Annotated in this window: 58 protein-coding genes, 1 other RNA gene and 3 pseudogenes; 44 read left to right on the top strand and 18 right to left on the bottom strand. The window is 47.1% G+C overall.

Annotated elements, in window-relative coordinates:
• Window positions 1-54: 54 nt before the first annotated feature.
• Window positions 55-413, top strand: a transfer-messenger RNA (tmRNA) gene (gene ssrA, locus U5O15_06990).
• Here ssrA and U5O15_06985 read toward each other — a convergent pair.
• Window positions 412-591 (bottom strand): hypothetical protein, encoded by a 180-nt coding sequence (locus U5O15_06985; GenBank protein ID MDZ7860395.1) that lies wholly within the window; start codon window positions 589-591, stop codon window positions 412-414. The two genes, ssrA and U5O15_06985, sit on opposite strands and share 2 nt — an antisense overlap.
• Before the next feature lie 53 nt (window positions 592-644).
• Between U5O15_06985 and U5O15_06980 the strand changes: the two genes are divergently transcribed.
• Together U5O15_06980 and U5O15_06975 are read left to right on the top strand one after the other, a co-directional pair.
• Complete coding sequence (locus U5O15_06980) at window positions 645-887, top strand: hypothetical protein (protein MDZ7860394.1); 243 nt, start codon at window positions 645-647, stop codon at window positions 885-887.
• A 243-nt stretch (window positions 888-1,130) separates the two neighbouring features.
• Window positions 1,131-1,895, top strand: a complete 765-nt coding sequence (locus U5O15_06975) for a hypothetical protein (protein ID MDZ7860393.1) — start codon at window positions 1,131-1,133, stop codon at window positions 1,893-1,895.
• 237 nt (window positions 1,896-2,132) lie between these two features.
• Here the strand turns inward: U5O15_06975 and U5O15_06970 are convergent, their stop codons facing one another.
• Window positions 2,133-2,453: a hypothetical protein gene (locus U5O15_06970; protein MDZ7860392.1), complete on the bottom strand. Its 321-nt coding sequence runs from the start codon at window positions 2,451-2,453 to the stop codon at window positions 2,133-2,135.
• Window positions 2,454-2,766: 313 nt separating this feature from the next.
• Window positions 2,767-5,517 (bottom strand): NosD domain-containing protein, encoded by a 2,751-nt coding sequence (locus U5O15_06965; protein MDZ7860391.1) that lies wholly within the window; start codon window positions 5,515-5,517, stop codon window positions 2,767-2,769.
• 421 nt (window positions 5,518-5,938) lie between these two features.
• On the opposite strand from U5O15_06965, the gene U5O15_06960 reads away from it, so the two are divergent.
• The 5 genes from U5O15_06960 (at window position 5,939) to U5O15_06940 (ending at window position 12,127) form a co-directional block, all read left to right on the top strand.
• Window positions 5,939-7,243, top strand: a complete 1,305-nt coding sequence (locus U5O15_06960; protein ID MDZ7860390.1) for a rhodanese-like domain-containing protein — start codon at window positions 5,939-5,941, stop codon at window positions 7,241-7,243.
• A gap of 27 nt (window positions 7,244-7,270) precedes the next feature.
• Window positions 7,271-8,260 carry an L-histidine N(alpha)-methyltransferase gene (gene egtD / locus U5O15_06955; GenBank protein ID MDZ7860389.1) on the top strand — a complete coding sequence of 330 codons (990 nt, stop codon included), beginning with the start codon at window positions 7,271-7,273 and terminating at the stop codon, window positions 8,258-8,260.
• Window positions 8,261-8,267: 7 nt separating this feature from the next.
• Window positions 8,268-9,488: a SufS family cysteine desulfurase gene (locus U5O15_06950; protein ID MDZ7860388.1), complete on the top strand. Its 1,221-nt coding sequence runs from the start codon at window positions 8,268-8,270 to the stop codon at window positions 9,486-9,488.
• 3 nt (window positions 9,489-9,491) lie between these two features.
• Window positions 9,492-9,905: a SufE family protein gene (locus U5O15_06945; GenBank protein MDZ7860387.1), complete on the top strand. Its 414-nt coding sequence runs from the start codon at window positions 9,492-9,494 to the stop codon at window positions 9,903-9,905.
• Window positions 9,906-10,183: 278 nt separating this feature from the next.
• Entirely contained in the window at window positions 10,184-12,127 is a 1,944-nt protein-coding gene (locus U5O15_06940; protein ID MDZ7860386.1) for a hypothetical protein, read from the top strand.
• A gap of 80 nt (window positions 12,128-12,207) precedes the next feature.
• On the opposite strand, the gene U5O15_06935 is transcribed toward U5O15_06940, so the two are convergent.
• Window positions 12,208-15,357, bottom strand: a complete 3,150-nt coding sequence (locus U5O15_06935; GenBank protein ID MDZ7860385.1) for a FlgD immunoglobulin-like domain containing protein — start codon at window positions 15,355-15,357, stop codon at window positions 12,208-12,210.
• A 568-nt stretch (window positions 15,358-15,925) separates the two neighbouring features.
• Here U5O15_06935 and U5O15_06930 point away from each other — a divergent pair.
• The 21 genes and pseudogenes from U5O15_06930 to U5O15_06830 all read left to right on the top strand — a co-directional run bounded on the left by U5O15_06930 (window position 15,926) and on the right by U5O15_06830 (window position 29,915).
• Window positions 15,926-16,327 carry an Rrf2 family transcriptional regulator gene (locus U5O15_06930; protein ID MDZ7860384.1) on the top strand — a complete coding sequence of 134 codons (402 nt, stop codon included), beginning with the start codon at window positions 15,926-15,928 and terminating at the stop codon, window positions 16,325-16,327.
• A gap of 84 nt (window positions 16,328-16,411) precedes the next feature.
• On the top strand, window positions 16,412-16,528 hold the full coding sequence (locus tag U5O15_06925) for a DUF2292 domain-containing protein (GenBank protein MDZ7860383.1): 117 nt from the start codon (window positions 16,412-16,414) through the stop codon (window positions 16,526-16,528).
• 89 nt (window positions 16,529-16,617) lie between these two features.
• Window positions 16,618-16,881: a hypothetical protein gene (locus tag U5O15_06920; GenBank protein ID MDZ7860382.1), complete on the top strand. Its 264-nt coding sequence runs from the start codon at window positions 16,618-16,620 to the stop codon at window positions 16,879-16,881.
• A gap of 14 nt (window positions 16,882-16,895) precedes the next feature.
• On the top strand, window positions 16,896-18,671 hold the full coding sequence (locus U5O15_06915) for an SLC13 family permease (protein ID MDZ7860381.1): 1,776 nt from the start codon (window positions 16,896-16,898) through the stop codon (window positions 18,669-18,671).
• Window positions 18,672-18,993: 322 nt separating this feature from the next.
• Complete coding sequence (locus U5O15_06910; protein ID MDZ7860380.1) at window positions 18,994-19,170, top strand: hypothetical protein; 177 nt, start codon at window positions 18,994-18,996, stop codon at window positions 19,168-19,170.
• 426 nt (window positions 19,171-19,596) lie between these two features.
• Window positions 19,597-20,753, top strand: a pseudogene (locus U5O15_06905) (IS3 family transposase).
• A gap of 247 nt (window positions 20,754-21,000) precedes the next feature.
• Window positions 21,001-21,261, top strand: a complete 261-nt coding sequence (locus tag U5O15_06900; GenBank protein ID MDZ7860379.1) for a hypothetical protein — start codon at window positions 21,001-21,003, stop codon at window positions 21,259-21,261.
• 175 nt (window positions 21,262-21,436) lie between these two features.
• The gene (locus U5O15_06895) at window positions 21,437-21,919 is read left to right on the top strand and encodes a permease (protein ID MDZ7860378.1); all 483 of its coding nucleotides are present in this window, start codon (window positions 21,437-21,439) and stop codon (window positions 21,917-21,919) included.
• A complete protein-coding gene (locus U5O15_06890; protein MDZ7860377.1) occupies window positions 21,916-22,479 on the top strand; it encodes a permease in 564 nt (187 codons plus the stop codon). Before U5O15_06895 ends, U5O15_06890 begins: the two co-directional genes overlap by 4 nt.
• Window positions 22,466-22,771, top strand: coding sequence for a hypothetical protein (locus U5O15_06885; GenBank protein MDZ7860376.1), 306 nt, complete (start codon window positions 22,466-22,468; stop codon window positions 22,769-22,771). The genes U5O15_06890 and U5O15_06885 overlap by 14 nt, the downstream gene beginning before the upstream one ends.
• Before the next feature lie 120 nt (window positions 22,772-22,891).
• Window positions 22,892-23,440 carry a macro domain-containing protein gene (locus U5O15_06880; protein ID MDZ7860375.1) on the top strand — a complete coding sequence of 183 codons (549 nt, stop codon included), beginning with the start codon at window positions 22,892-22,894 and terminating at the stop codon, window positions 23,438-23,440.
• Window positions 23,427-24,767, top strand: coding sequence for a nicotinate phosphoribosyltransferase (locus U5O15_06875; GenBank protein ID MDZ7860374.1), 1,341 nt, complete (start codon window positions 23,427-23,429; stop codon window positions 24,765-24,767). The genes U5O15_06880 and U5O15_06875 overlap by 14 nt, the downstream gene beginning before the upstream one ends.
• 34 nt (window positions 24,768-24,801) lie before the next feature.
• Window positions 24,802-25,377 (top strand): nicotinamidase, encoded by a 576-nt coding sequence (locus U5O15_06870; GenBank protein MDZ7860373.1) that lies wholly within the window; start codon window positions 24,802-24,804, stop codon window positions 25,375-25,377.
• 160 nt (window positions 25,378-25,537) lie between these two features.
• Window positions 25,538-25,906: a metalloregulator ArsR/SmtB family transcription factor gene (locus U5O15_06865; protein MDZ7860372.1), complete on the top strand. Its 369-nt coding sequence runs from the start codon at window positions 25,538-25,540 to the stop codon at window positions 25,904-25,906.
• On the top strand, window positions 25,876-26,328 hold the full coding sequence (locus tag U5O15_06860) for an arsenate reductase ArsC (protein MDZ7860371.1): 453 nt from the start codon (window positions 25,876-25,878) through the stop codon (window positions 26,326-26,328). The genes U5O15_06865 and U5O15_06860 overlap by 31 nt, the downstream gene beginning before the upstream one ends.
• A gap of 94 nt (window positions 26,329-26,422) precedes the next feature.
• Entirely contained in the window at window positions 26,423-26,692 is a 270-nt protein-coding gene (locus U5O15_06855; GenBank protein MDZ7860370.1) for a carboxymuconolactone decarboxylase family protein, read from the top strand.
• Between the two features lie 118 nt (window positions 26,693-26,810).
• On the top strand, window positions 26,811-27,002 hold the full coding sequence (locus U5O15_06850; GenBank protein MDZ7860369.1) for a hypothetical protein: 192 nt from the start codon (window positions 26,811-26,813) through the stop codon (window positions 27,000-27,002).
• A gap of 1 nt (window position 27,003) precedes the next feature.
• The gene (gene arsB, locus U5O15_06845) at window positions 27,004-28,197 is read left to right on the top strand and encodes an ACR3 family arsenite efflux transporter (GenBank protein ID MDZ7860368.1); all 1,194 of its coding nucleotides are present in this window, start codon (window positions 27,004-27,006) and stop codon (window positions 28,195-28,197) included.
• A gap of 24 nt (window positions 28,198-28,221) precedes the next feature.
• On the top strand, window positions 28,222-29,094 hold the full coding sequence (locus U5O15_06840) for a universal stress protein (protein MDZ7860367.1): 873 nt from the start codon (window positions 28,222-28,224) through the stop codon (window positions 29,092-29,094).
• 220 nt (window positions 29,095-29,314) lie between these two features.
• A complete protein-coding gene (locus U5O15_06835; protein ID MDZ7860366.1) occupies window positions 29,315-29,518 on the top strand; it encodes a transposase in 204 nt (67 codons plus the stop codon).
• A 232-nt stretch (window positions 29,519-29,750) separates the two neighbouring features.
• Window positions 29,751-29,915, top strand: coding sequence for a hypothetical protein (locus U5O15_06830; protein MDZ7860365.1), 165 nt, complete (start codon window positions 29,751-29,753; stop codon window positions 29,913-29,915).
• An 80-nt stretch (window positions 29,916-29,995) separates the two neighbouring features.
• Here the strand turns inward: U5O15_06830 and U5O15_06825 are convergent, their stop codons facing one another.
• The 7 genes from U5O15_06825 to U5O15_06795 all read right to left on the bottom strand — a co-directional run bounded on the left by U5O15_06825 (window position 29,996) and on the right by U5O15_06795 (window position 34,144).
• Entirely contained in the window at window positions 29,996-30,133 is a 138-nt protein-coding gene (locus tag U5O15_06825) for a hypothetical protein (protein MDZ7860364.1), read from the bottom strand.
• 92 nt (window positions 30,134-30,225) lie between these two features.
• Window positions 30,226-30,738 (bottom strand): nitrophenyl compound nitroreductase subunit ArsF family protein, encoded by a 513-nt coding sequence (locus U5O15_06820; GenBank protein ID MDZ7860363.1) that lies wholly within the window; start codon window positions 30,736-30,738, stop codon window positions 30,226-30,228.
• 10 nt (window positions 30,739-30,748) lie between these two features.
• Window positions 30,749-31,447, bottom strand: a complete 699-nt coding sequence (locus tag U5O15_06815) for an aromatic aminobenezylarsenical efflux permease ArsG family transporter (protein MDZ7860362.1) — start codon at window positions 31,445-31,447, stop codon at window positions 30,749-30,751.
• A gap of 95 nt (window positions 31,448-31,542) precedes the next feature.
• Window positions 31,543-31,905 (bottom strand): putative zinc-binding protein, encoded by a 363-nt coding sequence (locus U5O15_06810; protein MDZ7860361.1) that lies wholly within the window; start codon window positions 31,903-31,905, stop codon window positions 31,543-31,545.
• A 49-nt stretch (window positions 31,906-31,954) separates the two neighbouring features.
• Window positions 31,955-32,188, bottom strand: coding sequence for a thioredoxin family protein (locus U5O15_06805; GenBank protein ID MDZ7860360.1), 234 nt, complete (start codon window positions 32,186-32,188; stop codon window positions 31,955-31,957).
• A gap of 207 nt (window positions 32,189-32,395) precedes the next feature.
• A complete protein-coding gene (locus U5O15_06800) occupies window positions 32,396-33,691 on the bottom strand; it encodes a permease (protein ID MDZ7860359.1) in 1,296 nt (431 codons plus the stop codon).
• A gap of 90 nt (window positions 33,692-33,781) precedes the next feature.
• Entirely contained in the window at window positions 33,782-34,144 is a 363-nt protein-coding gene (locus U5O15_06795; protein ID MDZ7860358.1) for a metalloregulator ArsR/SmtB family transcription factor, read from the bottom strand.
• Window positions 34,145-34,288: 144 nt separating this feature from the next.
• On the opposite strand from U5O15_06795, the gene U5O15_06790 reads away from it, so the two are divergent.
• The 13 genes and pseudogenes from U5O15_06790 to U5O15_06730 all read left to right on the top strand — a co-directional run bounded on the left by U5O15_06790 (window position 34,289) and on the right by U5O15_06730 (window position 44,250).
• Window positions 34,289-34,513, top strand: coding sequence for a hypothetical protein (locus U5O15_06790; GenBank protein ID MDZ7860357.1), 225 nt, complete (start codon window positions 34,289-34,291; stop codon window positions 34,511-34,513).
• A gap of 166 nt (window positions 34,514-34,679) precedes the next feature.
• The gene (locus tag U5O15_06785; GenBank protein ID MDZ7860356.1) at window positions 34,680-35,030 is read left to right on the top strand and encodes a metalloregulator ArsR/SmtB family transcription factor; all 351 of its coding nucleotides are present in this window, start codon (window positions 34,680-34,682) and stop codon (window positions 35,028-35,030) included.
• Window positions 35,031-35,044: 14 nt separating this feature from the next.
• Window positions 35,045-35,218 carry a permease gene (locus U5O15_06780; protein MDZ7860355.1) on the top strand — a complete coding sequence of 58 codons (174 nt, stop codon included), beginning with the start codon at window positions 35,045-35,047 and terminating at the stop codon, window positions 35,216-35,218.
• A 25-nt stretch (window positions 35,219-35,243) separates the two neighbouring features.
• Window positions 35,244-35,477: a thioredoxin family protein gene (locus U5O15_06775; GenBank protein MDZ7860354.1), complete on the top strand. Its 234-nt coding sequence runs from the start codon at window positions 35,244-35,246 to the stop codon at window positions 35,475-35,477.
• Between the two features lie 177 nt (window positions 35,478-35,654).
• On the top strand, window positions 35,655-36,104 hold the full coding sequence (locus tag U5O15_06770; protein ID MDZ7860353.1) for a thioredoxin family protein: 450 nt from the start codon (window positions 35,655-35,657) through the stop codon (window positions 36,102-36,104).
• Window positions 36,101-36,805 carry a cytochrome c biogenesis protein CcdA gene (locus tag U5O15_06765; GenBank protein MDZ7860352.1) on the top strand — a complete coding sequence of 235 codons (705 nt, stop codon included), beginning with the start codon at window positions 36,101-36,103 and terminating at the stop codon, window positions 36,803-36,805. Before U5O15_06770 ends, U5O15_06765 begins: the two co-directional genes overlap by 4 nt.
• 34 nt (window positions 36,806-36,839) lie before the next feature.
• The gene (locus U5O15_06760) at window positions 36,840-37,613 is read left to right on the top strand and encodes a hypothetical protein (protein MDZ7860351.1); all 774 of its coding nucleotides are present in this window, start codon (window positions 36,840-36,842) and stop codon (window positions 37,611-37,613) included.
• Window positions 37,614-37,639: 26 nt separating this feature from the next.
• Window positions 37,640-38,932, top strand: a complete 1,293-nt coding sequence (locus U5O15_06755; protein MDZ7860350.1) for a TolC family protein — start codon at window positions 37,640-37,642, stop codon at window positions 38,930-38,932.
• A gap of 144 nt (window positions 38,933-39,076) precedes the next feature.
• Complete coding sequence (locus U5O15_06750; protein ID MDZ7860349.1) at window positions 39,077-40,084, top strand: efflux RND transporter periplasmic adaptor subunit; 1,008 nt, start codon at window positions 39,077-39,079, stop codon at window positions 40,082-40,084.
• Window positions 40,085-40,255: 171 nt separating this feature from the next.
• The gene (locus tag U5O15_06745) at window positions 40,256-41,749 is read left to right on the top strand and encodes an efflux RND transporter permease subunit (protein ID MDZ7860348.1); all 1,494 of its coding nucleotides are present in this window, start codon (window positions 40,256-40,258) and stop codon (window positions 41,747-41,749) included.
• Window positions 41,749-43,269, top strand: a complete 1,521-nt coding sequence (locus tag U5O15_06740) for an efflux RND transporter permease subunit (protein MDZ7860347.1) — start codon at window positions 41,749-41,751, stop codon at window positions 43,267-43,269. The genes U5O15_06745 and U5O15_06740 overlap by 1 nt, the downstream gene beginning before the upstream one ends.
• Window positions 43,266-43,871 (top strand): thioredoxin family protein, encoded by a 606-nt coding sequence (locus U5O15_06735; GenBank protein ID MDZ7860346.1) that lies wholly within the window; start codon window positions 43,266-43,268, stop codon window positions 43,869-43,871. Before U5O15_06740 ends, U5O15_06735 begins: the two co-directional genes overlap by 4 nt.
• 232 nt (window positions 43,872-44,103) lie before the next feature.
• Window positions 44,104-44,250 (top strand): annotated as a pseudogene (locus U5O15_06730) (ATP-binding cassette domain-containing protein).
• Window positions 44,251-44,361: 111 nt separating this feature from the next.
• Here the strand turns inward: U5O15_06730 and U5O15_06725 are convergent.
• From U5O15_06725 to U5O15_06705, 5 genes are all read right to left on the bottom strand, one after another.
• The gene (locus U5O15_06725) at window positions 44,362-45,813 is read right to left on the bottom strand and encodes a potassium transporter TrkG (protein ID MDZ7860345.1); all 1,452 of its coding nucleotides are present in this window, start codon (window positions 45,811-45,813) and stop codon (window positions 44,362-44,364) included.
• Between the two features lie 2 nt (window positions 45,814-45,815).
• Window positions 45,816-47,228 carry a Trk system potassium transport protein TrkA gene (locus U5O15_06720; protein MDZ7860344.1) on the bottom strand — a complete coding sequence of 471 codons (1,413 nt, stop codon included), beginning with the start codon at window positions 47,226-47,228 and terminating at the stop codon, window positions 45,816-45,818.
• Window positions 47,229-47,838: 610 nt separating this feature from the next.
• Entirely contained in the window at window positions 47,839-48,192 is a 354-nt protein-coding gene (locus U5O15_06715) for a response regulator (protein MDZ7860343.1), read from the bottom strand.
• Window positions 48,189-51,884, bottom strand: a complete 3,696-nt coding sequence (locus tag U5O15_06710) for a chemotaxis protein CheB (GenBank protein ID MDZ7860342.1) — start codon at window positions 51,882-51,884, stop codon at window positions 48,189-48,191. Before U5O15_06710 ends, U5O15_06715 begins: the two co-directional genes overlap by 4 nt.
• Before the next feature lie 134 nt (window positions 51,885-52,018).
• Window positions 52,019-53,623 (bottom strand): diguanylate cyclase, encoded by a 1,605-nt coding sequence (locus tag U5O15_06705; GenBank protein ID MDZ7860341.1) that lies wholly within the window; start codon window positions 53,621-53,623, stop codon window positions 52,019-52,021.
• Window positions 53,624-54,070: 447 nt separating this feature from the next.
• Here U5O15_06705 and U5O15_06700 point away from each other — a divergent pair, with 447 nt between their 5' ends.
• Complete coding sequence (locus U5O15_06700; GenBank protein MDZ7860340.1) at window positions 54,071-54,400, top strand: hypothetical protein; 330 nt, start codon at window positions 54,071-54,073, stop codon at window positions 54,398-54,400.
• A 30-nt stretch (window positions 54,401-54,430) separates the two neighbouring features.
• Here the strand turns inward: U5O15_06700 and glnA are convergent, their stop codons facing one another.
• Window positions 54,431-55,756: a type I glutamate--ammonia ligase gene (glnA, locus tag U5O15_06695; GenBank protein ID MDZ7860339.1), complete on the bottom strand. Its 1,326-nt coding sequence runs from the start codon at window positions 55,754-55,756 to the stop codon at window positions 54,431-54,433.
• Between the two features lie 200 nt (window positions 55,757-55,956).
• A complete protein-coding gene (locus tag U5O15_06690) occupies window positions 55,957-56,670 on the bottom strand; it encodes a flavodoxin family protein (GenBank protein MDZ7860338.1) in 714 nt (237 codons plus the stop codon).
• 516 nt (window positions 56,671-57,186) lie between these two features.
• Between U5O15_06690 and U5O15_06685 the strand changes: the two are divergent.
• A pseudogene (locus U5O15_06685) lies at window positions 57,187-57,671 on the top strand (Glu/Leu/Phe/Val dehydrogenase dimerization domain-containing protein).

Raw genomic sequence — 57,671 nt, 5'->3', positions numbered from 1 at the left:
TTTACATTTCCCCGTATTGGGGCTATATTTAAATTAGAGATAAACCTCAATTATGGGGGCGAACGGATTCGACGGGGATAGATGAGGCAGGGGAAGCGTGTCGAGGTTGCCATCGCGTACCTCGTTAAACAGGTGGCAAAACACAATTGCCAACGACAATTTGGCATTGGCTGCTTAAAAACAAGCAGCTCGTTCACTTCATCTGAGTCATCAGGGATGAATGCTGGGCGTCGATAACTGCTGACTAGTCTGTGGACTCTGTTCCCGGAAAGCAGGCGAAACTTTAGGGATCTAGTTTCCGGGCTTTATGCCTGTTGGAAAGTTCGGAAGCGAAACTTTAGCAACGGGATACACACGTAGAAGCCCTGTTGCGGTATTCTCGGACGCGGGTTCGATTCCCGCCGCCTCCAGTTAATCCGTCTCAAAGACTATAATACGGGGATGGGTGATCGCGGCATAGGATTCATATTGCTGTCCTTCATTACGTATGCCCTCACGAGCTATATCACTGACCCCTTTGAACATCGTTTTTAGACTATCGACGGTAACTTCGGGATAATGTTCCGTTAGGATAGCGAGCTGCTCAGACACGCCAAGATCTGCCGGGTCGAAAATGTGATGCGACCGTACCTGGAGGCGACGGCATGACGTCTCCCAAAAACATGTCCGCGTCCGTCAAGGACATGATTCTTCAACTGCTGGTCAAAGGCGATGCCGCGGGATTCAAGCGCTACACAAAGGACGGAACGATTCATCCTTTTGCGGTGGAGCCAGAAACGCTCTCCCGGGACATGGCTGTGATGGGAGCCTTGACCATTTCATTTTTCCTGATCATTCCCGTAACAACCTTAATTTTATCTTGTATACTGCCGCGGGGAATGCGATAATTGCATCTGATTATTAATAATAAATCTTTCTGGTTAAAAAATCAGGAAAGGAGCTGATTTATGAATCAATAGCTGTCAAGCATTACAATTCGAAAAAAGCCTCACAACACATAGCTGACATCCCCACCAGACGAACAAACGAACGCTATTCATCCCGCGGGGTTATGGCAAACAGCTGTATTTATATATCTGACGCTTACCATTTTAGATCCGGAATTATCGGATCAGAGAAAGGACTGAATAATGCTTCGAAGAAACACATTGCTTACAATACTGGCAATTTTCGCACTTGTCGTTACCGGCTGCAGCGGAGAAGACGGTGCGACCGGCCCTGCCGGCCCTGAGGGGGAACCGGGATCCCCTCAGCCGATAAAAGTACTGGTGGCCGGACCAGCATTAACTGGCTCACTGGAAAATATCATAATCCAGGCCACCGGGCTGGAGGTATTCCCCATAGGAACCGAGCTGAATTACATGTATCTTAACGGTTTGCTGCCGGAGCTTTCCGCCCTGAAAGAGTACGACGTAGTTTTCCTTCACACCGATTACGTGCCCTACGAAGCGGACTCACTGGGTGACATCCTCGCCGAATACGTTGATGACGGCGGAGGCCTGGTGATGACCCAGTTCTGTTTTTCCAGTAACTGGGCGCTCGGAGGGGAAATAATGACATCCGGATATTCGCCCTTCCAGCTTGCCGATGCCTCCGGAACAAGCGGAAACAGGCAGATAGACCCTTCCTCTGTATCCATACCCATACATCCGATTTTCAACGGGGCGGATGTCGAGAACCTGACGTACTGGTCAAACTCCAACTTTTCAGATCCTCCTCTGGATTCAGGTGCCACCCTTCTTGCCACTGACCTGGGAGGAGCGAATGCCATAGCGATCAATGCTGACGGCAATATAATCGCTCTTAACATGTTCGCAACCAGGTTGAATGAGACCTATTACTCTTCTGCCAAGGTGATGGCGAACAGCTGCCTGTTCGTGGCTGAAGCGTTCTAGGTATGAACTGAAATATCTGTCATCAGAAAGCCCGCCCGGATATATACTCCGGGCGGGCTTTATTTTACACCGGTGATGCTTAATCAGCGGATCTCGTCGTTCGCTCTGGCGCCGTTTATCAAAAGATAACCTGCCGGCAATTCGGCACTCCGTTCTCTTAAGCGTCGCTGATTCCAGGGAGTGCTCACACCATAACAGCCGGGATGAACTTCCGACTCTTTTTAGTTTCATGATTTTTTAGAAGATATATTGAAAATTAATCCCCCATGATCTGGAATCATTGAAAGTGGCAATTGATGGTGTGATAGCGAAGTTCATTTTAATCAGTAATGTTGCACCTGCCATTATCAGGGCATCATCCACGTCTCCCCTGCTGACGAAACCGGAACTACTCTCAATTTCAAATGAAGTTTGTGCATATGAAACATTGACCACAGGAAGTATCTGTACTTCTGATGACAGGTTCGCCTTAAGGTACAGCTCTATACCGGCTGAATAGGTATTGCTTGTCATTTCCGAATCCGAGTCATCCGGAAGATCTATTATGAACATATGCAACCTTAAAATCCATGCCCCCGATGAAAGTTTCCGAAGAACGAAAAACCGCTATAATAATTCACAAACGCATGACCTCACGAATGACGGCTTTATATTTCCCCCTCTATTACTCATCGGCTTCCGTATCTCTTTGCGCAGATAACCAGCTTTATAAAACTCGCAAAGCTGACATCCTTTGTCTCTGGGTTAGTTGTTGGTATTGGTTCACAAAGTCACCTTTCTATTTCAAGAATGAGACTTTCAATATAACACCTGACCCATTAACCTTTTTTAATTGCACTTAAGACTTGAATTCAAGATAGAAATGAATTTCTTATTTTAACAGAACAACTTTTTGAATTTCATTTGCTTTATCAATTCTTACTTTCACAAAATAAATGCCAGAGGTCAAGTTTTTACAATTTACCTGTAGATTATGGTTACCAGCCGTCATTTGATTATTTTTGATCTGCATAACTTTCTGTCCAAGTGTATTTATTAATTTAATATTTACATAAGCATCGGTTTTTAATGTCAAAGGAATTGTAAATGTTGGATTAAATGGAATCGGATATGCAGATTTTAAAACATAATTATTTGATAGATCTGTAGAGTTTCCTGTAATAGTAATTTGTTCAGTTTTTAAATTTGTTATTTTTCCGGAATAATCTACATCTGAGATACGGTATTGGTAAGTTGTTTTCGAAACTATATTTTCATCTGTAAATTCATAATAGGAAAGAGCTGATGTATTTCCAGCGCCTTTCAATTCTTCATCTGTTAAATAACTCGCAATTTCTGTGAATTTTTCCCCTCCATTTTTTCTTTCAATAATAAAACCGAGATTATCTTGTTCGGAAGCAGTCTGCCATTCGAGAATCACTGTGTTGTTTTTTTGTCTTGCGGTGAAAGAAGCAAGTTCGACAAGAAGGGGGTAATCTGCGCTATTATCTGGAGAAGACGCATAGCTCCAGACACCACCGGTTCTTATACTGTACTCTGCATGGTTGCTTGTTATCCGGATGGCTAAATACTTTCCGGCGGATACTGTAAAAGCGCTTGCGTCAGTCTCAAAGTTGAACTTGGTCGCGCTCCCATTTCCTGTCAGAGTTGCATTAGGGCCGCCAGCAGTAAAATCGCTTCCATCCGTCGAAGAACCAATTTCAATAGTCAAAATGTGCCCAGTTGTCGGAGCAGCCGTAAAAACCAACTGGCCTGTCCAGGTATCGCTTCCTGAGAAAATTATATCTGTCAGGGCTACCTGATCGGCTTTCCAGATATTAGTGCCGCCATTGCTGATGGTTACACTTCCTCCAGCTTTGGAAAAATCGGACCTGTACATTTTATCATCGCTGTGCAGCCACCATGCTTGAAGAGAATAATTATTAATGGTACTAATTAACTGGTATTCATCATCATTGTCATTAGCGATAGTATAAGTACCCCCTATTCCGAAGTTGCCGGAGTGAGTTCCATCACTGTAATAATTACCTAAATATCCTTTGTGGAAAGTACTGTCGTTATAGGCATAATATATTGTGGTAGGTGAATGCCAGGTAGTAGTTGAACTCTCTGAATAAATATTGGAGGTGATGTTGTTACTTATGTCGTTTAAATATATTGTATTGTAGTTCCCAGAGGGGAGCCAGATACCATAGGTGCCGTTATTGCTTATGTTGTTACCAGTAAGCGTATTATATGAAGCATTCTCCCAAAATTCGAAACCTCGACCGCTATGGCCGGTTATGGTGTTGTTTGATACAATATTGTAGTTCGATTCTTCCTCCAGAACAATCCCTCCAGAGCCATTTATCACGGTGTTGTTAATTATGGAGTTGTAAGAGGAATAATAATTGATACGTATCGAAGCACCGGGATCAATAAGGCCGCTATTATCCAGAGTATTATCCATCACAATGTTGTTTGATGAATTAGCAAACTCTATTCCATCTCCCGGATCGTTATTCATCGTGTTGTTGGATATAACATTGTTATCGGAATCAGCTAACATAATTCCATCTCCGTCAACTCGCCCATCGTTCTCATTCATTATGTTGGAAGTAATGGTATTGTTTGATGAAGAAGTTAAAAATACTCCGAATTCATTGTGAGTTACGGAATTACCATCCAAATTATTGCCTGAACAATTTTCTAAACGAATTCCATTACTCATATTGCTGTCCGCAGTGTTGCTGTTTAGGGTGTTGTTGTTTGAAGAAGAAACCAAATAAATACCATGAGAAGCAGTATTACTATTTGCTGTATTGCCGGTAAGATTGTTATCCGAAGATTCTACTATAAGAAATCCATTATTTCCATTTCCAGTTGCCGTGTTGTTGTTAAGAGTATTGCTATTTGAAGAAGGTACAAGACGAATTCCATCAAAACTATTATTGTTGGCCGTGTTGCTGTTTAAAGTATTGCTCGACGAAGAATATAAAGAAATTCCATCCCCACTATTATTACTTGCTATATTGGCGGTTAAGGTGTCTTCGCTCGATGTATTCATGTAGATACCCACACCGTTGTTGTAGCTGGCGGTATTGTTGTTGATAGTGCAGTTGCTGGAACCACTCAAGTAGATGCCATAGTAGTTCGTATGGGTAAAATCCCAGCCACAGCGGTTATTTTCGATAGTGCAATTTGTAACAGAGGTAAGACAGATTCCAGCCCTGTCGACTCCGGTGGCACCATAGATGGAGAATCCTTCAATAGTCACACTATCTGCTGTTACATAAAAAACATGGTCGTTTGTGTTTGAAGCTATAATCTCGGTTGTGCTATTTCCATTTTCAGACTGGATAGTTAATTGTTTGTTCACATCTACATTCTCTGTGTAAGTTCCTGCTCCATACCCATCACTGCTTCCAACGATGATAATATCATCATTACTTGCTGCATTTACAGCCGTTTGAATGCTGGCCGCGGCTTTAGCCCACGTATCATATGGAGATGTGTTTGAGCCATTAGTAGCAACATAATAGGTTGTTGCGTTGGCTATCACAGGAAAAGCAAGAAAGGTCGGAGTCAACATAAGCGAAAATGTTGCTAACAACATAAAAGAAATACCAGTGCGTTTAATCATTTTTTCCTCCTTTGCTTGATATTCACAGATTTTTTTCTGGAACGTCAAGTCTTTTATGTGTATTGGAGTTCCCAAAATTTTTATAATCAATAAGGTAGTCGATAATCACTGAAAGGCAGATGTTCTCAGAATTGACCTGAAATTTATGGTTATCCAGACGATTTTATTTTTAAAACCCGATTCATATCGGACTTGGTTTTGATAATGAAACATAGTGTGAAAAACCGGGGGTCATATCGAACCTGAGTCCGGGGAAATATGTGGAAAATACGATTCAACAATTTTTTACGCACAGCTTTTTTCCCTTTGAGTCGCCAAAGCGCCGAACTTCCAGTCTCAACACAGCTGAATAAAATCTCACTTTAAGCCCGGGTCTCTGATAATTGTTGCAAATCTGCGGGATATACGGTAATAATTTAATATGTATGCCAAAAAAGAATCTACATACCACCGGGAACTTTCCACCCGGGAGCTGCTCAAAAAATTTGGACATTCTAATCTGAAGGTAATTGATGTTCGCCCTCCCGAGGCTTATAATGGCTGGAGATTGCAGTGTGAAAAAAGAGGCGGTCATATAGAAGGCGCAAAATCTTTTCCTGCTAAATGGGCTGAATATATAGACTGGATAGAGATAGTCCGGTCCCGGGGGATAAAGCCGGAAGATATGATCGTTGTTTACGGCTACAGCAGAGATCAAACAGATAAAGTAATCAAACAGTTTGTTAATTCGGGGTATGATGATGTCGCGGCTTACTACGGGTTTACAGACGAGTGGGTTATGAGTGACTCACTGCCTATGGAGCAACTGGAAAGATACAACAGGCTGGTTCCCGCCCCATGGCTTAAGCGGTTGATTGAGACCGGAGATGCCGAAGAATATGAAAACAACAGGTTTGTACTCTGTCATGCTCATTACCGAAATCGGGAAGACTATTTAGCTGGGCATATACCGGGAGCTGTCGATATAGATACGAATGCGCTCGAATCGCAGGAGACCTGGAACTGCCGTAAACCGGATGAGATAAAAAAGGCGCTTCTGTCCAGGGGGATAACATCAGAGACAACGGTTGTGCTTTACGGGAGGTTTTCATTCCCGGACAATAACGATCCCTTTCCGGGAAGCAGCGCGGGACACCTTGGGGCGATGCGAGCCGCTTTTATAATGCTATATGCGGGTGTAAAAGATGTGCGTCTGCTTAACGGAGGTATGCAGGCGTGGTTGGATGCCGGGTACGGGGTGGAAACAGAAGAGAATACGAAAATGAAGGCTGAAAAATTCGGGGTTAATATCCCTCAGAACCCGGAGTTGATTACAGATATGGCAGGGGCGAGGGAGATTCTCGAGGCTGAAGGAAAAAACCTGGTAAGCGTCCGCAGCTGGCCGGAGTATACAGGCCGGGTAAGCGGTTACAATTACATAGAGAAGAAGGGTAGAATACCGGGTTCTATCTTCGGCAACTGCGGGTCAGACGCATACCACATGGAGAATTACAGAAACCTCGACCATACTATGAGGGAGTACCACGAGATCGAAAGGATCTGGAGTGAAGCGGGAATTACTCCCGACAAACATAATGCCTTCTACTGCGGGACCGGCTGGAGGGCGAGCGAGGCCTTCTTTAGCGCCTGGCTTATGGGCTGGCCGGACATATCGGTTTTCGACGGCGGATGGTATCAATGGAGCAGTGACCCTGAGAATCCGATCGAAACGGGAACTCCAGAGTAGCATCTTAGTTTGAGCGACAGGAGGTTTATGCAGAAAATATATGCCGGAAGCAGAATTAAGATAAGAAGCCTTCTTGACGGAAACAGCAGGGAGAAGAATCTTAAGGATATAATCAGTGGGCTTACGGGAGAGAGAAAACAGATATCCAGCGTTTTCTTCTATGATGAGGTGGGCTCGAGGCTGTTCGAGAGAATAACAGCCCTTGAGGAATACTACCTCTACGATATGGAAAAGAAAATCTTAAGAGAGATCTCGCCTGAGATATGCGGATCGTTCGATGGGATGGATATAGTTGAAATTGGAAGCGGAGACTGCTCTAAGATCTCAATTCTTATAGGGTCTATTCCGGAATCAAAGAGGGCGGCGATCCGTTACGTTCCTGTGGATATAAGTTACTCAGCTCTTAAGAAATCCGCCGATATCATATCAGAGCGATTTCCCCTTATTGAGTTTTACGGCCTGGCGGCAAATTTCTTAAGCAAGATCGACCGTGTACCTGAATCATCCGGCCGTTTCTTCTGTTTCTTCGGAAGCACTATCGGGAATCTGGACAGAGATCAGGCACTAGTATATCTAACTGATCTCCAGGAGGTTATGAACAGCGGCGACAACCTCCTTCTGGGTGTGGACATGATAAAGGATAGAAAAATATTAGAGCTTGCCTACAACGACCGTGATGGGATTACTGCCGAGTTCAATAAAAATATACTGAATGTGGTGAACAAAAAGGCCGGCATGGACTTCGACCCGGAGCTTTTTCAGCATGTGGCTTTTTTCAACGACCAGCACTCTAGGATAGAGATGCACCTGGAGGCGGTGGAGGATATGGAAATAAGAACCCCGCACCTTAATAAAAGGATCCCCATAGGAAAGGGGGAAAGAATCCACACCGAGAACTCGCACAAGTTTTCCCGTGAGCAGGTAGTGATGATGATAGAAAGGGCGGGACTTAGGATTAAGAGGATTTATACGGACAGCAGGAAGTGGTATTCACTAATTTTGATAGTCAAGGACTGAACGGTTAATGATCGATATTGATGATATAAGAGAAGACTTTCCCATATTAAGCAGGGAAGAAAACGGCAAACAAATCTGCTACCTCGACAACGCGGCTACAACCCAGAAACCGAAGCGGGTGCTGGATAGAATCATAAGATTCTATAGCGAAGAATACAGCAGCACACACCGGGGAGCTCACCTGTTGAGCCGGAGAGCAACCGGTCTTTACGAAGATGCAAGGGAAAGTGTAAGAAAATTCCTAAACGCCGAAAAAGCCTTAGAGATAGTTTTCACCTCGGGTGCCACAGAATCGATTAATCTCATAGCTTACTCTTTCGGAGAAAGGTTCATCCGGGAAGATGACGAGATAATAGTAACGGGAATGGAGCACCACGCGAACATCGTTCCATGGCAGCGCTTATGCAGGAGGAAGAAAGCGGTCCTCAGGGTGATCCCTCTTGAAAAAAACGGAAATCTGAGGATAGATAAATTAAAGAATCTGATTAAACCGAAAACGAAGCTGATCTCAGTCACGCACGTTTCCAACGTGCTGGGTGTAATCAACCCGGTAGAGAAGATTATAGAAGCGGCTCATAAGAAAGATATTCCGGTACTGGTCGATGCAGCTCAGTCCATTCAGCATATCCCGGTAAATGTGAGAGAAATGGATTGTGATTTTTTTGTTTTTTCCGGGCACAAGGTATACGGACCCACCGGAACAGGTGTACTCTACGGAAAAGAGAATTTGCTGAAAGAACTTCCCCCGTTCAACACCGGAGGAGGAATGATAAAGTCAGTCTCATTCGAAAAAACCGAGTACGAAGCCGTGCCCCTGAAGTTCGAAGCGGGCACAGGGAATATTGCGGGGGTTATAGGGCTCGCGGAAGCGATAGAGTATATAGATAATATCGGCCAGGGCGAAATAGAAGCGCACGAGAATAAATTGTTAAAATACCTTGAAGATGAACTGAAAAGCCTTGAAGGGGTGGTAATCTACGCTGAAGGATCCTCAAAGCACGGATCGATCTCCTTCAACCTTGACGGCATTCATCATTACGACGCGGGGATGATTCTCGATGGCCTCGGCGTGGCTGTAAGAACGGGCGCCCACTGCGCGGAGCCGCTGATGAACCATTATGGGATAACAGGAACTGTGAGGGCTTCAGTAGCGTTGTATAACAACATCAATGATTTGGAAAGACTGATAACGGGAATAAAAAAGGTCTCGAGCATGATGGCAGGATAAGCGATGACTGAGATAAATGAAATTCAGGACAGGATAATAGATGAGGTTTCAGCTCTGGATGGACGGGCAGACCTTTATCAGTATCTTATAAAACTGGGGAGGGAGATAAAACTTCCGTCTAAAGAATTCAGGAAAGATGAAAACCTTATCAGCGGATGTCAGTCGAAGCTTTGGCTTGCAAGTGAATTTAATAGCGGGAAAGTAATCTATTACGCCGACAGTGACGCGGTTATTACCAGGGGGATACTGACCCTTCTGCTGCAGGTTATAAACAGGAGAAAGCCGGAGGATATAGTTGGCGCTGATCTGTATTTTCTTGAGAAAACAGGTCTTTCAGAACATCTTTCCCCGGTTCGCTCGAACGGTCTGGCACAGGTTCTGGTTCATATCAGAAAGCATGCCAGGGGATATATATAGGGGGGGGTTATAGTGCCCGCTGGGAATTCCATATATTCTTTCCTTGGACATTCCATGTTGACAGAAAAATTCAACAATCTTAGAATAAAAACAACTCCGGTTTTAATAAAAACAGACGCGGGTATACGAATAAAGTGTAGGTTAGAGAGATACTTTATGAAAGACCGTAATATTATAAAATGTCCTGTTTTCTCATTGAATTTTTCTTTTAGGACGTCAGGTTATTTCATCTATTATATGAATTTTAAATGACTTGCTGTGAATGGAGGAGAAGGTTTATGAAACGCGTTATTCTTGCACTGCTTTCGGTTACTGTAATACTTTCCATATTCGAATGTTCCGAAGATACAACGGGTCCCGATGGGGATAACTCTCAGGAAGAAGGAGAATTAGTAATTGAATACCAGGAAGAAACCGGATCTTCCGGCAGCGGTGATCTGGATCCAGTTTCCGGAGGATCCGTTTCCGCGACAAGCTCAGATGGAGTGATCTATACACTTGAAGCGGATCCCGAAGCGGTTGATTCGGTTACTACAATTACATTGACCCCTGTTGATAATCTTTCATTCTCCATTTCCGGCTTCGAATCACTCCAGGACACTTTATCCTGTCATTTCGGGTTAATCGCGGAACCTGACGGCCTGGAATTTTCCTCGCCCGTTATTCTCACAATCGAATATCCTGATACTTTTTCATGCGGTATAACAGATTCGACAATTATAGCCGGGTTCTGCGACTGCTCCGGTTATTATGAGATAATCCCCACGGTTGTAGATCAAGGCACTCCCACGATCTCCTGCACACTCTCTCATTTCAGCGGATACGGCAGCGACACGCCCGGAGAAGAATTCCTTCAGCACCTTATCGAAAAGGCTAGTGAATACGGAGAGGATCATCCCGGCTTGGATATTCTGCTCAGACTCATAAGCTATTACAGACACGCGGATGAAATGGGTTGGAACACTCTGAGAGATATGGCATTCAATAACTGTTCTTCGATCCTTGAAGCGCTTACCAGCGAAGCAATCGATGAGGGGCAGTCGGAGCCCCTGCCGGATGTTTTCGAATTGATTCTGGATTGTTATAACTACGCTGACAACTTGGGATTATCCGATATCAAGACCGATATAGAGGCTGTGTTCAACGGCCTTGTTAATGAATATGCTTCGACAGGCCACCAGGAATGCGAGAACGGCAGTTATGAAACCGGTGAAGCTATACTTGAAGATGCGCTTGACTGGGCTGAGTTATCCCCCAACCCTGACTCAGGACTGATCGATCAGATAGAAAGCTGGATAGCGGCGTGCGGGAGTGAGGATGAAGTGAATTTCTATCTGACATCCGACAAACAGACAGTTCAGACAGGTGTTATATCTGAAAGCAATCTGGACAGGGCCATATTCACGGCAACAGCCCACTTTGAAAAGGGAGGATCTCCTCTGCAGGATGTATTTGTAGAGATCGACTGGCCCGACGACGTAACTCATGATCAGAGCGGGAGTACAGACGCTGACGGTGAATTCGAGGCGTCATTTACCGGCACCTGGGCGAATAACCTGAACAGCGATACAGATATTACTGAATATCATATCCCCGCCAGAGCGTACTACGACGAAACCAACTACTATGATACTCTCTCTATTAACATACTCGAGATTAAGATCAGAACCACAATGGAATATGATTACAATTATTCAGCATCAACATCCGTCTGTAGCTGTTATTTAAGCGGAAGCGGGCAGAGAATAAGAAGTGTTCATACCCCCTGTGACGGTTATCTGAGCGATAGGTCATATTCATACAGCTCTACCAATGAATCACTCGAACTGATACCCGATACTATGATGGCTTACGGTTGCGGAGGAAGCGGTGCTGGTTATCAGCCCGGAGGGGTGGAGGATCCTCTAACGGGAATAACAGTCCGTGTGCTCTCGCAGATATATTTATCAGATCTGGACACCAACTGGTTAACTGCGTACCTGGAAGGTTTAAGCGGCGGGAATAATTACACTTCAAATATCATCCCCCACGGCAGTGAAGCTTCAACCGGCAATTATACATGGTGGCCGTATGAAATAATTAATAACGACTGGGGACTGAGTATGGATACCAACTTGGTGGGCGAAGCTGCTTATTCATGGTCTGATAGCATCAGCGGCACAGACTGGACACGGAGAGCGAGTCTCCATATTGAAGCTTCCGGGTTTTACACTGCACCATAAATAGCGGATTGCAGAGAGTCTGAATATTGAATCCTCTTTGTCCCCTAAGAAAAATGGGGAAACTCCAAAATTTCCCGGCCCTACCTGAGCAGCACCATCCTCAGCGTTTTTTTATACCCCGGTGCCGTCAGCCTGTAGAAATAGACACCCGAAGCAACATTCAGCCCTCTACTATCCCTTCCATTCCACATTACCGTTTTCTGACCCGCAGTCTGAGGTCCGTTAAGAACCGTCCTGATAAGCCTTCCCGATACATCATATATGCGTAATGTTACAATGCCTCCCTCCGCAGGAACATCGTAACGAATCGATGTGATTGGATTAAACGGATTCGGCACATTAGGATAGAGCACGTAATTCATCGGAATTTCAGGATCTTCCGTCGCCGTCACATTAGACGGCGAAACCGGATCGCTTTCGTTATCAGCGGAATCAAGCGCCGTTATCTTATAACAAACATCCCATCCGTCATACCCGGGATCGTGCCAGCTTGTTCCTGTTTCGACACGTACAAGGTCGGAGGGGGACGGAATAAACCCGGGATCATTTGACCTGTAGACATTGAACTGCTTGAAGTCACCATCGGGACACGGGTCCCATGAAAGATGGTTGCCGCTACCCGTATTATAGGCAACGGAAAAATTAGTCGGGACCGAGGGAGCTATATTATCGATCGAATAACCGCTGTCCGGTTCGCACGCGAACACCAAAGTCGGTTTTGTAGTGTGAGCCGTTACCAGGAACGTCGTGTGATTAGTACTCGACGCGCATGAGTCTTTTACCGTAGGCAGGGTAACAACGTATTCATCCTGCTGGGCTGCTGTTACACTGTCCATACAAACCCATTCGCCGTCATCAACATCGCCATCCCATCTCCATATTTTGTATTCTAAAATAGTGTAATCCGTCTCATCGAGAAAATCTTTGCCCGACCGGATAATATTCATTTGAACCCATCCGCCCTGATCATCAGGCACATCAACAATTTCACTGATTACACCGGCCCCCACAAGCCATTCGAGTTGAAGTTCTGTAACTGCAGGATTATCAACGGGTTCTTCCCATAGAAGAGTTGAACGCCATAAGAGATTTTTTCCCGGAACAGCCTGTCTATTCCATTCCCCGTCCGGCAGTATTTCCTGCCAGTTTGTACCGTCGTCGGAACTTACTTCCCAGTCAACGCTGTCCGTATGCGTACTCGTTAATCGAGTCCGGAAGATACTGTCTCCGGAAGAATAAACAAAAAGCGACCGGCCGGCATTTCCGTCCAGATCCAGCTTCCCCTGAGAAACTACAATAGACTGAAGCCCGGACGAGCCATCCGCGACATAGGCGTAGTCACCCGCTACAGCAACGCCATAGGCATAGTCCGGCGTATCACATGTCGCGATTAGTGTGGGGCTGGTTGGGTCTGAAATATTTATCACATGGAGCCCGGAATCTGCATCCGCCACAAAAGCGTAGTTACCAGAAATTTCAACACTAACGGCAGAGCCCGGAGTGTTGTAGCTTCCGAGAAGCGAGGGAATATACGGGTCCGAGATATCGATCACATAGAGCCCGGAAGTGTCATTTGCGGCAAAGGCGTAGTCGCCCGCGCATGTTACGTCCATGAAATTGTTTGATTCTTGATAGTAACGTCCTATCCTGGTTGGGCTCGTTGGATCCGTTATATCAATCATCAGAAGTCCCCAGTCACCATCCGCCACAAAAGCGCAGTTGCCCGAGACTTCCACTCCGCGAACGTCGCCCAGCAGCGGGCTGTATGTTCCAAGCGACGTTAGGTTGGAGGGGTCTGAAATATCGATTACGTACAGCATGCCTAAATCCGCTAAAAAAGCGCAATCGCCCGAGACCGCAACGTCAGTGGCGTAGCCTGCCGTATTGAAATTTTCAAGGAAAACGGGATTCGCCGGGTCTGATATATCGATCATCTGCAGCCCCGAACCTCCGTCCGCCACAAAGGCATAATCACCCGAAACAGCTACCCCATGAGCATAGCCCGGAGTGTCGTATGTTCCCAGGAGTGCGGGGTTCGCCGAATCTGAAATATCAATCACCAGCAGTCCACCGCGGTAATCCGCCACGAACGCGAAATCACCGGAGACCGTTACATGCCTGCAGTAACTCGATGTGTCGTAATTGCCGACAAGTTTCGGGTTTACGAGCTGTGCTATCTTAACCACCTTCAGTCCCCCGGCGGCATCGGCTAAAAAGACGTTTTCTCCCGAAACCGTAACTCCATAGGCATTACCCGGTGTATCGTAACTTCCTATAATTTGAGGGTTTGAAGGATCTGAAATATCAATAACCTGAACCCCGTAGTTGTAATCCGCGACGAAGGCATAGTCGCCCGAGGCAATAACACCATAGGCATGGCCCGGAGTATCACATGTTCCAAGAAGCGCCGGGCTGGAGGGATCCGAGATATCGAGTATCTGTAGGCCGGATGTGTTGTCAGCCACAAGCGCATAGTCACCTGAAACCCTGACCTCTCTCGCATCGCCCGTGGTGTCATAACTTCCCAGCGAGGTGGGGTTTGCTGGATCTGAAATATCTATAACCCGAAGCCCTGAAAGACCGTCCGCGATAAAGGCGTAGTCGCCCGAAACCGTTAAGTTCCTCGCGTAACCCGGCGTATCGTATGTTCCAAGAAGCGCCGGGCTTGAGAGATCTGAAATATCTATTATTATCAGCCCCGGATCTCCATCCGCGATAAAGGCATAGTCGCCTTCGACATCAACACTTTGGGAAGAGCCCGAAGTATTGTAAGCTCCAACAAAAAGAGGATTTGTGGGATCTGAAATATCGAGTATCTGGAGCCCTGAGCTGTAATCCGCCAAAAACGCGTTGTCGCCCGAAACCTCTACATCCAATGTGTAGCTCTCCGCGCCGTACGATCCTATAAGCAGGGGATTAGCCGTATCTGAAATATCGAACACCTGAATCCCATTATCATTATCGGCCACAAAGGCGTAGTCGCCCGAAACCTTTACATCTCTCGAGATACCCGAAGTGTTGTAAGATCCGATTAGTGTGGGCTGAAATGTGAAAAACTTGAGTTCTCCGGCAACTGTGTCCCAATTAGCCGTAGTGTAGGCTGGGTCCTCGAATAATGACGTACTGAAATTTTCCGTGTACACATTATTGCCCGCGAAACATGGGTGAGCCGGTAAAAGAGAAAATAACAAAACGATTGCCGCAAGCCATATACCCAGATGTTTTTTCATCTTTTGTACCTTCTTGTTTAAAAAAATACATTGAAGAGGAAGCGCTAAACGCGTTAACAATTTAAAAATAAATACCCTTCGAACCTGGTGCCTTATTCTGTTGTCCCCTAAAAAGGGTCTGGTTTCATAAGTAGCTATTGCGCTTATAACTGAATCATCGCGGTATAAAGAAGCCGCTAAACACAAATAAAACCGTAACCATAAATAATACTAAGCGTTACTAGGTTGCTGCAAAAAAAAACAAAAGATCGCCATGCTTAAAATGCAGATAAATTGTACTATATTGAGTCCTAAAAAGTCAAGTATGGATAAAGAAAATAGAAATTTCTGGATTAGAATGTGACGTGAAAAAGGCGGCACCTTCAGATAGTTGCGTCTTTTGTGGTGGGTATGATTTGAGGGATAATATTATTGCCGCATAAGGGTCAATCCATTAAGGCCTCAAAGGGGAAAATACAGGAGCACAAACGCATCGGGCAACACTGCAAAAATTCATCTCATTAATTATTGACAGATTTGAATCTATTGTCTATAATATCTATAGATAATATAAATAAGTAGGTTTGAAATGAAACTGACCACCAAAAGCGAATACTCACTGCTGGCTCTGATTTATATCGCCCGAAACGAAGAAGGAGGATATATCAAGATGGAGGATGTAGCCGATGAATATGGTATATCCAAGAAGTATCTGGAGCAAATATTCATTCCACTCAAGCATGCCAGATATCTGAAGGCCAAAACCGGTGCATCGGGAGGGTATAAATTGGCGATGCCAGCCGAGCGGATAAGTATAGCTGAAATAATCAGGCTCATGGACGGAGCCCTGGCTCCCACGGCGGCTGTAAGTAAATATTTTTTCGAACACACCCCGCTTGAAAAGGAAGAAAAAGTAATGCAGGTATTCCAGGAGATCAGAGACTATATATCAAAAAAAGTCGAAGAGTTAAGCATTTCCGATCTCTTATAAGCGGATGGAATAACAAAAGGAAGTACCAGTACGAGCTCCTCGGGAAATAGAATCAGAAAGAGAGATTCCGGCTTCAATGATATTATGATGTCCGGTATATTCTCCGCCATTAGTGAGATAAGACATGGTTCGGTAAAGATAGATATACAGGGCGGAAAAGTTATACAGATAGATAAACTGAACAAAATGAGAATAAGATAAATTATCAGGTTAAGAGCTGACCGGAAAACTGGAGGCTGAGTAATTACCTTAATAATTGTTGATGCTCAGCATCTTTTTTTGGAGGAGCCATGAACAGAACCATAATTATTGATGTCTTAAGGGCATTTGCGGCTGTCTGGCGCATCAGGGCCGAAGTGCTTATAGCTGATCTTGTTGTTCTTTCGCTGGGAGTCCACAGCGTCGTTCTGGGCTTATGTCAGATAAAAAAGATCGATGAAATCAGAATATTCAGAAACAGGCCACAGTACTTTATCAATTTTTCTATAGGTTTTAATCTGATCTTTCCCGCGGCGCTGGCTGCTCTGCTGCTGGCCCGGGAACTCTCAAGCTGAATAAAGTTATTAAGATGTTCGATTTCGAGTTTATATATACAGCCACCCTGATTGCCGCCATGACAGTTCTTCTGGTGAAGGAATTGCTGGAGCCGGACCTGGCGGTTTTCTCAACCCTGATTATGTTGACGGCAGGAAGAGTTATCACAGTCTCAGAGGCCTTCTCCGGATTCTCCAATCACGGTATGCTGACTGTTGCTTTTCTGTTTATAGTGGCCTCCGCTCTTCAGCGCAGCGATATACTGAATATTATCGTGGGAAGGATAATGAAACAGCATGGGAAAATCTCCACCAAACTCATCCGTATGATGATTCCTGTTTCCTCAGTCTCCGCCTTTTTTAACAATACCCCTGTCGTGGCCATGCTGATCCCCGTGATAAAGCAATGGGCACGTAAAACCGGAAACCCTGTTTCAAAATTCATGATACCCCTCTCCTACGCTTCAATTCTGGGAGGTATTTGTACCCTTATCGGAACCAGTACCACTCTGGTGGTTCACGGCCTGATGATAGAGAACGGACTGGAGGGGTTTTCATTCTTTGAAATATCAAAGGTAGGTATCCCAACGGCCCTTTTCGGTCTTATGGTCATCGTCCTGATAGGCCACCGCCTCCTGCCGGAGCGTAAACCGCCGCTGATTGAACTGGGCGGCAATACCAGAGAGTTCGTAGTGGAGATGAAAGTAAACGAAAATTTCCGGAATATCGGAAAAACCATATCGGAGGCGAATCTTCGTCATCTTAAGGGCCTTTATTTATTTCAGATTGAAAGGGGCGATAAAATTATTTCAGCGGCGGGGCCTGAAGAAAAAATTCTTTCGGGGGACCGATTATTCTTTGCCGGCCTGCCTTCTACAATTATTGAGCTTCAACGGACCCCAGGACTGATAACGGTTCAGGATCCGGAGTTCGACCTGCAGAATTATGACTCTGACCAACTTGGCACCTTTGAAGCTGTAATTTCTTCCAATTCACCTCTGATAGGAAAAAATGTCAGGGAAAGCAAGTTTCGATCCCGCTACCAGGCAGTTATACTTGGGATCCATCGCAGCGGGGAAAGAATCCAGAAAAAAGTCGGTGATATAGTAATCAAGACCGGTGACACCCTGCTGATACTGGCAAAAAACAGTTTTGCGGAAAGGTGGTATCACTCAAGAGATTTTTATCTGGTTTCACGGGCGGAATCACCCCCGTCAAAACCCCGACGTTACTCCTGGCTCAGCATCTCAATTCTGGCAATAATGATTATTACCATGGCTTCAGGGCTTCTTCCCATTCTGTTATCAGTTTGCCTGGCCACTCTGATCCTGATTCTTACAGGGTGCATATCGGCTGAAGATGCTCGCGACAGCATTGAATGGAAAGTACTTCTTATCATTGCGTCGGCATTCGGAATTTCGAAAGCGATGATTAATTCAGGTGTCGCCGATTATATAGCAGTTCACCTTATCTCAGTGCTTGGAGTGGCCGGTCCCATTGGCCTTATTGCGGGAACCTACTTCATCGTAAGTTTCTATACCGAGATCATAACAAATAACGCCTCGGCGGCACTCGTTTTCCCGGTTTCTCTTGCGATTGCCCAGCAGGCAGCCCTGGACCCTCGCCCTTTCTTCATTACCGTGGCCATTGCCGCCTCCGCCAGCTTCGCCACTCCGATAGGATATCAGACAAACTTAATGGTATATGGTCCCGGCGGATACAAATTCAAGGATTTTCTCAGAGTGGGGATTCCTATGAATATAATAATCGGCATTGTTACTGTAACTATGATCTATCTGATATACTATTAATGGGATGGTATGGTTGTATCTCTTATCAGCTTATCTCCTTATCCTTTTCCCGGCATAGAAGATTTATTGGACATTCCCCAGTTTTCAGGCCTAATATCGTCTAATCTGTTGATATTTAAGCAATAACGAGGTATTACAAATAAAAAGATGGCCTCCTTGGAAATCGACGATTATAATCATCGATGAACACAAAAAAAGCAGGAGGCCGAAATGGAGTATAGACAAATTGCCACAAAATTACGAGGACAAATTCATAATTTTTTAGGCGTTTTTTATCCCCACTTTTCGAAGCCACGATCAAAATTTATCGAGCAAATGATATATGGAATTCAAGCCGGGCGTAACGAGAAAACTCAGCTCGATTAGCCGGTTACTTGGAGAAGATATTTTACTTAAAAAGACTGAAGAACGATTGAGTCGTCACCTGGCCACGAAGGGACTGTGGCAGAAAATTAATGAGATAGTTGTGGAGCACGGAAAATACATAAAGACACATTGATAGTTATTGATCCGACTGATATCAGAAAACCTTACGCGAAGACAATGCCATATTTGGCCCGGGTACGCAGGCGGGAGTACTGGGGAAATTGCGAATGGCTATTGGGGGTGTGCGGCCATTGCCTGTGAGCCGGGGAAACGCAGAATAATTCCGTTACATCAGAGGCTGTGGTCTGCCGGGGCGCCCGATTATGGTAGTGAGAATATTTAAGCTGCTTCAGGTGATAGATACAATCAAGGGGGCTGTTGGAAATCGAGGAATCTATGTATTGGATCGTGGCGGAATCGAGTCAAGCTAATTAACCCGCTATTAAACAACAAGTTACGTTTTATCATTCGGTTAACGAACAGGCGTCATTTGAACCTCCCCCGTTTTCCTAGACACTGAGAAAAGCTATGTTAAACTAGAGATAGCAGGAGGTGTCGAATGAAAAAGAGAAGGAAGAGATACAGCAGGGAATTTAAAGTGGAAGCTGTAAAACTAATAACTGAAGAAGGCAACAAAATGGTTACAGTGGCAAAAGAACTGGGGGTGCATCCAACTACGCTGACGAGATGGAAGAAATAATATGCCGAAGACGCAAAACATTTGTTTCCCGGCAAAGGATACATGAAACCAGAAAATGAAGAACTGGCGCGGGTAAAAAGAGAAAACCGGCGTCTTCGGATGGAAAATGAAATTCTAAAAAAAACAGTTGGTTACTTCGCGAAGGACGAAGGATGAAATACAAATTCATAAGAGACAATGAGAATAAATATCCGGTATCTGTGATGAGCAAGGTTCTAAGTGTATCAAGAAAGAGCTATTACAATTGGCAGAGCCAGCCGGAAAGTAAAAGATATCGGGGAAAAAGGAGAATATTGGAAGAGATTAGGAGAATTCATACCGGTAGAAAAATAAGTTATGGCAGCCCGAGAGTGCATGAAGAATTGCTTGATAGAGGCTTTAGCTGCAGCCGGAAACGTGTAGCCAGACTGATGAGGGAAGAGCAGATAGCAGCAAAGCGCAAACGTAAGTTTAAACCAACAACAGATTCAAAACATAATTATCCTATTGCCGCCAATCTTCTCGACAGGAATTTTGAAGTTCTTTTACCGGACATGGTTTGGGTGTCTGATCTTACGTATGTTGCGACTGATGAAGGGTGGCTATATCCGGCTACTGTAATGGACCTATATTCAAGACGTATTGTTGGCTGGTCTATGGATAAACGGATGACGAAAGATCTTGTGATAGACGCTCTTGATATGGCTGTAAGAGCCAGATGTCCGGCCCCCGGCTTATTACATCATTCGGACAGGGGTAGCCAGTATGCCAGTTATAAATACCAGGATAAGCTCAAGAAACATGGTATGATCTGCAGTATGAGCAGAAAAGGGAATTGCTGGGATAACGCTGTAATGGAAAGTTTCTATCGATCGTTGAAAGTTGAATCTGTTTATTCAAAGAAATATAAAACCAGAAAGGAGGCAAAAAGAGATATTTTCACATACATTGGAACGTTTTATAATTGCATTCGTTGCCATACATACTTGGAGTATAAAAGCCTTGGAGATTACGACAAGTTGGCAAACATAGCTTAACTGACTGTCTGGAATATCGGGGGAAGACCAATTTGGTTTTTCGCGGTAGGAATCGCTATCCAATAGATCTCGCCAAAGGTTGCCCTATGAGCTATGCAGATACGATTGTCAAAGAAGTGAAGGGAGAAGAAAAAGTTTATGGTTTTTTGTAAGCTCTTACCTTTCGCGGTGGCTGATAGAGGAGACGATTCGTTTCATTAAGCAAAGTTATCATCTTTAAGATATCCGTGTTTTGGATTATGAACGTTTGAGAAATATGGCCTCTTTAACATTGGCGGCGGCATACTTCTCGGGTGTCTGGTTGGGTGAATCTTTGAAGCTGACAGTCTTGTCTACAAGAGTAGCAAAAGTAGCGAAACGCTTTTTCGGTGTACCCGACTTTCATTACTACGCGTTGGCTGATGCGATAGCAATGCTGCTGTCTCGCCAGAGAGAATGGAAACAAAAATCAAGGGCGGGAAAACCTGAAGAAGAATCAACTCAAGGAAGTCTTTTTGCCTTCCCTTAAAAAAGTGGGGAATGTCCAAATAATTAATGTCTTGAAGTCATGAGGAATTAGGTGATAATTAAATTGGTTAGGATTGAATCATACAGCGGAGCTATGCGGCGGTTATCTAACTATGCAGGGCTGTATACTATATGTTAGGCGGAAGAATTACAGGCTCGACTGGAGGTCAATGACAGTGAACTCGACAGCTATAGTGATAAATCTTTTCGCTTTTGCCTGCTTATTCATCTCTCTTCTCAAGAATAAGGAGAAGACCAAACAGTCCCTGAGAGTAGCGGTGAAGTCTTTTGTCCGCGTTCTTCCAATGGTTTTCATTATTATAATCTTTATCGGTCTTCTTTTAGGTTTCGTCCCGAAAAGTCAAATTTCGAGATTAATTGGTGAGCAAGCAGGTTTCGGGGGAGTATTTATTGTGGCATTGTTAGGAGCAGTATTACATATACCTTCTTTAATTTCCTTTCCCTTAGCAGCATCTCTAATTGAAAGTGGTGCATCAATTACTTCAGTGGCAGTGTTTATTACCAGCTTAACGATGATTGGTGTGGTAACACTCCCTCTGGAAATAAAGATATTAGGAAAGAATATTGCTTTACTTAGGAATGGGATAAGTTTTGGTATTGCAATTATTATTGCTCTCATTATGGGGGCAATATTATGATAAAGAATACAGAAAACTCCGGCCTGAAACGAGATGCAATATTCCTCGCTATTACTTTGATAATCGCGATTGGCTTATTATCACTTTTCCCCGGCAAAAAAAAGGCAGTAACTGCGGCTTCATGGTCATTCTTTGTTGAAATGATCTGGATACTTCCTGGCGTGATGGTATTAATGGGCCTATTCATGGTATGGGTACCCAAAGAAATGGTCGAAAAATATTTAGGGAAAACATCCGGGATAAAAGGCTTTTCTCTTGCCATTCTATTTGGCGCCTTACCGACTGGCCCCCTCTATGTGGCTTTCCCTTTAGCTGCTTCATTGATTAGGAAGGGCGCCCGGATTTCCAATATTATTATTTTTCTTTCTGCGTGGGCGTGCATAAAGGTGCCTCAGGAAATGATCGAGCTTCAATTTCTTGGGCCAGGATTTATGGCTGCCCGACTTGTCCTAACGATTGGATTTGTTGTCATCATGGGCCTATCCGTTGAAAGAATAATTGAGTGGAGTGCTGATAATCCACATAAAGCAAAAGGAGGTAATGACGATGAAGGTATATGATCTTAAAACAATCCAATCCTATCCATATGAGGAAAGGGATAAGAATGTTTTTTACAAAGCTAAAGAATTTAAAGCAAGAATTATCGAACTTCCGCCCGGAGGAGAGATGCCAACTTGTGAAATGGAATCTTATGTTATCTTCTTTGTCGTTAACGGAGCGGCTGAAGTGTCGGTGAATGAAGAAACAGCCAACCTTGAAACAGGTCGATGCCTGATTACCGAACCAGCGACATTGTCAATGAAGACAAAGGATGGCGTTAAGATAATGGGAGTTCAGATAGGAAAGCGCTGAAAATGTCGCCTAACAACCGCATCAAAACGGACCGGCAATTCCGCTTCGCTCCATCGCCAGCCGGTTATGCGGAGTGTTAGGCATAGGCAGAAGAGAACCGCTCGAGGAGGTGAGTTCATGATGAAACGAAATCTTCAGGGAATAACGCTTGAGTGTGTAAAGGGTGATATAACTCGCCAGTCTGATATGGAAGCCATTGTGAACGCGGCGAATGCTCAGCTGCTCGTTGGCGGCGGGGTGGCCGGTGCGATTCATCGAGCCGCTGGGCCAGAGCTGGAAAGGGAATGCCGGCCGCTGGCTCCCATCCTCCCGGGACAAGCGGTGATCACCGGCGCCCACAATTTGCCCAATCACTCGGTGGTGCACTGCCTCGGCCCGATTTACGGGATAGACGAGCCTGCCGGGGAGCTGCTTGGCGCGTGTTACCGCAATGCCCTCCAGTTGGCCGAGCAAAACAGGATCGCTTCCATCGCCTTCCCGGCCATCTCGACAGGCGCATTTGGATACCCGATGGAACCGGCGGCGCGGGTGGCATTCGAGACAGTGATCTCTGTATTGCCCCGGTTGTCATCTGTCCAACATATTCGCTTCGTACTTTTCCATGACGCGGATGTACGTGTTCACGAAGGCGTTCTCGAAGATTTGACAGGGGGAAATGATGCCGAATAATCTCGCGCTGTTTACTGATCTTTACGAACTGACCATGGCTCAGGCTTATTTTGACGAGGGGATGACCGATGACGCGGTCTTCAGGCTCTTCGTTCGCCGCCTGCCCCCGCGACGGAATTATTTGCTGGCCTGCGGCTTGAACACGGTACTCGATTATCTGGAGAATCTGAGTTTTGACGAAGATGATCTTGCTTACCTGGCATCGCTCGAGCAGTTCTCCGATCCCTTTCTTGATCGGCTGCGTGACTTCCGCTTCAGCGGAGCGGTCCGCGCGGTATCCGAAGGCACGCCGGTATTTGCCAATGAACCGATTCTGGAGATTGTAGCCCCCCTGCCGGAGGCGCAGATCATAGAGACCTTCGTCATGAATCAGATCCACGTTCAGACCGTGTTGTGTTCCAAGGCACAGCGTGTTGTGATGGCGGCCAAAGGGCGTCCCGTGATCGATTTCGGTTCCCGGCGGATGCACGGAATAGATGCTGCCCTTAAGGCGGCGCGCGCGTTTTACATAGGCGGTGTGGCCGCGACATCGAATGTTCTTGCCGGCAAGGAGTATCAGCTGCCTGTCGCCGGTACCATGGCGCACAGTTACATTCAGGCACATGATGATGAAAGGGAAGCATTTCGCGCGTTCGCTCGACTCTATCCGGAAACGGTGTTGCTGGTAGACACCTACGATACGATGGGGGGCGTTCGCAGGGTCATCGAACTGGCAAACACATTGGGCGAAGAATTCAAAATCAGCGCGGTGCGCCTCGATTCAGGGGACCTGCTCGTTCTTTCCAGGGAGGCGCGCTGGCTGCTCGATCAGGCGGGACTTGAAAAGGTAGAGATATTTGCCAGCGGCGGGCTCGACGAGGACAGTATCGCGCGCCTTGTTTCCTCGAAAGCTCCCATAGACGGATTTGGCGTTGGCACCAGCATGGGCGTTTCCAAAGATGCCCCTGACCTGGATATTGCCTACAAACTCTGTGAATACGCGGGCAGGGGTCGATTGAAGCTGAGTTTAGGGAAGCCGATACTGCCTGGCCGTAATCAGATATTCCGGGTGAGCATGAACGGGCGCTATGTGCGTGACGTGGTGGCGCGGTCGGATGAACATCTGGCGGGCCAGCCGTTGCTCGAGACCGTGATGTGTAACGGCGAGCGCCTGGCCGCAGGCCGTGTGGACCTCGAATCGGCGCGCGAGCATGCCAGCCGGCAGACCGCTCGCCTTCCGGACCATGTCCTCTATATCACGCCGGCCGAACCGCCGTATCCTGTGGAAGTAAGCCATGAATTGTCCAGATACCAGAAAGAGATCGAAGATAGTGTGAGGGAGAGATGAAGTTCCGTTCAAACGATAAATGAGGAGATACAAAATGACCAGTATCGAAGAAACATTGCATAGCGGTGATGCTGTGATCGTTGTCGATGTACAGAGAGACTTTTGTCCAGGCGGCGCGTTGGCGATTGAAGATAGCGACAAGATCGTTCCCATCCTCAATCGCTGGATTGAAACCGCCATCGCAAAGGGGGCGCCGGTTTACGTCTCGCGTGATTGGCACCCGGTTAATCATATCAGCTTTAAACAGCGCGGCGGTCCCTGGCCGCCACACTGCGTCCAGGACAGCGACGGAGCGCGTTTTCATCCAGACTTGAGGGTGCCGGAATCCGCAATAAAAGTGACCAAAGGCGTTCGCTTCGATCAGGATCAAAACTCGGCCTTCGATAAGACCGGTCTTGCAGAGCAGTTACGTTACGACGGCGTCAAACGATTATTTATTGGAGGGCTCGCCGAGGACGTGTGCGTGCTGGCGACTGTTCTCGATGGATGTAAAGAAGGCTTTGAGGTGGTGCTGATTTCCGATGCAACCCGGCCGGTGACGATCACGGGCGGCGAGGAGGCGCGGAAGCAGATGCATGCTGCTGGAGCGCGTCTTAAAAAGACAGATTGATCGAGTCACACCGCTCGCTGGTCGAGGACGCCGTGAGGATCCCCACAGGAGAGCGCGGGGAATCCGCCATGTAGAAGCTATCGAAATATTTCTGAAGATTCAAGTTGACATTTTGCTTTTATATATATCATAATTCGTCATGTAACGAAACGGAGAAGTTATGTTTGAGTTTATGAATGTTATAAAGGCGCTGGCTGACAACAATCGGGTGCGGATTCTGTGTGTTTTGAAGGAGCGTGAGCTTTGCGTGTGTCAGATCATCGAGATGCTGGGGCTGGCGCCATCCACGGTATCCAAGCATTTATCAATTCTGCGTCAAGCTCGGCTTCTGGATGATCGCAAGGAAGGGCGGTGGATGTATTACCGTTGGCCCGGCAGGCCTGATGTTCTGGTCAGGAAAATTCTCAAGCTGTTAACAGATTCTCTTGGCGATGACGAACAGGTACAGGCTGATATGAGAAGTGTGGATAAGATTATGTGTATCCAAAAGGAGACGCTATGTCGTATGCAGAAAAAAAAGAAAAATTAAAGGTTCTCTTTCTGTGCACCGGAAATTCCTGCAGGAGCCAGATGGCAGAAGGCTGGGCACGTCATTTGAAGAACGATGTGATGGATGTTTATTCGGCCGGGATAGAGATGCATGGGTTAAACGCAAATGCTGTCCGGGTCATGGCCGAAGCAGGTGTGGATATAAGCGCGCAGAAGTCCAAGACCGTTGACGCGGTAAAGGATGTTCCGTTTGATTATGTTGTTACGATGTGTGGACATGCCAATGAGACCTGTCCGATGTGGTTGACAGGCAAGGCGAAGGTTGTGCACGTGGGCTTTGAGGATCCACCGGCACTGGCGAGGAATGCGGCGAATGAAGAAGAGGCGCTGAATTCCTATCGCAAAGTACGGGATGAGATAAAGGAATTTATTCAAACGCTTCCCGGATCATTAGGAATATAAGGGAGTTTATTAAGGACTGGTTTCCCGGCAGTGGGGTTGAAGCTTATGTTGTATCGGCAGAGATTATTGCTATTAAGTAGAGAGGAGAAAAGCAATGGATGAGAAGACGAAAGAACTGATCGCGGTTGGAACCTCGGTGGGAGCGCACTGTCAGCCTTGCCTGACGTATCACGTCGCAAAAGCGAAGGAGCTGGGCATTGGCGAAGACGAGATTCGCGAGGCGATTGCCGTCGGGCATATGGTCGAAAAAGGCGCGATGTCTGCCATGCGGGAATTCTCAAAGGGGATCTTGGACAATGATGCCCGGTCTGGTGAGGGTTGCTGCCCCGGCGGAACAGCGGGGACCAGTAATTGTTGTGGGTGAACCACACGAAATAAGAAAGGATACGGCGATCAGGAGCATCGCCGGCGTATTGCTGGTCGGCGCGGGATTGTATCTGCTGGCGACCTTTTAAATAGAGAACACAACGAGAAGACGAAAAATGGAAAAAGCAACGGACAATGTGCAGAATAAGCGTTTTTGGGCGGCGATCTGGCCGCGCGCGGCAGAGCAGATTGAAAGCGAGAATGAAAAATTGGATTGTTACAGATGGGTGAGGGGCGCGATTCCGGCGTTGGTCGAAACACTGCCGGATTCCCTTACGCATGACGGAAACCACAAGAAAGGAATATAACATGAGCAATGAGGTGAAGCCCGCCGACGAGCGGAAAATGACGAATGTATTCGAGCGATACCTTACCGTTTGGGTGGTGCTGTGCATTGTGGGCGGAATCCTCCTGGGCAAGATCGCCCCGGGGGTTGCGACCTATTTGGACGGTTTGGCCATTATCGTAAAGGGTGCGCCGGTCGTATCGATCCCCATCGCGGTCTGTCTCTTCTTTATGATGTACCCCATCATGGTGAAAATCGACTTCGCGTCTGTTATCAAGGCGGGCAAAAGCGGAAAACCGGTATTCCTGACGCTGTTTGTGAACTGGTGTATCAAGCCATTCACCATGTACGGCATAGCATTGCTCTTTCTCGGGGTTCTGTTCCGCGGGTTCATTGGAGCCGAGGCAACCGATCTCGTAAAGATCCCGTTCGGCCTGGATCTGGCCGTCGGGGCTACGCACGGTGCCGGCACGGTGGTCCTGAACGAAGGTGTCAAGATGCTTCAGATCCCACTCTGGCGAAGTTACTTCGCCGGCTGCATCCTGCTGGGAATAGCCCCCTGCACGGCGATGGTCCTGGTCTGGAGCTATTTGGCGCGGGGTAATGACGGGTTGACCCTGGTCATGGTGGCGATCAATTCTATTACCATGCTGATCCTTTACGGTGTGCTTGGCGGGTTCCTGCTGGGTATCGGGCAGTTGCCGGTTCCTTGGCAGGCGTTGCTGTTGTCGATAGGCATCTATGTGGCGCTACCACTGGTATGCGGTTACCTCTCGCGCAAGTGGATTATCAAAACCAGGGGAGAGGCCTGGTTCACGGACAAGTTTCTGCACGTACTCACACCGGTTTCGATCATTGCCCTGCTGGTGACGCTTGTCCTGCTGTTCAGCTTCAAAGGGGACATCATCCTGAGTCAGCCGTTGACCATCCTGTGGATCGCCATTCCGCTGTTCATCCAAACCATGCTCATCTTCTGGATCGGTTACGGTTTGGCTCGGAAGCTGAAACTGCGCTACGCCGATGCCGCGCCCGCCGCCATGATCGGCGCATCCAATCACTTCGAGGTGGCGATCGCCACGGCTACCATGCTCTTCGGGCTGTCTTCCGGCGCGGCTCTGGCGACGGTGGTGGGTGTATTGATTGAAGTGCCGGTGATGCTGTGGCTGGTTCGAATTTGTACCCGCACGGAGCATTGGTTTGAGAAGGCGCGGGTCTAACAAACAGGAAAGGAGACAGATGCTATGTTTAAGAAAATGCTGGTGACGACGGATTTATCGGAGGCTTCGGAGCGGGTGATTTGCACCCTGGGCACCCTCAAGGCGTTGGGAACGCGCCAGGCTGTGTTGATACACTGCTTCAACATCCGCGATGTGGGATCGCTGGCGGATCGCATGATGGAAATCGCCAAGCCGTCCTTCGAGCGGCAGAAGAAGATTCTGGAGGATCAAGGGTTCGACGTGACGGCCAAGATGGTGCTGGGCTTGCCTCAGATCGAGATCAACCGTCAGGCCGACAAGTACGACTGTTCGCTTGTGGTCGTGGGATCAACGGGCGACACGATGGCGGGGGAGATTCTGCTGGGAGGTGTGGCGAGCGCGGTCATCCACAGCGCCACGCGACCGGTTCTGATCCTGCGTCTCAACCTGGCCGGAGAAGAGGGAAGAAAGGAGTGCGAAGAATGGGCCCGCGACAGCTTGCGGCACGTTCTGTTTCTCACGGACTTCTCCGACAACTCCGAACACGCCTTCTCCTATGTGAAGAGGATCGCGGAGTGCGGCGCCAAGCGGATCACGCTGCTGCACGTGCAGGACAAAGGACGGATTGACAAACACCTGAAGGAGCGCCTGGCCGAATTCAACGAAACCGACACCGCGCGCCTGAATCGGCTAAAGGATGACCTGGAACAGTCGGGCGCTAAGGATGTACACATCAAGATTCCCTACGGCTCGCCCAAGAAGGAAATCCTCGAGCGTATCCGCGAAGACAATGTGTCACTGGCCGTAATGGGCAGCCAGGGGCGTGGTTTTATAGGTGAAATCTTCCTCGGCAGCGTCAGCCATGCAGTGACAAGGCGCGCCGCAGCGCCAGTGCTCTTGATACCGTCCGTTCGGTAGAGGACATAAGATCACTCAAAAGAACAAACCAGACCACGGGTCTTGCAGCTGAAATACAGAAGCTTCTCAGCCACGCAGCTTTCACACTTGATTGCCGGCAAATCCGTTCATGGGGTTTCCTGAGCCCAAGGAAGCTTTTTACCACATCGCTTGCTGCAGATCCAAGAGCAGCGCAGAGACGCTGGGAAAGGTGCTCATAAGCATCAATTAAGTTCTGCCAGTGGTCACTGATGATTCTGTAGAGGAGATTGTCTTCAAACCTGCGCTTTCTGTAGCCCATCGTCTTTATCCTCAGGGAGTTGTAGCAGTCACCAGCGATGATCACAAGGGCATCAGAGCAGCTCTGAGTGCCCGTCTGACCGGCGTTCTGTGGCAGCGCTGCCGGTTTCTATCTTCAGCGGACGGAAAACGAATGGCCCGCTGATAGAATTTACAAAAAAGACGTTGCATGATCTGTTTTGGCGCTGTATTCTGAAAGAAAATATATAGAAATAGCAGTATTTTCCCGAGGGTGTATTATGGAGAAACGCAATAGAATTAAAGCGAGCAAAGAGCTTCTCGGATATATACGGGCCAGAGGCGGCGTCATCACCATAGGAAACTTCTACGTTGTTTACGGGTGATGACGGGCTGAGAAAAAGCTGTCCGGTCGGATGGTGAGACCAGAAAATCTGATTTACGCTGAAAAGAAAAGGGATTTCTCTGAGTTCAGGGCAAAAGATATCACCTTTTTTATAGAGAAAGATTTAACGGCGAATTCAGGTGAGTTGGAATTCATACTGCCGGACAAAGGCAGTTACACAGTGGAACTCGTTGAATAATCCCGCATTTGATATGCTTAGTTTCGTACTGCCTATGAAAATCGCAATTTCAGATGCTACCGGGCATTTACGTTACCTGTTCAGTTCTTGAGCAGGGTTTCGACAAAGGCTTTGATCTCGTCACGGACCTTCCGATAGCACTCCATCTGCTCTTCTTCTGATGCGCCTTGCTCCGCGAGTTCCCCGGCCATCTCTGGCGGATCGCCGAAGCCGGACATGAACAACCCTGCAGTTGCCCGGAAAGAATGAATGCGGTTCCGGTCAGTCGCCTGATCCGGATTTCGAGATGTGTACGGCTAAGCCGTTCATGCTACTCCCTCTCTTTGGTATTCACAAAATCGGCTGTTTCGTTTTGCATATAAAAATCGGCTATTTCGCTTTGCACATAAGTTATGAATCCCTGCTTGTTCCAGACCAGGTCCCAGATCTCTTCGAGATTTTTATAGCCTGTTTCCTTGCCGTCTTTCATATTTACAAGCACCATCGACTGAAAACTCAGATCATAGTCCGTCAGGAAGTGCTCGTTACGGGGTTTATCATAGTTGACCACCTGCCACTCAATCCGGCCCGATTCCAGTTCGGCCGAGAAGCAGGTCTCCACCGCCTCTTTTGAATATGCTTCGAGTGTATTGCAGGTTGGACACCGCTTATTCCCGTGGAAGTAATAGACTATCAGCCGGTCATTCTGTGATTGTTCATCTGTGACGGGCTGCTGGCTGGTAATTGCCGGTGGAGTGTCACTCGTTTGTTTAACAATCAAAGTCACTATACTTATGGCTACGAAGAGAAGAAGAACTGCAGAAATAACGGTTTTCAGTTTCATGAGATTTTCCTTAGTTGAACATGTTTATTCCAAAGATATAGGCTAGAGTGTAGTGGATACCTAACAGTATGAACACTACGCCCGTGACTCGCCGTGCCCACTTTTCGAAAGTTTTCAGCTTATTGAACATCACACCAACCATCCGGGCGCTAATGGCAATTACGAAAGCGAATACAATTACCGGCAGGGCAGTCCCGGCGCCATAGACGGAGGGTATTACCACCGCGGAATTATGCTCGACAGCCAGCGGAATGAGACTGCCGAAGAATAAAGCGGCCGAAACCGGACAAAATGACAGAGCAAAGAGCAGACCCAGAAGAGCCGCTCCCCAGATGCCGAACCGTTCCGCCCGTCCCTGCATACGAGATCCGATATCACTGCGCATCAAGTCAAATGAAATCATCTCCAGGAGAAACATACCGACGACAATGAGAATTGGCCCCAGGAACTTGTTCATGTTCTTCTGAAGGAACATCGCCAGCTCCGGAATAGACAGTATGCTGGCTACAATCAGGATACCGAGCACAAGATATGTCAACATCCGGCCCAGCGTATAAAGCAACCCGGAGGCGAGGACTTTTCGGGGATTTTCAACCCGTCGGCCGATAAAGCTGATCGCGGCGATGTTGGTGGCCATAGGGCAGGGCGATATGGAAGTAAGGATTCCCAGCCAGACGGCTGAACCAAGAGCAACAATGTAAGAATCCATTAATTCTCCTTCAGGTATGCGTTGATCTCATCCTGCACGTAGTTGAGGAACTCATTCTTGTTTCTGATAAGCTGCCACACCTTGGCCAACCCCCTTCATTTTCCTTCAGCTACTATCATTTCCGTCCGTTCATAAGCACGGGCAATATACTCCCGGTCGACTTTGGTATTGCCCTTTCCCGTGCCGAGGTCTGAAAGCAGGATATGGTCGAAGGATGATGCTCCGGCTTTCATTGTAGCCAGTCTGGCACAGTTTTCCGAACAGCCGTCGATAACGAGAACCCTTTCCGCTATTTTTATGGAATCCATCGCGAAGTCAAGTCCGTTGGCGACGGCCGTCAGGCACCCCATGGACGCTGGTTCATTGGTGAAAAGTGCCGTGCGGCCTGATCGGCCGCGGCGCCGACATCGGACGCGCCGGAGCAGGCGAACACCAATCGCGAGGAACCGCCGCAACACCCGTTTTGTTCTATCTCCATTATCAAATCTCCTGCCTATGACCTGTTTTCTAAGCGATGAGCTTTTTCAGTTCATCAACTGAAGGCACCTTGCCGGTTACTTTCACTTTACCATCGACAACCAGTGCGGGCGTCATCATTATCCCATAGCCCATAATTTTCTGAATGTCCTCCACCTTCCCGATCTGGCAGTCCAGATTCAGCTCGTTGGCGGCTATCTGCACCTGTTCAGCGAGCTTTTTGCATTTGGGGCACCCGGTCCCCAGAATCTCAATTTTCTTCATATAGCAACCCTCCTGAGTCTATTCTGCTGTTATCGACTGTCTTCCACTTTGTCCGCCCCTCATATAAAATTAAGCTGGCGCTCAGTTGGATAGGGCCACAACTAATCCAAAGAGGATCGTGCCTACACTCATCAAGGCCCAACCGCCCACCGCCACCCTCGAAGCAACTGGCCAGCATAACAATTGAAGTCTGATCAGTTCTCACGGTCATATCGCTCCGTAAATCAGTCCGCTGATGGTAGCAATAATGACTACCAGCGACACAAAAACGATTGTCTTCTTTGTTCCCATCACCGATCGGATGACCAGCATATTGGGCAGAGACAGAGCCGGTCCGGCAAGCAGCAACGCCAGAGCCGGTCCTTTCCCCATGCCGTTACCTATCAGACCCTGAAGAATCGGCACTTCGGTGAGAGTGGCGAAGTACATGAACGCCCCCACCACCGACGCGAAGAGATTTGACGCGATTGAGTTTCCGCCCACCAGATTGCTTATCCACTGCGATGGTATCAGGCCTTCTTCGCCCGGACGGCCCAGTAACAGCCCGGCGATAAGTACTCCCCCGAACAGAAGCGGCAGAATCTGTTTGGCAAATCCCCATGTCTGTGAGAACCATTCCCCGGATTCATCGTCGCGCCTGCTGATTATCAGCGAAAGTCCAATTACCACGACCGAGAATGCGAGAAGCGGCTCATGCGGGAAAAGCAGCGCCACCGAAGCAGCGGCTACACCCGTAAGGATGACCTTCACTTTCGATAGTTTGAACCAGAAAATGAGCATAGCGCCAAGCCCGGCCGCCGCAACGCTTGTAATCACCCACTTGTATGAGTAAATCATCGACCAGAACCCCGAAGCTTCATCGGGCTTTCCCCAATTGGCGAACACTAAGATCGCAACCATGGCGGCGAAGTAGAGACCGTTCTGCCAGAGGGGCCGGCTTTCTTCCGGCTCCGGCGCAGCCATCTGGGCATTTACTTTTTCGGTTTCCTCTTTGCGGAAGATCAGATGCATCAGAAGCCCGATGACAATACTAAAGACTATAGCGCCGACCGCTCTGGCAATGCCAAGTCCGCGTCCCAGAACTCGCGCCGTAAGGACTATGGCCAGGACATTGATTGCCGGGCCTGAATATAGAAAGGCGGTGGCTGGTCCCAGACCGGCGCCCATACGATAGATTCCCGCAAATAGCGGAAGAACTGTACATGAACAGACGGCGAGTATTGTTCCCGAGACCGATGCCACGCCATACGACAGCACCTTATGCGCCTTCGCCCCGAGATACTTCATTACCGAAGCCTGACTGACAAAAACAGCTATCGCGCCGGCGATGAAAAAGGCCGGCACAAGACAGAGGAGAACGTGCTCCTGCGCGTACCATTTAGTCAGTGCCAGGGCTTCAATAACTGCTCCGCGCAGGCGAACACTGTCGATAGGCAGATAAAAGAAAATAAGGAAGACCGCGACTATCCAGGCCAGCGGCTTCCATTCAGATTTCCAGTTCAATTTCAATTTTCAAACTCCTCATAATAATGGGTTTCTAACGTCCAATTATTTGGCGAAATTGCCGGGTTCCCGGGCAAAAAAACTACTTGGCTACGACGTTTTAACAGATTGCGCGTTTGATTTCAACACATCCTCAACGCATCCGAAAAAGTTCAGAATGCATCGGATTTTGAGACTGTACCACACCTGAAGTCCGCGTTTTTCACCCTCGACAATTCCTGCCTGTTTCAATACGGAAAGGTGTTTTGAGACGGTTGAGATATCAGCGCCGATCATGTCACGCAGCTCACAGACACATCGTTCACCCTTATCCAGTTCATCGACGATGAACAGCCTGGTCGGATGTGCCATGGCTTTGATGATCTGTGCTCGAGCTTCGTATTTCTGTTTCGTTTTTTTGTCCATGAGCATTGTTATAACCTTATCTAATTTGTTAATTGGCAAAATAGCCAACAAGCTTGATGATGTCAAGGTATTTTTCTGCCTGAAATACACCATATCTTGAAATGGCTGTAACCTGTTGTTAGATAGCGGTATAAAGGCCGGCGCCCCCCTAATATGTTCCCCTCATCTATCAAGAGGTAGGATGCGGAGAAGATGATAAGGTGCATAAAACAGAGCTATGACATAGAGAACATCCGGCTTCTGAGATACAGGGGTCTTCAGAACATGATGGTGATGGCGCTATGTGCGATGTACTTTGCCGCGATACATCTTGGAGACAGTATCAGGCTGAAAGCTGTTGCTCATTATGCGCTGAAAGAGGCGAAGAGATTTTTCGGTATCATTGACTTAGGTATGCTGCCCTTGCCGATGGAATAAAAGCCTTCTGGAGGGATTTGAAGGGCCGTTCCTACCGCAGCAAAGCCCAGCTGCCACTCTTTGACACTTAAAAAATTGGGGAAACTCCACCACACAAGAAAAAGGTTGACAGTTAAATGGTTGCATTTTATATTTCGTTACTGGACGAAATGAAAAAGGTGATATAATGAACACGCTCATACCAGTTTTTAAAGCTTTATCGGATAAGAACCGTGTAAGAATACTGAAGATACTTCAGGTCAAACCTTTATGCGTATGCGAAATAACAGAGGTGCTGGGATTGGCAATATCAACGACTTCAAAGCACTTATCAATACTTAAAGAAGCAAATTTAATATTTGAGCAAAGAGAACATAAATGGATTAACTATTATATCAACCAGAAGACACAAAAGGAATATGCAAAAGAAATACTTGGGTTACTTAGGGAATGGGTGAATGATGACAGTATAATCCATAATGATCTTGTGAAAGCAAGTAAAGTCAGTCGTAATGATCTTTGTAAAGGTAAAGGCTGATGCGCGTTGATTAAATTTCACTATTATGCAAATGGCTGGCCTATCTGGTTGCTTCTGTATCCGGGTCGATCGTCGCGGTCTGTTCCTTCACCATTTTGCCCCGGTTCTCCAGCATCCAAATGCGGGGTGCCGGACCGGGGCATCTAATCGCCTTTCTCCGGTCCGGCTATCAATATTCCGGCCATTGACTGTATTAAAATGAGAGGTAAGGAAATGAAAAAATTACAAATTCTTGGCACAGGATGCCCCAAGTGCAAGAAGCTCACCGAGCTGACCGAACAGGCGTCGAAAGAGCTGGGCATCGAATATGAAATCGAAAAAGTGACGGACATCAACGACATTATGAACTTCGGCGTGATGATGACGCCGGGCCTGGCCGTGGACGGCGAGGTGAAAGTGGCGGGAAAAATACCGAATGTGGAAGAAATTAAGAAAATGCTGGAATAGCCATGGGCTTATCAGGTAAGAAAACGGTTAAACGCAACGCTTGCGGCAAGGAAGTTCCGGCATTCGAAGTCCGTCATTTACGTTTGAAAACGTGCTGTTCACACTGGCAAGTTTCCGATCGAGAACCACTGACAAAGCTGGTGGTTTGAAGATCAATCAATTACAAGGAGAAATAATATGATGAAAAAATGTCAAATCGTCTATCCTCTTTTTTTTGTTATACTGTTGATGCAAGTCAACTGCTCTGATCAGAAAAACGAAGAGACATCCGCCGCAAAAACAAAAAAACAGACAACCGTTTCAGATACTTCCTCACATTTGCAAAAGAGCAGTAAATCGGATTCACTGCTGGTCACTTTTATTGAACTGGGATCAGTGAAATGCATCCCGTGCAGGATGATGCAGCCAATTATGGATGAAATTGAAAAAGAGTACGCCAGGCAGGTCAAAGTTGTGTTTCACGATGTCTGGACTGAAGAGGGAAAGCCCTATGCCCGAAAATACCGAATACGTGCCATTCCCACCCAGATTTTTCTGGATAAAGACGGCAATGAATATTTTCGGCATGAAGGATTTTTCCCCAAGGAAGAGCTGGTCGAGGTATTGAAAAAGAAGGGTGTGAAATGATACAAGATTTGTTCGTCTGGTTGACCCAAAGCCTGAGCGGCGCGGCATGGCTTGCCCTGACCGCATCCTTTTTATGGGGTATTTTGAGCATACTGCTCAGCCCGTGTCATTTATCGTCTATCCCGCTGATCGTGGGATTCATCGACGGCCAGGGCATTGTCGCAAAGAAGCGCGCGTTCATCCTGGCCGCACTTTTCTCTGCCGGTATACTGATTACCATCGCGGTCATCGGGCTGATCACGGGGCTGATGGGGCGCATTATGGGCGATGTGGGAAAGATCGGCAATTACGCGGTCGCCGTGATTTTCTTTGTAATCGGCCTGCATCTTCTTGAAATCATCAATCTGCCTTTTCTGGGCGTTCACAATCAGCCCAAAATGAAGAAAAAGGGCGCTTTGGCCGCGTTTATCATTGGCCTGCTTTTTGGCGTAGCCCTTGGCCCGTGCACATTCGCCTATATGGCGCCCATGCTGGGGATTGTATTCAATACAGCCTCATCACAACCCGTAGTTGCCGGATCTTTGATCCTTGTGTATGCCATCGGGCACTGTTCGATTATTGTACTGGCCGGGACCTTCACCAGCATGGTACAGAAATACCTGCACTGGAACGAACGGTCCAAAGGCGCTGTGATCCTGAAAAAGATCTGCGGGATTCTGGTGATTCTGGGAGGTGTATATCTGATCTGGGGCGTATATTGACATGAACATTAAATTGAAATTGGAGGAAACAGTCATGCGAAAATCAAATTTTTTTAATTATTCTGTTTTCTTGCTTGCCTTTGGCATTTTAGTGGGTATCGCCGATTCGGTTTTTCCGATACAAGAACCAGTTTTTTCTGCAGAACTTAAGAATTTCGATACCATGGTGCTTCAAAGCCGACAGAAAATGAGGAAGTACTGCGCCATTGTGCAGGAATTAATCAAACAGGAAGATTCTCAAAAGCAAGCGAAAGGACTGGAACATATCCGACAGTCCACGGCGTTATGGGAAAACGTCCAGCAAAAATTCCAGAGCCAGCCGCCGGCCCAATACAAGCAGGACAAGAAATTCAGTGCCCGTCTGGATGCAATTCATCAAGGCATGATCGATATGGAAAAGCATTTGGCTAACGGAATGTTTAGAGATGCACTAAAAACTTGTGGCGCAACCTGCGCCTTGTTTGTAAAAATGCATGAAGAAAATAACCTGGTCTATGCGGCGGACCGGCTGTTTCACTTGCGCAAGCTGGCGAAAAAGATGATCAGTGAAGAGCAAAAATCAGGATTGGCTTCCATTAAGCCGATGCTGGGCGATCTGCTGAAGCTTCGGGACAATGTTTTCTTGGCGCCCTGCCCCGCGCCTGATAATGAAGCACGCTGCAAGAATTATCAGACTGCCCTGAAAACGCTATCCGCACAACTGGATGATCTGGCATTGAGTGTGGGCAACGATAATAAAGCGTCAGCAGAAAAAATACTGAAAAATCTCCTTCCAGCCATTAATCGGGCGTATGGGATTGCATTATAATTGAGAATAAAATCATTGGAGTTAATATGAAACGAAAAATTATTATCGTGCTTTACTCGTTATTCATTCCCCTAGTGCTTCATGCCCAGCAAACGGTTTCAGACACTAGCGCCATTTCGTTACATGATGCGATGCAGGAGGCTCTCGCCAACAACGAGCTGTTGAAAAAAGCTGCGTCGCGCACCAAAGCCGGTCAGGCAAGGCTTCAGCAGGCCGAAGGAGAGCTGCTGCCGAAAATCGAAGGGAATTTTTCATACGGTTATCTGGATATTGTGCCCGGGTTCAGGAAACAGGTGCTGGGAAATATTCAACATGATCTTTTCCCAACTATTTCTATCAGTCAACCCATATTTACCGGGGGAAAATTAAAACATACCAAACAGGCGGCGGAAGCGGAAGTTCAATCGCTGGAACAGTCCTTTGTTTCCGAACAATTGAATTTAAAGCTGGCGGTCACCTTTGATTATTTCCAGTTGCAGACGCTGAAAAATCAAGAACAGATCCTGCTGGAGAATCGAAAGCAATTGGAGACACAGCAGCGCTACGCCCGGCTGTTAGTGGAAGCCGGTCACATGTCGCAACTGGAGCTGGACCGTATTAGCGTTGCCATTGCTACCACGGATGGTAATTTGCTTGAAATTCAGAACGATTATCAGGCCGTGTCATATGAGCTATGCCTGATGCTTGGCAGAAAACGCCCCCAGATTTTACTGCCGCAGGACTCTTTGCAGGTGATTCCATTCGAGCAGAGCCCGGAAACCCTGGTGCCGACGGCGCTGGAAAATAATCCCACCTGGAAACAACTGGAGTTCGATCTGCGCAAAGGCGAAGCAAAAATAAAAATTCAGCAGGCGGCGCGACTGCCGCAAGTTTCTGCCCAGGCGTATTACGGTTATGAATTCGGATTTGAATCCTTTTCTCTGGATAAGAACAAGCGCTACTTCTGGGGTCTGAACATCGAAGTGCCCATCTATGACGGCAACGTCATCGGAGCAAAGATCGATGAGGCAAAAGCAGGTTTGGAGCAGATTCAATGGCAGCGTGAATATGTGCGCAAGAATCTGGTAACCCAGGTGCAGAACAGCTACACTCGGCTAAAAGAAAAAGAGCAGCAAATCGCCATTCATCAACGGGCGGTGGAGCAGGCGCGGCAGAGTTATCGCCTGGCCATGATCGAATATCATGCCGGTCGGCGTTCCAATACGGACTTGCTGGATATTCAGAAGACGTTGCTCAACAGTCAGCTAACCTTGGATCAGGCAACGCTGGATTATAATATTGCCCGCGCCCGGCTGCTGGCAGTGATGGGAATTTTGTGACTGGGAGCCAATGCCTGATCACCGAGCCGGCAACCGCTGTCAATGACAACGGACAGCGGCGCCAAAATGGTGGGACTGCAGGTGACAGAATTAAATCTAGTAGATGAGGAATGAGGTCGAGATGAAACGAATATTTCAATCGTAATGGCTGTCGCTTGTATCGCTCTGGCTGATCCAGCGGCTGCGGCTCGAAACCAGGAGAAGTCCGCGGAAGTCAAAAAATCCGTATGCCAAACTGGTCAAGGTGCAGCCGGTTCAAAACCGGAAAACTCGATGGAAAAACTACAATTGCCCGGAACGCTGCGGGCGGAGAATGTTGCCAATATCCTGGCCACAGGCGAAGGAAAGATTTCCAGATTGCTGGTACACGAAGGGGATCGGGTGCAAGCCAATCAAGTAGTCGCCATGCTCAGCTCGCTGTTGAGGGAAGACATAATCAATTCGGCGCGGTTGCTCGTGCAGGCAAAAAAAGATGAGCTGGCAAAAGATCCCAATAATCTGAAACTCCAACAAGAATTGAAGCGGGCGCAGCAGGATTACCAGTTTGCCCTGCAGCAATATAAAGAAAATCCAGTGACATCGCCGATCGATGGCGTGGTTTCCCGGCGCTGGGTTGATCTCGGCGACATGGTGCCAGCTAAAACCAAACTGTTCGAAATTCAGAGTAGCGCAAAATTACGGGTGGATGTCCATGTTTCGGAACTGGATATCCGTAAACTTGAGATCGGACAGTCGGCTGAGATTCACGCTGATGCCTGCCCCGAAAAGTTTTTCAAAGGGATTGTACAACGCATCTATCCGCAGGTAGACAGTCAGACACGCAATGGCATGGTGGAAATTCAGCTCAAAAAACCTTGTCCCAACTTAAAAGCTGGCATGTTTGTCCAGGCGACGTTTGTCACCCGAACGCTCGCAAGGCATCATTGCGATTCCCGTACCATGCGATTATTGAGCGCCCTCAAAACAAGGCCTGTTTCATCGTCGAAGAATGGGAAAGCAGAAGAGAAAGTGGCTCTGGTCACCGGCATCGGAGGCCGGATGGCTGGCTGGAGATTCGTTCCAGGAGTCTCGCTGTCAGGCGATCAACTTGTTGTCGAGGGACAGCAAGAGTTGAAAACAGGGACGGCAGTAAAGATTCAGGGGAATGTATAGCCGCAAAACTACAGAGAACACCTAAAAAAGGTATCAAAAAATATCTATGTGCTCGGTGTCTTTGGGTAGAATAGAATTGGAGTATGAAAATGAAACTTACATCTATCAGCATTAAGCGCCCGGTAGCCACCACTCGTGCTTGATGGCAACGGCGATCGTCCTCGGGCATCTATGGCTATTCCCAGCATGCCCACAGACTTTCTGCCGGACATCACCTACCCCATGATCAAGGTCTATGTCTACTGGCGCGGCGCGACCCCGGAGGAAATCAACGACAACATCAGCCGATCGCTGTCGAGCGCGCTCATGAGCACCGTGGATGATCTCGATTACCTGGAGTCGTCCAGCATTGAGGGTATGTATACTCTGCTGATCAATTTTGAATACGGCACGGATGTGGATGTGGCGTATCAGGATGTTGTGGCGAAAATGGGGCTGGCGGGCCGCAAACTGCCGCCCGACGTGGACCCGCCGATCATGTTCAAAGCCGATCCGTCGCAATTGCCGGTGGTGCAGCTTATCATTCAGTCCGAGGGTAGGGATATAGTGAAACTGCGCACCTGGGTCGAGAATGTGCTGCAGGATCAGTTTCTGGCAGTGAAAGGCGTGGCCGGCACCGAAATTGTCGGCGGGCTGGAGCGGGAAATCCGTGTCCATCTCGATCCCGAACGGCTGGCTGCCTACAACCTGACGTTGAACCAGGTGATCAATCGGTTGCGGGAAGAAAATATTGAGCGGCTGGCGGGGCGTGTAACCGAGGGGAGCCGGGAATATATTGTGCGCACCACCGCAGAATTCCATAGCATGGAAGATATACGCAACGTGGTTATTTTAAATAACAATCATTCGATGGTGCGTTTAAAAGATCTGGCAGCTGTGGAAGACAGCCACGAAGACGAGCGCGTGATTACCCGGTTTAACAGTAAGCCTGCCATTAAATTAAACATTCTCAAGCAAGCTGACGCGAACACGGTTGAAGTGGCGGAAGCGGTAAACCAGTTGACCAAAAAACTGAAAGAAACCATACCGCCCGACATTCATTTTAACACTGTGGAAAACCAGGCAGATTACATTAAAGGCGCTATCGCCGGCGTCAGAGATTCTGCCATTGTCGCCGTGCTGTTGGTTATTCTGGTGATCTTTCTTTTCCTGGGGCACTGGCGGCAGGTGCTGGTGATGCTCGTTGCCCTGCCGGTTACGATTCTGTTCAATTTTTTTCTGATGAAACTGGGCAATTTTTCCATCAACATATTTTCCCTGGGCGGACTGGTGGTGGCCATGGGCGTGGTGCTGGACAACTCCATAGTGGTGATCGAAAATATCACCCGGATGCATCTGATAGAAGGAAGAAGCAGTGACACAATAGCAGACAACGCTACTAGCGAAGTCGCACTTGCTGTGCTGGCGTCCACCCTGACTTTTTTGGCGTTGTTCCTGCCGTTTCTACTCATTCCGGGTCTAACATCATTGTTGTTTCGCGAATTGATTCTAACCATCGCGGGGATCGTGGTCATTTCGTTGGTTGTAGCGCTGACCGTCACGCCCATGCTGACCCACTACCTGGTCACCGCCAAGGGGCATCCCCGCAAACATCACAGCCTTGCCGACCGTTTCATTCGAGGTCATCGACCGCAATCTATCGCCGGGCTCTGGATGTTCTTCTGATGTTCCGCTGGATTGTCGTAGCGGTTTTTATCGCGCTACTGATCGCCGCCGTCTTTTTCTTCGGCAAGATCGGCAGCGAATTCCTGCCCAAAGTGGATGACGGACGGCTCATGATAAAGGCGATTTTGCCGACCGGCACCTCCGGTAGCCCGCACCGACAGCCTGCTGGCCCGGCTGGAGAGCGTCGTGCAAGACGACCCGCTATGTGGACAAGTATTTTGTGCTGTCCGGCGGAAAAGTTTGGGGGCTCATTACCTACGAAATCGCCAATGAAGGCGAGATTGGCATCGAGCTGGTTCCCAAAGCCAATCGGCCCTTTTCGACCGAACAATACATGCCGAACGCATCAAGACCGTCAGGTGATGAAATCATGCGTTCCTGGCGCCAGACTGGTCGTGAAACAGGCAAAGATGAAAGGCATCCGTAAAATGGGCGAATCGGACGTGGAGATCAAAGTCCGAGGCTTCGATTTAAACAGATTGAATGAAATGGCGCAGCAGGTGGCAGCTCGTTTGAATAAAATAGACGGATTGACCAATATCCGCGTCGGTACACAGATTACCAAGCCTGAATATCAGATTCACGTGGATCGTCTGCGACTGGCAGATTTGGGCATTTCCACGCAGACAATCTCTAATTCAGTAAAAAGCCTGATTGACGGCGCGGTGGCCTCCCAATATCGCGACCAGGGTGAGTATTACGACATTCGGGTGATGGTGCCTGAAAATCGCATGACTTCAAAGCAGGATATCGAGAATCTGTTCATCGATGGAAGAAACGGTGAGAAAGTGCCGCTGCGCACCGTGGCAAAAGTTATCCCGCGGTTGGGGCCGGTAGAGATTATCCGTGAGGATCAGGTGAAACAGATTGTGGTGTCCAGCGACGTGACCGCAGGCGCCAGCGTGGGTGAAATGGCAGCGGTAGTCAATCAATCGCTGGCTGATATCCCTATGCCTGAAGGCTATTCGTTTGAGTTTGGCGGCCAGGTCTATCTGATGCAGGAAAGCCAGAACGTCATGATAAAAATAATCTTGTTCGCTCTGTTCTTCGCTTATGTCATTCTGGCGATACAATTCAATTCCTTTAAACAGCCGCTGCTGATTTTAATGGGGGTGCCCTTCGCTTTAGTGGGCGTGATTGCGGCGTTACTTCTGACCGGTTTTCCGGCCGGTGCCACCGTACTCATCGGCGTGATCATCATGACCGGCGGTATCGCCACCCAGGGCGTGGTGCTGATCTCCTTTATCAATGAATACCGCCGGAAAGGCCTGGCGCTGCGGGAAGCGATTCTGGAAGCGGCGCCCCTGCGCGTGCGTCCCATTCTGATGACTCAGGCAACCACTATGCTGGGCTTAATGCCGCTGGCGATCAACTGGGGTGAAGGCGGCGACATGCTTAAGCCGATGGCCATCGCGGTGATCGGCGGATTGTTCTTTTCCCTGTTCGTGACGCTTCTGTTGCTGCCGAATCTGTATTTTATTTTTGAGAAAACCTTCAAATCGAAAGGAGAATCTTCATGAACATTAAAATTATCGGTAGGGACAGCGCCATGCAGAGGCAGCTTAAAACTGATGTGGAGGATATTATCCACGAATTGGGCCTTGAATGTAAGCTGGATATTATTCATCATATGAATGAAATTCTGAAAATAGAAGAAAAGAATATCTTGCTCACTCCGGCTTTGATTGTGGATGACAAAATTATATGCCAGGGTCATATATGGGCCAAAGAACATATTGCACAATTTATGCAGAAGCACTGTTCAAAAACCGAGCGGAAAAATAACAATGAATTAACCAACAAGTTCTCATACTGGAAAGGCATACCCAGAGAAGAGATTGATTGGGCGCCGATTGTCGATTTGAATAAATGCACAGGCTGCGGCATATGCGTGACCTCTTGCGGCCGAAATGTTTTTGATTATGACTGGGGCCGTAAAAAAACTGTTGTTGCTCGACCGCTCCAGTGCATGGTGGGGTGCACATCCTGCAAAGTGTGGTGCGTTTATGATGCCATCCGTTTTCCGGATAGTGATAGAATCAGAACGCTAATCAAAAAACGCGGCGTCTTGGAGGTCGCTAAAAAAGATCTTGATCAGCGAAAAATACAACAGCAGCAATAGCGCTTTAATTATAAGAAATTCGGGTTTTTCTGTCGACGGGGGCGGTGCGAACAAGCAAGGCTATTTTGTCCATTATCGAGTAAATGGAAAGACTCTGGCGGAATGGAAAAAAATAACCCAAAGACTTTTAAATGTGGAGGATTAGCGGACGCTCCGCTCTTTGGATAGGCGGATCGGCTTCCTCAAGCACTTACGGCAATTAGGACGAAAAGAGATGAGAGAAGCGCAGATGATAGAAGCCTCTGATCTGAGCAAACGATTCGGCGATCTCACGGCTGTTGAATGCGCTGCTTTCAGCGTTCCCCGTGGGGAATTGTTTGGCTTTCTGGGCCCGAATGGCGCAGGCAAGACCACCACCATCAACATGCTCACCGGTCTGGACAGCATCATGACATTGCTTCCCGGAGTCGTGGCCATCTCCATTCTGTTCGGGACCACATCGATGCTGGCTGTGACCGTCACATTCGAAAAAAAGAACCGTTAATTTTTCTTACTTTTTCCAGAACATAGGTGTAAATATAACAAGAAGGGTGTAAATCTCCAGGCGGCCCGCCATCATTGCAAAACTCAGAACCCATTTTATATAATCGGGATAGAAGCTGAAATTCAGAGTCGGCCCGACCCTGCCGAAACCCGGGCCGATATTTCCCAGGGTAACAAGGGCGGATGAAAATGAAGTGAGAATACTGTTGCCGCCGGAAGATACAATAAGTGATACTACAAAAAGCAGCAGTATGTAGAGAAAAAAGAAACCGGAAACCAGATACATGACATCTTTCTTTAGTATATTCTCTCCAACCTTTATTTTGAATATACCGCGGGGATGAAGCAGGTATTTCATCTGATTGTTTCCCAGTTTGAAGAGTTTAACATAACGGATAACCTTAATCCCGCCCCCCGTAGATCCTGAACATCCGCCCACAAACATAAGTATGAAAAGAACTGCCTGTGCCATGAAAGGCCAGCTGGCAAAATCATCTGTCGCAAAACCTGTCGTTGTAAGTATGGAGGCGGCCTGAAACACTGCATACCGGAAGCTCTCCTCCACAGATGGGAAGCTATTACCATAGAGGCTTACAGCTATTATTATGCTGGCTACGGCGAATATACTCAGATATACCTTCAGTTCGGTATCTTTAAATAAAGCGTCTATCTTTCCGGTCAACATTTTGAAGTAAAGAACAAAGTTTATTCCCGCCAGCAGCATAAAGATCGTGATGACATAATGTATGAAAGGGGAACTGTAATGCCCCACAGAACCGGCTTTTGTGGAGAATCCTCCCGTAGCCATCGTTCCGAAAGCATGCGTGCTGGCGTTAAAAAGATCCATCCCCCCCGCCATAAGAAGAATTATCTGACATAAAGTCAGCCCCACATATACAAACCACAGTATTTTTGCCATTTTCGTTATTTTCGGAGTAATCTTGTCTACCGTCGGGCCCGGAGCCTCTGCTTTAAGCAGGCCCAGGCCTCCTGCTCCTATAAATTGAAATATAGCAACCAGCAGTACAATTATACCCATGCCGCCCAGCCAGTGCGTTAATGAGCGCCAGAAAAGTATGGTTTTGGGAAGGGACTCTATATCGGTCAATATGGAAGCTCCGGTAGTTGTAAAACCTGACATTGCCTCGAAAAAGGCGTCAGTAATCGAAGGTATCGCCCCTGATATGACAAAGGGGATTGCCCCTAAGGCAGCTGCTGAAAACCATCCAGAACTTACCAGCAAAAAACCGTCTCTTGTACTGAGATGAGGTGTTTCTTCTTTTCTTGTAAACCATAGAACAATTGAACTGAAAATCAGGATAAAACTAACCGGTACTAAGAAACTTATTGAAAGGTAAGCCTCCCGGTAATAGAAAGCGAGTATAACCGGCAGAATCATAAATACAGCCAGGATCAAAAGCAGTACAGCCAGGATTTTTATAACATACTTTACATTCACTGTCAGCCGACCACCATAGTCTCTATCTTCTCTACCTGATCCTTCTGGGCAATAATTATTACGTGATCTCCGGCTAAAATCTCCAGATCACCGTGCGGTATAATGCACTTTCCGTCCCTTACGACAGAAAGTATGAGTGAATGAGCCGGAAAACTATGGTCCATTATCTTCTTTCCGGCTAACTTGTTATTTTTTTCAAGATGAAACTCCATGATCTCAGCGTCTCCCCCTGAGATGCTGTGAATACTCATGATATTTCCTCTTCTTATTAATTTAAGAATCGGGTTACTGATACTGTCTCTGGAACTTACAATAGCATCTACTCCGAGCTTTGAAGCCATATGCATATAATTTTTATGTTTCAACAGGCTTATAGCCCGTTCTACTCCGACTGTTTTTAAATAAAGAGCCGCCAGTATATTGAGCTCGTAGTTCTTGGTGGCCATAATTACAAGATCAAAATTATCTAACCCTTCTTCGGCAATAATAGTCTCATCCGAAATATCCGCCTCTATGACTACGGCTTCCGGGAACCTGTCTGATAACTCCTTGCACTTTTCATAATCCGAGTCGATTATCTTCATATTTTTTATCTTATAGTTCCTTTTACCCCCGTTGAAATCACCCAGAACCCTGTTTATCGCGCTGGGATTTTTACTGTTCGCGTTAAGCAGGTGCTCAGCGACATAGATGGCCACATTGCTCCCCCCCACGATAAGAACGTCTCTGATCTCTATAGGCGGCTGTCCCATTATTTGGAATATCTTTTCAAGTTCATCTATTGACGCAATGAAATATATCTTATCTTCTTCGTTTATTACGGTATCTCCCGTTGGGATGACAAAACTGTCGGATTTTTCTATGCCTGCTATAAGAAAATTTGCCTGAAGTCTTTGCCAGAGTTCTTTTACAGCTATACCGTTCATAAAAGACTCCTTGCTGACCACAATATTTTTCATCTGATTCTCGCCCTGCTCGAATATAATTATCTCGCTGCTTGCGCCACTGTTTATAATCTCTATTATTTTCCTTGCCGCCTCTATGTCGGGATTTACTATAAAATCTATTCCCGGGAAAGTTTTATCTGCTCCTTTTGTGCCGAAATAATCTATATTTTTCACTCCGGCTATCGTAAATCCCACATTAAATGTCTTATATACCATGCCGCAGGTTATTATATTTACCTCATCCGAACCGGTTACCGAAATAAAGAAATCGGCTTTATCTATACCTGCCTGACTGAGTATCTCCATCCTGTTGCCCGGCCCCGTTACCACTTTGCAGTCCAGCTGTTTTGATACACGGCTTGCAACATCCGGATCCTTTTCTATCACTATTACATCCTTGTTTTCTATAACAAGCCGTTTGGTGAGTTCAAATCCAGCGTCCCCCGCTCCCACTATTACTATCTTCATAATATATATATACTCCTTCTTAATTCATGAATTTCCGCACACCGTTCTTGATATTTTTACTCGAAATTAGCCGTATATCAATCCGAACCCGGTATAAAAAACTTTAATAATGCATTTTAACCACTTTTTGCAAGTAGTAAAAACAGTTTTTTTCTTTTATCCGTACTGTTTAAAATATACTAAGTAAAAAATTAGGGAAAAAACGTGTGCATTGGTCTGGGAAAGGGTTTATAAACCGGTTTTTAAAGCATTATTACTTACCAATTAAAGCACCCTGAATCCCACCGCAAAACCCGAAAACAAAAAAATCACCGGAACAGTTATTTTTTTATAAATATGCCTTGCCTGTTAAAAAGTCAAAGTTTTTTACTCCTCGTTAAAAAGTTCTAAATAATTTTTATAATGAAATCTCTTATTTATTTTTCAAACTTTAAAATTAAATTTCTTGCATTGGAAGCTGATAACCCAGTTATTTCTTCTAACAAATTGCCGGTTACTATGGATGTAATCCTTCCATCAGAAAGATTTTTTTGTCTAACGGCCGGAGAACAGACAATTTCTCCGGAGAGCCGGCCTTACCGGCATCTGCGCCTTGACTGTGTTCGAAAACTCACCGCTTGATTTTTTTTAGAAAATCCGTCATGGGGAAGGGCTTAATAAAAACATCTTCCGCCTTATCTAACAGGTTTCGCTTATATTTCGGCAGATTGTTGATAGGGTTTCCGGTAATTATGAATAATCTGCTATTTAACTCGGCAGAATCAATTTTTCGCAGGATGCTGAACCCATCTCCGGGAAGTTTTAGATCCAGGAGAATCAGGTCGTAGCTGTACTTTTTGAGAAACTGACGTCCGGTCCCGGCATCCAGTGCTATATCCACCTCGAAACCCAGGTCGGAGAGTGTCTCGGCAAGGACTTCACAAAGGTCTTCATCGTCGTCGATGATTATCGATTTCCTGCTCATACTTCTTTTTCGTTGTAGGGAATAATCACTTTGACCGCGGTTCCTTCCCCTTCCCGGCTGTCGATCTTTATTTCACCTCCGTGGAGTTTCATGAATTCATTCGATATACTGAGTCCCAGGCCAGTGCCTTTGGTCTTGGTGGTAAAGAAAGGCTCGAAAACCTTTTTCATGACTTCTTTATCAATTCCCGGGCCGTCATCGCTTATCTCTATCATTACTTTATCTTCGGCACGGTACCCTTTGATCTCTATCTGTCCCTTTTCATGCATCACCGCCTGATACGAATTGAGAAGTATGTTTCTGAATACGTTATCCAGCTGGACAGGATCGGCATCAATGATCAGCCCTTTTATTTCCTGAATATTGATATTAACAGTTATGCCGTATTGGGGAAAGGCGTCCTCCAGGGCTGAAACAGATTTCTCGAGGACTCCGCCGATAGAAATATCTTTGAGAACTGGACTTTTGATATTCGAGAAATTCAGCAGATTGTCTATTATCACCGATGCTTCGGTGATCTTCTTGGAGATTTTATCCAGTTTCTTATGTATCTCTTTATTTCTTGTCTTTTTTCTTATATTAAAAGCCGAAACCTCTACAGTTGCCAGAGGATTCCGAAGCTCATGCGCGATCGTGGCAGAGAGTGTGCCCAGGCTGGCCAGCCGCTTTTCATTTTCGATTTCGATGTGAGCGGATATCAATTCTTCTGATTTTTTATCTACCAGCTTTTTGAGTTCGTCCCTGTTCCTTTTTAATACCTCCTGTGCCTTCCTGCGCTCTGTTTCATCGTTCTGTACGAAGAGAAAATAGATGTTGCCGGCGGAATCTTTAATTCTGTCGGCGTTCAGGAGTACTATCCTCTCCTGACCGTTTTTTGATATGATTGTCAGTTCCTCGTTTCTGATTTTGCCAGTTTTACTCCATTCGGACAGTAACTTCTCTACCCGGAGTTTTGATTCGGGAGGATAGATCTTTTCTGCCGGCTCTCCGACCAGTTCCTCCTTCTCATATTTCAGTGCCTCGAGCGCCGAACTGTTCACGTCTAGTATCTTGCCATCTTCGGATAGTATATAGCAGTAATTCTGCTGGCCCTCAAAGAATTTCCTGAATCGGTCGGAGTTAAGTTTGGCGGTTTCTTCCATCTCCTTACGCCTTGTGATATCGAAAAGAGTTACGGCTACCCCGCCAATCGAATCCTCCCGTGTTCTGTAAGGCATTATCTTCATATGGTACCAATTGCCCTTTTCGTCTTTCACTTCTTTTATCTTATACTCCAGATTCTTCAGTACTTTCTTAGAATCTTCGACAATATCGGCGCCGGTCAGGTTGGTCGATATGTTCTTGAAGGGGCGTCCCTCGTCCGATTTGATTAAGTTCATAAGTTTGCTGGTTTTTGAGCTGAATCTTCTGATCCTCAATTTCTTGTCGAGAAACAGTACGGCGATTTCAGCGTTCCTGAAAAGGTTTCTCAGGTCGTTGTTAGCTTCGTAAACTTCATCGATCTTTACCTTGAGCTCTCTGTTGGTAACGTTAAGCTCCTCGTTTAACGACTTCAGTTCTTCCTGTGAAGTCTCCAGTTCTTCATTGGCACTCTGCATCTCTTCGTTGGTGGACTGGAACTCCTCGTTCATTGAAGTCAATTCTTCGTTTGCCATTTCCAGATCGGATATGGTGGCGCTGAGATTTTTTTTGGTGAATTCCAGTTCTTTTTCCAGTTCCCTCAACCTGTATTCATCGTACTCCGCGGCGTTTTTACGTTCCGGGGGTGCCTGCTGTTTCGCCGGGGTTTTCTGATCCGTGAAAGTCACCGTCATCAGCCCGGCCAGCGGATGGGGTCTAAAGTAAGGGATTATTATAAGCTCTATATTTCTTATTTCCCCGTCTATGTCTAAATCCACCTTTCGAGAGACATCATTCTTATTATCGACCGCTTCCCGGACCAGGGCATTCAGCCTTCGCTTCAATCCATCCTTCGCCATTTCGAAAATATTGTTGACCCGGGCTCTCCCCGACGGAATTCTTAGATACTTTTCCAGGTTCCCCTTGATGTAGAGTATGTTCCCGGTATCTTCGATCAGGGCAACGGGGGGGGAATATTTATCCAGTATTTCATTCTTGAATGCCTTTATGAACCTGTTGATATGCTGTTCTTTACCCGGACTGGCTCCCTCTGTGCTTTTCCGGTCCATTTTATTTTTTCTCGCGGAGTGAAATGTGGAGGGGATTTTAATTCTTCTGTTAACCTGTCTTTTTCTGAATATTTTTAATTTTTCATCCAGAATCTTAAAGAGATCCTTGCACTGCCCCGTGCTCTCGGAGGTTCCGAGAAGAAGTATCCCCTCCTGGTTGAGGGAGTAGTGAAAGATCTGGAACAGCTTCTTCTGCAAAGAGGGGCTGAGATAGATGAGCAGGTTTCGGCAGCTCACAATGTCCAGATTTGAGAAGGGAGGGTTGGCAGTCACATTATGCTGGGCAAAGACGATCATCTCCCTTATCATTTTCTTTATATGGTAGTGGCCGTCCTCTTTCACGAAGAACTTCTCCAGTCTATCTCTGTTTACATGCTGATCTATGGTCTCCGGGTATCTTCCCCGGCGGGCGATATCTATGAATTCGGCGCCGATATCGGTGGCGAATATCTGAGTGGGGACATTCCTTCCATTCTCCATCATGTATTCCTTGCACATCATGGCTAACGAGTAGGCCTCTTCGCCTGTGGAACAGGCGGGGACCCAGATCCGGAGCGGATCATCATTTGATTTGTTCTCTATTATCCCGGGAAGGTATTCCTTCTTAATTGCCTCGAACGCTTCCGGGTCCCTGAAGAAGCTTGTTACTTCTATCAGAAAGTCCCTGAGCATCGCTTCCATTTCCGCCTTGTTCTCCTCCAGGTGTTTAATGAAATCGTTAATGTCGGGAATATCTAATATGGACATTCTCCTCTTTATCCTTCTGACAAGGGTGTTTTCCTTGTACATGGAGAAATCATGGCCGGTGCCGTAATTTATAATATTGGTTATCCGGTCTATATTTTCCCGGTTCACGGAGGAGGTGTTCTCGGCATGCTCCTTATATAAATTACCGGGGAAGGTGTTGGTAAAATTTATCAGTTCGGCGGGCATCCTGCCTGGAGCCAAGACAAAATCGGCCATCCCGGTATCTAAGGCCGAAGAAGGCATCGAATTGAAACTTGCCGTCTCCGGATCCTGAACTATCACCAGTCCGTTATGTCCCTTTATCTCCTTTATACCCAGGGTTCCCTCGCTACCCATCCCCGACATGACTATACCGACCGATCTTTCTTCCTCGTTCAGGGCAAGGGACCGGAAAAAGCGGTCTATAGGGTGCTTCAGCCCCTTTCTTTTTTCCGGTTTCCTGTACAGCAGTTTCTTGTTTCTTATTATCAGGTCCCTGTCAGGGGCGATTACATAAACTGTGTCGGGCATCACTTTCATTCCGTCTTCTATCTCGGTGACCGTCATCTCTGTATGTTTACTGAGGATTTCACTCAAATTCGATTTGTAGTCGGGAGAGAGATGTGAAACCACTATATAGGCCATACCGGTATCTGGAGGAAGCTCTTCGAAGAATTCTATCATGGAGTCCAGGCCTCCGGCGGAACACCCTATCCCCACTATGTGAAAATCGTTATCGGTGTAACGGCTCGATTTCTCTTCCGACTTTCTATTCATACTGACCTCGGCGTTTATTGTATAACATCAATTGAGTTCGATTCATTGGCATTCCGGAGCTTATCTGCCGGCCCTTGCCGGAGGCGAGCATTGGAGTTTATTTTGTCTCAAGACCGCTCCATTCCTTTAGTGTCTTAGTTGCCGGCGCGCTTTTCATCCGTACTACCCTCGCTTCTCAGGGTTTCAACCATGGCCCCGACCACCTGCGGATCGAACCGCTTTCCGGAATCTTTCTTCACGATGTGTATTGCCTCTTCTCTTGTATACGCCTTTCTGTAAGGCCTGTCCGAGATGAGGGCGTGATATGCGTCAGCCACTGCGACAACGCGCGCTCCGACGGGTATTTCCTTGCCCTTCAGGCCATTGCAATAGCCCTGTCCGTTGAACATCTCATGGTGAAAGAGTATCAAGGGCGCTATGTCCTTGAATCTCGGTATGAAGTTCACTATGTCCGCGCCCATGAGCGGATGCATCTTCATAAGATCCTCTTCGCTTTTAGTGAGCTTCCCTCGTTTATCGAGTATGTGATCGGGCAGGCTGACTTTCCCCAGGTCTCTCAAGGCGGCGGCAATCCTGATGTTATCTATTTCACGGTCGGAGAGAGACAGTTTGTCTCCTATCATGCCGGCGGTAGCTGCGATTTCATCCAGGTGCCCGTCATAGTAATGATCCCTCATGTCGACTTCCCTTGCAAAGGCGCGCACCGATTCCAGCACGGTCTTGTTGGCTCTTTTCACTATGTCGGAGAGCTTTCCCCTCATCTCATCTGCTCCGGGTTCGGGGGCGTCTTTGCCTATCCTTTCGCTCGCTTGGCCGGCAATACCTCCCGCGGACGCCACCCTGTTTCGCCCCGCGATCTTTGCCTTATCCAGTGCCCAGTCACTTGCGTCCATAAGGTTTTTCGCGGTCAAGCCGTCCTCTGGAAAACTGGATACGCCTATACTTACAGTGAGTTTCAGCTTCTTCCCTCTGGCACTGAAAAAATTTGCCTCTACCGAAGCACGCAGATGTTCCGCGAACGCGAGAGACCCATTTTTATTGGTTCGATTCAGTAGTATAAGAAACTCCTCACCCCCGTAGCGAGCCAGCACGTCGCTCTCTCTTATATGGTTTTTCAGGAATTCCGCGAAGCTTTTTAGCAAGATGTCACCGCTTATGTGCCCGTAGACATCGTTCACTGATTTGAAAAAATCTATGTCCGCCATGGCCAGCGAGAAGGAATAGCCGTATCTTTTCGCGCTCCTGATCTCGGTTGCCAGCCAGTCATTAAAGTACCTTTTATTATAAAGTCCGGTGAGGAAATCTGTCAGGCCCTGTTTCTCAAGTTTACGCTCCCTGCGGATTCGCCGTTCCTCTTCGTCCCGGATTCTGAGAGCTTCGTTTACCGCGGATTTAAGTTTGGCGGGATCCAGAGGCTTCTGTATGAACTTCAAGGCGCCTGCGTCCCACGCGTCCAGGCAGGAATCGAGGGAGGCGTACCCTGTAATCATCAATATAGACGTTGTAGAGTTGTCCTCCCTTATCTTCTTGGCGAGTTCTATACCGGTGCTGTCCGGGAGATACACATCCAGTATTGCCAGATCGAACTCGGTCTTCAGCAGCTCCTCTCGAGCCTCTGCGGCTGTATTAGCCAGAGTTATAGCGAAGTTATTCTGGTGCAGAGCCTCTTTTAGCTCATCACACATATCCGCGTCGTCGTCAACTATTAGGATATTCTTTACGTTATTTTTTACATCCAACTTTACCCTGCCGTATCAAGCCATTATCAATCGGAACGGTATTTTTGGCAATTGCGCTATCTCTCATTGTTTGGCTTATTTCTGTTTCTATTATAGAAATATCGGTTTTTTCTGTCAACAAAGAAAATGCGTGGAGTTTCCCCAATTTTTATAACCTATAAGGTAGTCGATGATTTGTAACAGTATGCGGCTGATTGATATTTTCAAAATCGTTGTCGATTTCCCCGGCGAGGTAATCGCAACTCCCACCTCGGGCTCGCTCTGCTTCTGCCCCTTCGGGTCAGAAATCCTTGCCCGCTCGCCTCCGGAGGGTTTTGAAAATATCGATCAGGCCGCACTTTCATCAGCAATGAAAGCCCTCCTCCACTTACCAATCCTGATAACTGATTGTATCTCGCAATGTTCTTTATAATACTTTGCCGAATTTTCGGGGAGCTCCAAAGAAACTTGCTGGGGAATTCTGTTATCTGTGAAGCCGGCAGGCTCTTCAGGGAGTACAATTTCCTGCTTCTTCGAATTTGGCACAGCTACAAAGGGAGCCCCGCGGTTATTCTGAAGGCGTTCGCCTCCAGAACAGCGGTCATTACCTCTGGCTGGATATACATACCGGACCTGATTGGAGAAGATAAGAGAAACGGAATGATTCCGGAAAAGGATCCGGAAGCACTGCTCAAAGCTTGGGATAAATTGACCCTGAACCGGAAGCTAAGATGCAGAATAACTTCCAACACACGTACTTACACCAAAAGATTATTCAGAGAAGACCATAACAGGTGATATTCTCGTATCAGAACTTCTCTCGGAGTATTAGCATCTGTCCAGGTACCGGGCGCGTTCCCAATCCGTTACAGCCATATCAAACTCATTCAGTTCGCTTTTCTTTGCTTCCACGTATTTTATCAGGAATTCCCTGCCGAGAAGGTCTTCCATGATAGAGCTCTTCTCGAGGTTTGACAGGGCTTCACTGAGAGAACCGGGAAGCATTTCAATGTCGAGTTCGTCTAGTTCTTCATCAGATTTCATATAGACGCTGCCCCGCATCGGTTCTGGAAGTTCCAGCTCCTGCTTGATACCTTCGAGCCCCGCTTTCAGTATCGCGGCGAAAGCAAGGTAGGGGGAAGAGCTGGGATCGGGACATCTCAATTCAGCCCTGACCGAGGATTTTCTTCCGGGAGAGGATTGAGGTATTCTAATAAGTGAAGATCTGTTCTTGCTTCCCCAGCAGATATATTTAGGCGCCTCAAAACCTGAGTTGAGTCTCTTGTATGAGTTTATAGTAGGGTTGGTGAGCGAGACGATCTCTTTGATATATTTAAGCAGTCCCGCGATGAATTGTTTGGCCAGTTTGGAGAGATTGTACCTGTCGTTTTCCTCAAAGAAGAGGGGCGATCCGTCGTTGGAAAAGAGGCTGGAATGAATGTGCATCCCGCTTCCCGGCTTGCCATAGCGGGGTTTAGGCATGAAAGAAGCGATAAGTCCGTACTTGTGAGCGATAGATTTGATTATTTTCTTTAGCAGCACCACAGTGTCAGCGGTTGAAAGAGCGTCTCCGTACTTGAATCCCACCTCGTGCTGTCCCACTCCCACTTCATGGTGAGCTCTCTCAGAGTCAATGCCGAAGAATTTAAGGGTGCTCATAATCTCTTTCCTGATATCGCTCCCCAGGTCTTTTTCCGAGCTGTCGAAGTATGAGCCGGTATCGAAATCCGGTGTGGCGATAGAGCCGCCGGGTAATTTCTTGAAAAGAAAGAATTCGACCTCGGGCCCGACATTGAACCGGTAACCCATATCCATGGCTTCCTTAACCTGTTTCTTGAGTATCGCTCTCGGGTCTCCGGTAAACACGGTCCCGTCCGGTTTGAATATATCGCACATGAAGCGGGCCGTTTTCATATCATCATTTTCGCCGGGAAGCAGAGAATAGGTGACGATATCCGGCTTCAGGAACATATCGCTCTCTTTTATCCTGGCATATCCTCTGATTGATGATCCGTCGAACCATATGCCCCTGTCCAGGGCGCCTGCCATCGCGGAGACAGGTATCTCCAGAGATTTGAGAGTTCCGAATATATCCGAGAATTCGAGCTCAACGAACTCTACATTGTCCTCTTCGACTCTTTTGAGAATATTCATTACAGGCCTCCCGCCGTGAATCTTGCTGAAAAAATAAAGTCCGCCTTCCATAACAGCATTTATAAGGTTGTAAATGTCGGATGACCGTTCAAATTACGATTCTATGTGATTCAGCGAATATCAGTCCAGAAGATTTTTTTAGAACTGAACTCCGGCACAGTTCGGCATAGAAGTCTTTTCCAGGCAGAAAGACAGTTCTTTTAATTCTGCGACTTGCCTGACTCCTTCTTCGCTGCCGAACGCCAGTCTATCTCGATCGATTCGGTGCTCTCTGCCACTGCTTTTTCCTCCACTTCGATCAGATTTGTGGGTATCCTGTTTTTCGCCAGCAATTCCGCCATAAAAACAGTATTGGCTACCATTGTTCTCTTGGTTCGGTTGGTATAGAGGTGTTTGCCGCCCTCGGCTGCTATATAGCTTGGTCCCGGGCCCGCCGGTCCAACCCAGTAGCAGTCCGCTCCCGGCGGTATGGTGCATCCGAAACGCATAAGGCAGAACTGTATAGTCTTGGCGCAGAAATGAGCGCCGTCTTCGGTGCCGGTAATAACGGCGGCGCCGACTTTATTATAAAGCGGATACTGCCCTTTATCCGGTTCTCCCTCCGAATATGTGCCCTCCAGCCGTTCGAAGACCCTCTGGGCAAGTGATGAAATGTTTCCGATCCAGATAGGTGTGGCAACGATAATTATATCCGCGTCTTTTATCCTTTCGAGTATCCGCGGCCATTCATCACCCTTACCCATATCAGATTCAATCCCAGGCAGAACATTAAAATCCACAACCCTTATGAAATTGCAACTAAGACCGTACTCTTTTTCATAAACTTCCGCTACATCGTCGCAAAGAGCGCGCGTATTGGATTCCTCCGGGCTCTTCTTCGGAGTACAGTTTATAAATAATACTTTCTGAGCCATAACAGCCACCTCCGGTTAATTTTCCAATGATAGACTCCCTGCCGAAAGATTTTAAGTTAATCTCTTTCTCAGGTCAATCGCGAACCCTGTCGGAGATTTCTCAATTTTCAATTTTTACAGAAGAGGAGGGGTTCAAAATCTAGTTCATGAATTTGTAAAAACTACAAGGGCCTATTACAGCCTGTGCCAGAAAAGTTCCAGCGCTCTTAACCTCTGCCTCAAATCATTACTGACCTTCTCCGGCAATCAAGAACCGGTGCCCGCTCACCCTCCGCGGAGTTTTGACAAAAAATCAACTGCGGGCAGGTCTGCCGTAATACGTATTCAACTTGCTCATCGGCCGACTTGTTCGATAATTCCTGGGTATTCGTTTTCTTATCCGATTTCCGGGTAAATTACAAGTTATTATATGTTGATATATAATAAGATAACAATCTCTACATCATTCTTGACTTTACATGATTCAAGAATTATTTTGCCACTGTAAAATGCCCTTAACCGGAAAGGATGTAGGCAATGGCTGATAAGTCTTTCAATCCGTTCGAGATGGCTCAGGCTCAGTTCGACAATGTTGCGGATATGCTGGAACTGGAAGAGGGGACCAGAGATCTGCTTCGCCTAAATCAGAGGGAATACCATGTAAGTATTCCGGTACGCATGGATGATGGAAGCGTTCGGGTTTTCAGGGGTTTCAGGGTTCAGCACAACGATGCCAGGGGCCCCGCCAAGGGCGGTATCCGTTTCCATCCCATGGAAACAATCGATACTGTTCGAGCCCTTGCCATGTGGATGACCTGGAAATGCGCGGTAGTGGATATTCCGCTGGGAGGCGCAAAGGGAGGCGTCATCTGTGACCCCCATAATCTGAGTCAGAGAGAACAGGAGGGCATTTGCCGGGGATGGGTAAGGCAGCTGATGAAGAATCTCGGACCGCTTAATGATGTTCCCGCTCCGGATGTTATGAGCGAGCCCACAGCACATGCTGTGGATGCTGGACGAAT

The organism is Candidatus Krumholzibacteriota bacterium (genome assembly GCA_034520215.1).
Classification (GTDB): domain Bacteria; phylum Krumholzibacteriota; class Krumholzibacteriia; order Krumholzibacteriales; family WJIX01; genus JAGHBT01.
The sequence above is the reverse complement of the archived record's forward strand: the minus strand, read 5'-3'. Positions and strand labels throughout refer to the sequence as shown.

What these genes read in the sequence shown, in the direction of transcription:
- U5O15_06980 (MDZ7860394.1), top strand. Translation starts at nt 645, where the DNA reads ATGACGTCTCCCAAAAACATGTCCGCGTCCGTCAAGGACATGATTCTT.
- U5O15_06775 (MDZ7860354.1), top strand. Translation starts at nt 35,244, where the DNA reads ATGAAAAAATTACAAATTCTTGGCACAGGATGCCCCAAGTGCAAGAAG.
- U5O15_06930 (MDZ7860384.1), top strand. Translation starts at nt 15,926, where the DNA reads ATGAAACTGACCACCAAAAGCGAATACTCACTGCTGGCTCTGATTTAT.
- U5O15_06770 (MDZ7860353.1), top strand. Translation starts at nt 35,655, where the DNA reads ATGATGAAAAAATGTCAAATCGTCTATCCTCTTTTTTTTGTTATACTG.
- U5O15_06950 (MDZ7860388.1), top strand. Translation starts at nt 8,268, where the DNA reads ATGATCGATATTGATGATATAAGAGAAGACTTTCCCATATTAAGCAGG.
- U5O15_06875 (MDZ7860374.1), top strand. Translation starts at nt 23,427, where the DNA reads ATGATGCCGAATAATCTCGCGCTGTTTACTGATCTTTACGAACTGACC.
- U5O15_06885 (MDZ7860376.1), top strand. Translation starts at nt 22,466, where the DNA reads ATGAAGGTATATGATCTTAAAACAATCCAATCCTATCCATATGAGGAA.
- U5O15_06790 (MDZ7860357.1), top strand. Translation starts at nt 34,289, where the DNA reads ATGATAAGGTGCATAAAACAGAGCTATGACATAGAGAACATCCGGCTT.
- U5O15_06755 (MDZ7860350.1), top strand. Translation starts at nt 37,640, where the DNA reads ATGAAACGAAAAATTATTATCGTGCTTTACTCGTTATTCATTCCCCTA.
- U5O15_06750 (MDZ7860349.1), top strand. Translation starts at nt 39,077, where the DNA reads ATGGCTGTCGCTTGTATCGCTCTGGCTGATCCAGCGGCTGCGGCTCGA.
- U5O15_06720 (MDZ7860344.1), bottom strand. Translation starts at nt 47,228, where the DNA reads ATGAAGATAGTAATAGTGGGAGCGGGGGACGCTGGATTTGAACTCACC.
- U5O15_06865 (MDZ7860372.1), top strand. Translation starts at nt 25,538, where the DNA reads ATGTTTGAGTTTATGAATGTTATAAAGGCGCTGGCTGACAACAATCGG.
- U5O15_06925 (MDZ7860383.1), top strand. Translation starts at nt 16,412, where the DNA reads ATGATGTCCGGTATATTCTCCGCCATTAGTGAGATAAGACATGGTTCG.
- U5O15_06820 (MDZ7860363.1), bottom strand. Translation starts at nt 30,738, where the DNA reads ATGAAACTGAAAACCGTTATTTCTGCAGTTCTTCTTCTCTTCGTAGCC.
- U5O15_06910 (MDZ7860380.1), top strand. Translation starts at nt 18,994, where the DNA reads ATGGAATTCAAGCCGGGCGTAACGAGAAAACTCAGCTCGATTAGCCGG.
- U5O15_06915 (MDZ7860381.1), top strand. Translation starts at nt 16,896, where the DNA reads ATGTTCGATTTCGAGTTTATATATACAGCCACCCTGATTGCCGCCATG.
- U5O15_06920 (MDZ7860382.1), top strand. Translation starts at nt 16,618, where the DNA reads ATGAACAGAACCATAATTATTGATGTCTTAAGGGCATTTGCGGCTGTC.
- U5O15_06690 (MDZ7860338.1), bottom strand. Translation starts at nt 56,670, where the DNA reads ATGGCTCAGAAAGTATTATTTATAAACTGTACTCCGAAGAAGAGCCCG.
- U5O15_06710 (MDZ7860342.1), bottom strand. Translation starts at nt 51,884, where the DNA reads ATGAATAGAAAGTCGGAAGAGAAATCGAGCCGTTACACCGATAACGAT.
- U5O15_06960 (MDZ7860390.1), top strand. Translation starts at nt 5,939, where the DNA reads ATGTATGCCAAAAAAGAATCTACATACCACCGGGAACTTTCCACCCGG.
- U5O15_06940 (MDZ7860386.1), top strand. Translation starts at nt 10,184, where the DNA reads ATGAAACGCGTTATTCTTGCACTGCTTTCGGTTACTGTAATACTTTCC.
- U5O15_06785 (MDZ7860356.1), top strand. Translation starts at nt 34,680, where the DNA reads ATGAACACGCTCATACCAGTTTTTAAAGCTTTATCGGATAAGAACCGT.
- glnA (MDZ7860339.1), bottom strand. Translation starts at nt 55,756, where the DNA reads ATGAATATTCTCAAAAGAGTCGAAGAGGACAATGTAGAGTTCGTTGAG.
- U5O15_06715 (MDZ7860343.1), bottom strand. Translation starts at nt 48,192, where the DNA reads ATGAGCAGGAAATCGATAATCATCGACGACGATGAAGACCTTTGTGAA.
- U5O15_06825 (MDZ7860364.1), bottom strand. Translation starts at nt 30,133, where the DNA reads ATGTCCGGCTTCGGCGATCCGCCAGAGATGGCCGGGGAACTCGCGGAG.
- U5O15_06850 (MDZ7860369.1), top strand. Translation starts at nt 26,811, where the DNA reads ATGGAAAAAGCAACGGACAATGTGCAGAATAAGCGTTTTTGGGCGGCG.
- egtD (MDZ7860389.1), top strand. Translation starts at nt 7,271, where the DNA reads ATGCAGAAAATATATGCCGGAAGCAGAATTAAGATAAGAAGCCTTCTT.
- U5O15_06965 (MDZ7860391.1), bottom strand. Translation starts at nt 5,517, where the DNA reads ATGATTAAACGCACTGGTATTTCTTTTATGTTGTTAGCAACATTTTCG.
- U5O15_06840 (MDZ7860367.1), top strand. Translation starts at nt 28,222, where the DNA reads ATGTTTAAGAAAATGCTGGTGACGACGGATTTATCGGAGGCTTCGGAG.
- U5O15_06870 (MDZ7860373.1), top strand. Translation starts at nt 24,802, where the DNA reads ATGACCAGTATCGAAGAAACATTGCATAGCGGTGATGCTGTGATCGTT.
- U5O15_06765 (MDZ7860352.1), top strand. Translation starts at nt 36,101, where the DNA reads ATGATACAAGATTTGTTCGTCTGGTTGACCCAAAGCCTGAGCGGCGCG.
- U5O15_06935 (MDZ7860385.1), bottom strand. Translation starts at nt 15,357, where the DNA reads ATGAAAAAACATCTGGGTATATGGCTTGCGGCAATCGTTTTGTTATTT.
- arsB (MDZ7860368.1), top strand. Translation starts at nt 27,004, where the DNA reads ATGAGCAATGAGGTGAAGCCCGCCGACGAGCGGAAAATGACGAATGTA.
- U5O15_06760 (MDZ7860351.1), top strand. Translation starts at nt 36,840, where the DNA reads ATGCGAAAATCAAATTTTTTTAATTATTCTGTTTTCTTGCTTGCCTTT.
- U5O15_06815 (MDZ7860362.1), bottom strand. Translation starts at nt 31,447, where the DNA reads ATGGATTCTTACATTGTTGCTCTTGGTTCAGCCGTCTGGCTGGGAATC.
- U5O15_06880 (MDZ7860375.1), top strand. Translation starts at nt 22,892, where the DNA reads ATGAAACGAAATCTTCAGGGAATAACGCTTGAGTGTGTAAAGGGTGAT.
- U5O15_06735 (MDZ7860346.1), top strand. Translation starts at nt 43,266, where the DNA reads ATGAACATTAAAATTATCGGTAGGGACAGCGCCATGCAGAGGCAGCTT.
- U5O15_06890 (MDZ7860377.1), top strand. Translation starts at nt 21,916, where the DNA reads ATGATAAAGAATACAGAAAACTCCGGCCTGAAACGAGATGCAATATTC.
- U5O15_06740 (MDZ7860347.1), top strand. Translation starts at nt 41,749, where the DNA reads ATGTTCCGCTGGATTGTCGTAGCGGTTTTTATCGCGCTACTGATCGCC.
- U5O15_06745 (MDZ7860348.1), top strand. Translation starts at nt 40,256, where the DNA reads ATGGCTATTCCCAGCATGCCCACAGACTTTCTGCCGGACATCACCTAC.
- U5O15_06860 (MDZ7860371.1), top strand. Translation starts at nt 25,876, where the DNA reads ATGTCGTATGCAGAAAAAAAAGAAAAATTAAAGGTTCTCTTTCTGTGC.
- U5O15_06945 (MDZ7860387.1), top strand. Translation starts at nt 9,492, where the DNA reads ATGACTGAGATAAATGAAATTCAGGACAGGATAATAGATGAGGTTTCA.
- U5O15_06975 (MDZ7860393.1), top strand. Translation starts at nt 1,131, where the DNA reads ATGCTTCGAAGAAACACATTGCTTACAATACTGGCAATTTTCGCACTT.
- U5O15_06805 (MDZ7860360.1), bottom strand. Translation starts at nt 32,188, where the DNA reads ATGAAGAAAATTGAGATTCTGGGGACCGGGTGCCCCAAATGCAAAAAG.
- U5O15_06855 (MDZ7860370.1), top strand. Translation starts at nt 26,423, where the DNA reads ATGGATGAGAAGACGAAAGAACTGATCGCGGTTGGAACCTCGGTGGGA.